Genomic DNA, 57,671 nt, shown 5'->3' on the forward strand with positions numbered 1-57,671 from the left:
TACGCACTCGGTACCGCCGGACCGTGGGCGGCGGCCGTCGCGGTGACGCTCGCCTGCGGTGGACTGTGGAGCCTGGCCATGCTGGTGCGCGAGGTCGTACGGGCCCGGGCGCGACGGCACCTGCGGCGGGCCGAACTCCTCGTGCGTGCCCCGCTGTTGCCGGGCGAGGAGGCGACGAACGAGCGGCTGGTGGTGCTGGAGGGCGAGCGTCCCGACGCATGGTGGCTGCCGGGTACGGCGCCCCGACTCGTGGTCACGACGGCCGCCCTGCGCCGACTGAAAGGGCGTCAACTCGACGCCCTGCTCGCCCATGAGCAGGGCCATGACCGGGCCCGGCACGACTGGCTGCTGCACTGCTCGGCCGCGCTGGCGGGCGGCTTCCCGCAGGTACCGGTGTTCGCCGCCTTCCGCGACGAGATGCACCGGCTGGTCGAACTGGCCGCCGACGACACGGCCTCCCGGCGCTTCGGCCGGCTGACGACCGCGCTGGCGCTGGTCGAACTCAACGAGGACCGGGGCGTGTTCGGACCCTCCCCCACCCCGCACGCCCACGTCCCGCAGCGCGTGCACCGCCTCCTCACTCCCCCGGACCGCCTCCCGGCCCTGCACCGCCTGCGCCTGACGGCGGTGGCCGCGCTGGTACCGGCGATCCCGGTCGTGGTGGCGCTGGTGCCGGGGCTTCGGGCCTTGGGGTAGCCGGGCGGACACGGCGTATGGGGCCGGCCTGCTGCTGTGGATCCCGGTGAACAAGGCGATGTTCACCGGCTCGCTCCAGCACACCGAGGCCGACCTCGACCACTACGCCGCCGCCGGCGTCCGTGCTTTCCTTGCCGCCTACCGCTGATCATCAGGAGGAAGCACCTGCCTCGACCTGAAGGGGACCGCAGGCAGGGTCCGGGCGATCATCGCGCGGGTAGAGTCCGGCGCATGACTGCCGTGCTCTTCGATTTCTCTGGAACCCTGTTCCGCTGCGAGTCCACCGAGTCCTGGCTGCGGGCCGTGCTGGAGGAGACCGGCCTGACGCTGTCCGAGCCCGAACTCACCGACACCGCCAAGGCGTTGGAGGCGGCCGGTGCGCTGCCGGGCGGGGCGGAACCCGTCGAGGTGCCGGCGGACCTCGCCGGTCTGTGGGCGGTACGGGACGAGAGCGCCGAGCTGCACCGGGCCGCCTTCACCGGACTGTCGCGGCGCGTGCCGCTGCCCGCCCCGGGCCTGCACGACGCGCTGTACGAGCGGCACATGTCCCCCGCCGCCTGGTCGCCGTACCCGGACACCGCCGAGGTGCTGCGCACGCTGCGCGAGCGCGGGATCGGTGTCGGCGTGGTCAGCAACATCGGCTGGGATCTGCGCCCGGTCTTCCGCGAGCATGGTCTCGACGCGTACGTGGACGCCTACGCGCTGTCGTACGAACACGGCGTGCAGAAGCCGGACCCGCGGCTCTTCTCGGCCGCCTGCGCGGCACTGGACGTCGATCCGCGGCGGGTGCTGATGGTCGGCGACAGCAGGGTGTTGGACGGCGGCGCCGCCGCACTGGGCTGCCGTGTGCACTTCGTGGACCATCTGCCGGTGACGCAGCGGCCCGACGCACTGCTTCCGGTGCTGGATCTGGTGGGCTGACCCGGACCCGCTCGGCCTCTCGGGCGGACACCCGCCGTCCGTCTGAGACGATCCCCCGCGTCGCCCCAGACGGACGGCAGCCCTGAGCAGGCTCCGCACACAGCGGTGCCACTGCGTTGAGTATAGTTGGCTGGCAGCCAGTCAACGCAGGAGTTACAGGATGTCCCCGCGCAGCGCCTCGGTCAATGAAGAGTTGCGCCGCCGTTCCAGGGAGCGGCTGCTGCAGGCCGCTGTCGAGCTGGTCGACGAGCACGGGTTCGAGGCCACCACGCTGGCCGACATCGCGGACCGGGCGGGCTCGGCGCGCGGACTGGTGTCGTACTACTTCCCCGGCAAGCGCCAGTTGGTGCAGTCCGCCGTGCACCGACTGATGCACCGCACGCTGGAGGAGGCGCTGGAGCGGGAGCCGTGCACCGACGACGGCCGGGAGCGGCTGGCCCGGGCCATCGACGCGATCCTGGGCCTCGCCCGCGACCGGCCGGTGCTCATGCGGCAGCACATGGCGGGGCTGCTCCAGGCCGAGGGCTTCGTGCAGTGCCCGGAGCAGCGGCGCCTGTCGGAGCTGCTGAGCGACACGGTCGCCCGGTACGGCTCCCAGGACGTGACGGCCGACTATCCCCTGCTGCGGGCCCTGCTGATGGGGGCGGTGTACGCGGCACTGGTCCCAGGGGTGCCGATGCCCGTGCCGGCGCTGCGGGCCGAGCTGTTCCAGCGGTACGGGCTCGACTGGGAGCTGGGCGTGCCGCCGGGGAGCGACCAGGACGCCGGGGCGGGGCCTGCGCAGGATCTGTCGCGGTTCTTCGCGACCGAGGAGCGGGCCGAGTAGCGGATCCCCCGCCCTCGGCCCTGCTGACATTCAACTGCCCTTTTCAGTGCCTTGCGTGACGAGGCGCCGGGAATCCGGCGTCCCGCGCCTGGGCAATCAACCGGCACCCCTCGATGCACACGGAACGTGACCGCATCATCACACTTCATGAGAAAGGGTCCCGCGTCGGGTCACCCTGCCGGCCCCTGCCGTTGCGCGCCCGGCGGTGCCATGCTGGAGCCGTCCGCACACCCTTCTCCTTCGGGCAAGGAGTACTGCCGTGCTGCGTGTCGCCGTCGTCGGATCCGGGCCGAGCGGGTGCTACACCGCCCAGACCCTGGTCCAGCTGGATCCCGAGGTGCGCGTGGACGTACTGGACCGGCTGCCGTGCCCCTACGGGCTGGTGCGTTACGGCGTCGCCCCGGACCACGAGAAGATCAAGTCTCTGCAGGGCAACCTGCGCACGGTGCTGGAGCACGACCGGGTGCGCTTCCTCGGCGGGGTCCTGGTGGGCGGACCCGGCGGGCTGTCCGTGGCGCGGCTGCGGACGCTGTACCACGCGGTCGTGTACTGCGTGGGCGCCGCCACCGACCGCCACCTCGGCATCCCCGGCGAGGAATTGCCGGGCAGCTGGTCGGCGACCGAGTTCGTGTCCTGGTACAGCGCGCACCCGGACGCGACCGACGCGGGGTTCGTGCGCGGGGTCCGGTCCGCGGTGGTCATCGGCGTGGGCAACGTGGCCGTGGACGTCACGCGGATGCTGGTGCGGGGCGCCGGTGAGTTGCGGCCGACGGACATGCCGCAGGCGGCGCTGGACACGCTGACGGCGAGCGGGGTCGCCGAGGTCCACATGGTCGGCCGGCGCGGCCCCTCACAGGCCCGCTTCACCACCAAGGAGCTGCGCGAGCTGGGCGCGCTGCCGGACACCGAAGTGATCCTGGATCCGGCCGAGTTGGAGATGGACGCCGGATACGTCGACTCCGCCGCGCTGCCCGCCGTGCAGCGTCGCAACGTGGAGGCGCTGCGCGGCTGGGCGGCGGCGCCTGCCCGGCATGCGGCCCGCCGGATAAGGATGCGGTTCTTCCTGCGGCCCGTGGAACTGCTCGCGGACGGCGGCCGGGTGGGTGCCGTGCGCTTCGAGCGGACGGCGCCGGACGGGCACGGCGGCATCACGGGCACGGGGCGGTACGAGGACGTGACGGCCCAGTTGGTGTTGCGCTCGGTCGGCTATCGCGGAGTGCCGCTGGAGGGGCTGCCGTTCGATGCGGCGAGCGGCACCGTGCCGCAGGCGGAGGGCCGTGTCCTGCGCGACGGCGTCGTTTCCCCCGGCGAGTACGTCGCCGGCTGGATCAAGCGCGGGCCCACCGGTGTCATCGGCACCAACCGGCCGTGCGCCAAGGAGACCGCTACCTCCCTGCTCGCGGACGCGCCCGCGCTGGTCCGCCGGGAGGTGCCAAGGGACCCGCTCGAAGCGCTGCGGGCGGCGGGTGTCGAGCCGGTGCAGTGGGCGGGGTGGCAGGCGATCGAGCGCGCCGAGGCCGCACTGGGCGCGCGGCTCGGCCGGGGTGTGGTCAAGCTGGCCGACTGGGACGCGCTGCTGGGGGCCGCGCGGTCGGAGTAGGGCGCCTGTCGGAGTCGGCGGCTCCCGGGTGGGCATGACACACACCGGCAACGCGATCGCAATCAACAAACTGTTCAAGGACCTTACGGTCTCGTGCTGTTCGGATGTCACTCCCCGCCCGCCGCTCTGGAGTCCCCATGGCCACGACCGCAGATGTGCACCCCGTCGACGAGATACCACCGGTACGCCGGCTCGCGGCCTTCGGACTGCAGCATGTGCTCGCGATGTACGCGGGCGCCGTCGCGGTGCCGCTGATCGTGGGCGGCGCGATGCAACTGTCACCCGCCGACCTGGCGTATCTGATCACCGCCGATCTGCTGGTGTGCGGCGTCGCCACACTGATCCAGTGCGTCGGGTTCTGGCGGTTCGGGGTCCGGCTGCCGATCATGCAGGGCTGCACGTTCGCGGCCGTGTCGCCGATGGTGCTCATCGGGACGACGGGCGGCGGACTGCCCGCGATCTACGGCTCGGTGATCGTCGCGGGGCTCGCGATCGTGCTGCTCGCGCCGGTCTTCGGCCGGCTGCTGCGCTTCTTCCCGCCGCTGGTCACCGGCACGGTGATCCTGATCATCGGGGTCTCGCTGCTGCCGGTCGCGGGCAACTGGGCCGCCGGCGGTGTCGGTGCGAAGGACTTCGGGGAGCCGAAGAACCTGGCACTGGCGGCCTTCGTGCTGGCGGTCGTGCTCGGCGTGCAGCGGTTCGCCCCGGTCTCCCTCAGCCGGATCGCCGTGCTGATCGGCATCGCGGTGGGCCTGGCGGTCGCCGTGCCGTTCGGGTTCACCGACTTCGGCGGGGTCGGGGACGCGGACTGGGTCGGGATCAGCACGCCGTTCCACTTCGGGGCGCCGGCGTTCAGGGCGTCCGCGATCGTGTCCATGCTGGTGGTGGCCCTGGTGACGATGACGGAGACGACCGGTGACCTGATCGCGGTCGGCGAGATGACCGGCCGCCGGGTCGAGCCGCGCTCGCTGGCGGACGGCCTGCGCGCGGACGGCCTGTCGACCGTCCTCGGCGGGGTGTTCAACACCTTCCCGTACACGGCGTACGCCCAGAACGTGGGCCTGGTCGGGATGACCCGGGTGCGCAGCCGCTGGGTGGTCGCGGCGGCCGGCGGCATCCTCGTCCTGCTCGGTCTGCTGCCCAAGCTGGGCGCGGTGGTCGCGGCGATCCCCGCGCCGGTGCTCGGCGGGGCCGGTCTGGTGATGTTCGGGACGGTCGCGGCGAGCGGGCTCAGGACACTGGCCCGCGTCGACTTCAAGGCCAACAACAACCTGACGGTGGTCGCCGTTTCGGTGGCGGTCGGTATGCTGCCGGTGGGCGTGCCCACGGTGTACGCGAAGTTTCCGGACTGGTTCCAGACGGTGATGAACAGCGGTATCAGCGCGGGCTGCCTGACGGCGATCGTCCTGAACCTGCTGTTCAACCACCTTCCTGTGAAGGCGGGTTCGGCCAGAGCGGAGAAGGTCGGTGCCGTGGTCGGCGACGAGAACGCCGCCTGACAATCGCCGACTTGACGTCTCCTCAGTAGGCCGAGGGCTACACTCGCCCTGCACGGTCGGCTTCGCCGGCCGCGACGCACCGGCGGCCAGAACGAGGACCAGGACCCGCTCCTCGCACTCGCCCCGGCGCGGTCCTGAAGAACATCACCGTCGTCGGCGACTCCAGCAAGAAGATCGTCCCGTGCCAGAAGTACATCGGGAACAACACCGGCAAGGAGCCGACCACCAACGGCTCGGGTCCTGACGGGACTTACTGCAAGTACGCGTCGTCGGACATCACCTACAAGTAGGCCCTCACGCCTTCCGTGCGCGATCGTCAGCGTGCCCCGGCCGGCCCTCTCCGTGCCCTCCAGGTGTCCCGCGCAGCCCCACCGACGCGGCCAGTTCCTCCTCGTAACCCGCGTAGGCCGTGCGCAGGGCCTCCCCCGGCCAGTCCGGCGGCAGGAGTGCGGGCGGGAGGACGGGGTCGGTGAGCAGGTGGCGTACGGCCGCGGCGAAGGCGGTGAGGCGGTCGGCCGGGTGGTGGGCGCCGGTCGCGTGGGCGAGCAGGGTGCGCGCCGTGGTGGCCCAGGCGTCCAGCGGCCACAGGCGGGCGACCAGGTCGTGCGGGGAGCCGTCGGGGTGTGCGGTGTAGGACGCGGCCACGCGCGCGAGGTCGTCGGGCAGGGGCCGGGCGAGATTGGCCGGGCGCAGCCACACGCCCTCGCGGAGTTCGGCCAGGCGCAGGGCGGCCAGCCGGGCGCGCAGGTCGGCGCGCTCGGCGGGGCCGCGGCCGGTGGCCGTGATCACCACCATCTCCCAGTCGCCGTCCCACGCGCGCGTGCGGGGATGCAGCGCCTCGTCCTGGCGACGCTGGCGGGCCAGCAGCCGGTCGCTGAGCCCGTACACGCCGTCCGTGCGGCGCAGGTCCCCGGCGGCCACCATCCGGCTCAGCGCGGCCCGCAGCGTCGAGCCGCCGACGCCGAAGGGCTCCACCAGCCGGACCAGATCCTTCACCGGCAGCTCGGGGGGATGCGCGCCCAGCAGCAGGCTCAGCACCACCGACCGCGCGGACAGCGGCCGCAGACCGGCGGCCTCACCCGCCTCCGCCGACACGTTCATGCGCATGGGCACGTACTGTACGTGCGCCTCCTTGTTGCATCATTGCTACAGCCGCAGGAAGAGTGCAACATGGCCCTATGGACTCGACACCCGTGCAGTCGCCGCCGCAGCAGTACGCCACCCACGACGTCACCAACCAGGCCCCGCCCCTGGCCCCCTACGACGCCTCCGACGACCGGGCCCTGCTGGAGGGGCTGCGCCGGGAGGGTGCCGAGTGGGCCGAGGACGGCATCCGGCGCCTGGGGCTGCAGGCCGGCGGCGAGGAGGCCCAGGAGTGGGGTGAGCTGGCGAACCGGCACGAGCCGGAGCTGCGCACCCACGACCGCTACGGCCACCGGATCGACGAGGTCGAGTTCCACCCCAGCTGGCACCACCTGATGCGGACCGCGGTCGCCGAGGGCCTGGCCGGTGCGCCGTGGGCGGACGACCGGCCCGGCGCCCATGTGGCCCGCACGGCGGGCGGACTGGTGTGGGGGCACACGGAGGCCGGGCACGGCTGTCCGACGTCGATGACGTACGCCGCCGTCCCCGCGCTGCGCGCCCAGCCGGAGCTGGCCAAGGTCTACGAACCGCTGCTCACCAGCCGCGCGTACGACCCGGAGCTGCGCGTCCCCACCGAGAAGCCCGGACTGCTCGCCGGGATGGGCATGACCGAGAAGCAGGGCGGCTCGGACGTCCGCACGAACACCACCACGGCCACGCCCACCGGTGAGCCGGGCGTGTACACCCTGCGGGGCCACAAGTGGTTCACGTCGGCGCCGATGTGCGACGTGTTCCTGGTGCTGGCGCAGGCTCCGGGCGGCCTGTCCTGCTTCCTGGTGCCCCGGATCCTGCCGGACGGCAGCCGCAACACCTTCCGCATCCAGCGGCTGAAGGACAAGCTCGGCAACCGGTCCAACGCCTCCTCCGAGCCGGAGTTCGAGCGGACGGTGGCCTGGCTGGTCGGGCCCGAGGGGCGGGGTGTGAAGACCATCATCGAGATGGTCAACTGCACCCGCCTGGACTGCGTGATGTCCTCGGCGACCCTGATGCGCAAGTCGCTCGTCGAGGCGGGTCACCACGCGCGCCACCGCAGCGCGTTCGGCGCCCGGCTGTCTGACCAGCCGCTGATGCGCAACGTCCTGGCCGACCTGGCGCTGGAGTCGGAGGCGGCGACGACGCTCACCCTGCGGCTCGCCGGTGCGGCGGACCGGGCGGTGCGCGGGGACGCCGGCGAGCGCGCCTTCCGCCGGATCGCCACCGCCGTCGGCAAGTACTGGGTCACCAAGCGGGGCCCGGCGTTCACCGCGGAGGCCCTGGAGTGCCTGGGCGGCAACGGGTACGTCGAGGAGTCCGGCATGCCCCGCCACTACCGGGAGGCTCCCCTGCTGTCGATCTGGGAGGGCTCGGGGAACGTCAACGCGCTCGACGTGCTGCGCGCCCTGGGTCGGGAACAGGACACGGCCGAGGCCCTGTTCGCCGAACTCACCCTCGCGCGCGGGGCGGACGCCCGGCTGGATGCGGCCGTGGCCGGGCTCAAGGAGCAGTTGGCCGAAACCGACCAGGTGGGCGCGCGCCGGCTGGTCGAGCGGATGGCCCTGGCCCTTCAGGCATCCCTGCTGGTCCGGCACGCCCCGCACGCGGTCGCGGACGCCTTCTGCGCGAGCCGGCTGGGCGGCGACTGGGGGCACGCGTTCGGCACGCTGCCCGCCGGCACCGACTTGGACGCGATCCTGGAGCGGGCCCTTCCCGGCCGCGACTGATCCGGGCCCGGGGGACCGGGGCGGATCCCGCCCCGTGGCCGGTGACAGCCGACGGATCGCACACAGTCAGCGCGTGACTTCGCTTCGTTGTCAGTGCCGTGGTGCAGACTCGCGATCAGGTGGTACCGGCCTGGGGAGGACAACGTGTTCACGGGGATCGACGAGGTCGACTGGGCCTCGCTGCACCATGCGTACGGCAGCGCGGAGGACGTGCCCGGATGGTTACGGGCACTGGCCTCCGCGGACGCCGCCGAGCGACAGACCGCGCTCGACGGCATGTACGGCACGGTGCACCACCAGGGGAACGTGTACGACTCGACGCTGGCCTGCGTTCCCTTCCTGTGCTCGCTCGCGGCCCGCGAGGCGGTGCCGGACCGGGGCTGCATCGTCGAACTGCTGGTCAGCATCGGGGCGGAGAGCGGGGACGCACACGCGCGTGAGGCCGTGCGTGCGGGCTCCGAGGTGTTCGTGCCTCTCCTCGGGGATCCGGACCCGGGAGTGCGCCGAGCGGCGGCCGGAGCCGTCGTACGGTTCCTGGACGGCCCGGAGCGCGTCCTGGACCTGTTGCGGCAGCGGATCCCGGTCGAGCGGGACGGCAGGGTCCTGCTAGCGCTCACCGAGGCCCTCGGCCTGTTCGTACGGCGGCATCCGGCGCACTCCACTTCCGCGGTGGACCTGTTGGCCACGCAGAGCGCCCCGCCCTACGAGCCCGGGCTGCGGCTCGCCGCGCTCGGCCAGCTCGCCCTGGGGGCCCCGGAGCTGCTCCCGGCCGACCTGGTGCCGACGGCCGTCGAGCTGCTGCGGGACAGGTCCGCGCGCCGCGCCCGGGTTCCGGAGCCGTCCGGGAACGACACCCTCGTGGGCCGGATACGGCGGCTGCGACCCTCGGACGAGGAGGGCGCCCAGCTGCTGCGCACCCTGCACACCGCGCTCGGCGACCGCACCGCTGACCGGATCGCCCTGCTCACCGGGCAGTTGACCAGCCCGGACCCGATGGACCGGTGCAATGCCGTGTGCATGTCGGCGGCGCTGTTCCGCGGCTGGCGGGCCGACTGTGCCGGGCCCGTGGCCCTGATCGGTGCCCAGCTGGACACGGAGCAGGACCGGTTGCAGGACGCGGCGGTCTCGGTCCTGGTGGAGCTGTACGGCCTGGCCGCGCCCGCCGCGGACGACCTGTACGCCCTGGTGGCAGCCCGGCCCGACCTGTGGACGCACCGCTGGGAGCGCGGCTCGCCCGCCCTCGGCGGCCCGCTCAAGGCCCTGGCCCGGACCGGCGATCCACGGGCGGTCCCGGTTCTGGCCCAGGTGCTGGCCGGCCCGGTCGTGCCCGGCGGCCTGGGGCACGAGATCGCGCATCTGGGCCCGGCCGCGGCTCTCCTCGCCCCCGCGCTGCGGCACCATCTGGCCCGTGTCCCCCTGGAGTCTCCGGCCGCCGACACACTGGCCGCTCCTCTCCTGGCCGCGATCAGAGCCGTGGGCGACCGGCATGCGGTGCCTGAGGTGCTGCGACTCCTGACCGGGGCATCGGACGGCCTCGGGGCACGGGAGAGACTCCTCGGACCGGCCATCGAGACGCTGGACGCCCTCGGGGCCGCCGCACAGGCGGCACCCGTCCTCCGGGGCCTGCTGCACACCCGGCACGCGGCCGCCGCTGCGGGCGCCCTGTGGTCGGCAGGGGATCCGGTCCCCGCCGTACTGCCCGTCCTTCTGCGGGAGTTGACGCAGGGCGAGCCGGGGAGCCGCCGGCTGGCCGCCCGGCAGCTGGCCAGGCTGGGTCCGGCCGCCCGCGCGGCCCTGCCGGAACTGCGCCGGACGGCCCGCTCGGGGCAGGTGTGGCAGCGGACGGCAGCCGCGTGCGCGCTGTGGCACATCGGCCGGGACCCGGAACCCGTGCTGCCGGTGTTCCGGGCCGCATGGTCGCAGAACCCCTATACGCGCGGCCCGATCGCCCAGTGCCTCGCGGCCATGGGCCCGGCGGCCGCACCGCTGCGGGACCTGGTGACCGCCGAACTGACCGGCCCCCGGCGCCACACGGCCGGCGAGGGCGGGTACGGCAGCCAGGACATCGCCAAGGACGAGGCGTTGCTCAGGACCTGCGGGGAGGTGCTGGCGGGGCTGTAGCCGCGCGCCGGAGCGCACGGCCCGTCGTGGACGCAGAGCCTGTCACGGACGCAGAGCCGTCACGGACGTAGTGCCCGCCACGGACGCAGAGCCGTCACGGACGTAGTGCCCGCCACGGACGCGGAGGGCCATCACCATTTCATCCGACCCCACTGCGGACCCAGTCGGGCCCACTCCGCGTCCCAGCGGTCCATGCGGCGGCGCTCCAGGCGACCGCGCAGGACGCGGCCGCCGACGAAGGGGACGGCCGCGGTGCTCACGCCGACCAGGCCGCCTATCAAGGTGGCCCGGAAGGCAGCCTCGGAGGCGGTGGTGGGGCGGGTGACCAGGTGTCCCTGCGGGTCGGTCCACACGGTGACCGGGGATCCGGTCTTGCTGCCCGGCGCGACCCGGGCCTGGCCGGTGTGGGCCGAGCCGTCGGCGGCGGTCCAGCGGACCTCGGCCCAGACCCGCTCTCCGCCGGTGCCCGCGGCGGTGGCGCTGCCGGGTGCCTGGGCGACGACGTGGGCGACGGTGGGATGCCAGGCGGCGCGCTCCCGGGCCAGTCCGTGCTCCACCGAACGGGCCGCCGCGAGCCCGGCCGGCACCCCGGCCAGGACGGTCAGCAGCCAGGCGGCGAGCACCACCCAGGCCTCCACCACGTCGGCCCGGCGCCGGAGCGGATTGCGCCGCCAGCGCCACAGCCACACCTTGGGACCACGCAACGCCTTCAAAGGCATCTCCTCACGAGCGCACCGACAGGCCGGGCCGACCTCCCATACGGGCAGGGCCGCCCCGTTGCTCACGACGAGCCGTCACCTCGACGGTCGCACGAGACACCCCCCTCGCGCAGGCGCATGCGACAACGCACCTTGCCGATCTCCGCGACAGGCCGACAGCACCGCCGTGACCTGCGCGGACGCCACGCCCGGGGCCGACTGTCAGTGGTGGGGTGCAGACTGGCCGGTATCTGACGACTACCAGGACAAGGATGTCCCGGAGGTGATCGGCATGACCGAGGTCCTGCTCGCTGTGGGCACCCGCAAAGGCCTCTTCATCGGGCGGCGGCGCGGCGGCGCCTGGGAGTTCGACGACAGCCCCTACTTCAACGCCCAGGCCGTCTACTCGGTGGCCATCGACACCCGCGGCGACACCCCGCGGCTGCTCGCGGGCGGCGACAGCGCGCACTGGGGCCCGTCGGTGTTCCACTCCGACGACCTGGGCCGCACCTGGACCGAGCCGGCCCAGCCGGCCGTCAAGTTCCCCAAGGACACCGGGGCTTCGCTGGAGCGGGTCTGGCAGCTGCACCCGGCCACCGCCGAGCCGGACGTGGTGTACGCGGGCACGGAACCGGCCGCGCTGTACCGCTCCGAGGACCGCGGGGAGAGCTTCGAGCTGGTGCGTCCCCTGTGGGAGCACCCGACCCGCTCCCAGTGGGTGCCCGGCGGCGGTGGTGAGGGCCTGCACACGGTGCTCACCGACGTGCGCGACCCGCGGGCCGTGACCGTGGCCGTCTCCACGGCCGGGGTGTTCCGCACCACGGACGGCGGGGCGAGCTGGGCGCCCTCCAACTCCGGTGTCTCCGCGGTGTTCCTGCCGGATCCGAACCCGGAGTTCGGCCAGTGCGTCCACAAGATCGCCAAGGATGCGCGCGACCCGGACCGGCTGTACCTGCAGAACCACTGGGGCGTGTACCGCAGCGACGACGCGGGCGCGCAGTGGACCGACATCGGCGCGGGCCTGCCGTCGACGTTCGGGTTCGCGGTGGCCGCCCACCCGCACCGCGGCGACACCGCGTACGTCTTCCCGATCAACGCCGACGCCGACCGGGTGCCCGCCGACCACCGCTGCCGGGTCTTCCGCACGGCCGACGCGGGCAAGAGCTGGGAGCCGCTGTCGCACGGGCTGCCGGCGGAGGACCACTACGGCACCGTGCTGCGCGACGCGCTGCGGACGGACGACGCGGACCCGGCCGGGGTCTACTTCGGCAACCGCAACGGCGAGGTGTACGCCTCGGCCGACGACGGCGACAGCTGGCAGCAGCTCGCCTCCCATCTGCCGGACGTGCTGTGCGTGCGGGCCGCGGTGATCGACTGACGCGACCGGCCCGCCCCCGAGGCGCAAGGGAGCCGCCGAGGCACACGGGAAAGGAGGTGAGGGCAGAAACGGTCATTCGAGCCGACGGTCCGATCATCCTCGGTCGGCCTCCGGTCGCAGCTTGATCGCCGACCGGTGTACGGCAGTAGGGTGACGCCCGTGGCACCACGACCTTTGCATGAAATCGTCGAACCGGGCTGGGCGAAGGCCCTCGAACCCGTGGCCGGACGGATCGCCGCGATGGGCGACTTCCTGCGCGCGGAGATCGCCGCGGGACGCACTTACCTCCCGGCCGGACCGAACGTCCTGCGCGCCTTCCAGCAGCCCTTCGACGACGTACGTGTCCTGATCGTCGGTCAGGACCCGTACCCGACCCCGGGGCACGCGGTCGGCCTCTCGTTCTCGGTCGCGCCCGAAGTGCGTCCGCTGCCGCCGAGCCTGATCAACATCTTCCGCGAGCTGAACGCCGACCTGGGGCTGCCCCAGCCGTCCAACGGCGACCTCACCCCCTGGACGCAGCAGGGCGTGCTGCTGCTCAACAGGGCGCTCACCACGGCACCGCGCAGCCCGGCCGCCCACCGCGGCAAGGGCTGGGAGGAGGTCACCGAGCAGGCGATCCGGGCCCTGGCCGGGCGCGGCAAGCCGCTGGTGTCCGTCCTGTGGGGACGTGACGCCCGGAACCTGCGTCCGCTGCTGGGCAGTCTGCCGGCCGTGGAGTCCGCGCATCCCTCGCCCATGTCGGCCGACCGCGGCTTCTTCGGGTCGCGTCCGTTCAGCCGGGCCAACGACCTGCTGATCCAGCAGGGCGGACAGCCGGTGGACTGGCGTCTGCCGTGACCGTCCCCGGTTACCTGGCGGTGGACTCCGGGGGCTCCGGTCTCCGGGTCGCCGTCGGCATTCCGGGGCAGGCGCCGTCGGCCCGGCGAGCGTCGGGAGAGCCGGTCCGTACCGGTGCGCGGGGGATCGACCCCGCCCACCTGATGGCGCAACTCGTCCCCCTCGCCCGCGCGTTGGCGGCGGAGGCCGGGGTGGGCGAACTGGACACGGCGGTCGTCGGCGCCGCCGGGTTCTCCTCCCTGGGTGACGCCCTGCGCGCCGAACTGCCGGGCGCGCTCGCCCGGGAGCTGGGCGTACGGAACGTGGCGCTGGCCGCCGACGCCGTGACGGCCTACGTGGGCGCCCTCGGGCCGCGGCCGGGTGCCGTGGTCGCCGCAGGCACCGGTCTGATCGCGGTCGGCACCGATCTGACCGGTTGGCGGCGGGCGGACGGCTGGGGCCATCTGCTGGGCGACTGCGGCGGCGGGGCGTGGATCGGGCGGGCCGGGCTGGAGGCGGCGCTGCGCGCCCACGACGGCCGGGACGGCGGCTCCGCGCCGCTGCTGGCGTGCGCCGAGGAACAGTTCGGTCCGGTGCGGGGACTGCCCGGCCTGCTCTACCCCCGTACCGACCGGCCCGCGCTGCTGGCCGCCTTCGCACTCCAAGTGGCCGCCTGCGCCCCGCACGACCCGGTGGCCGCCGGCATCCTGCGTGCGGCGGCCCGGAACATCGCCGAGTCCGCGGCCGCGGTGTGCCCGGCCTCCGGTGCGCCCGAAGTGGCGTTCACCGGCGGCCTGCTCAAGATGGGCGACCCGCTCCTCGTACCCCTGCGGGAGGAGTTGGCCGGGAGGCTGCCGCACGCCCGGCAGGTGCCGGCCGAGGGCGACCCGCTGCACGGCTGCGTACGGATCGCGAACGAGCTGGCGGCCGGGCGGCTCACACTGCCAGGTGAACCGTCCATGCTCTACGTGGTCCCCACAAAAGGGTATTGACCCCCCTCGCGGTACATCTGTCCGGCAAGTGCCCGGAACACGTGCCAAGGGTACGTAACTCATCAGACAAAACCGGACGTAAACCGCTCACCTGCACCCTCCCCGAACAAGGGAGCCCAAGAAGCCAGTAACATGCGGCGCCATGAGCTCCCCCACTGGGCCCGCGTCCGGCCTGCCAGTACGAATGCCGCGACCCCGCCAGCCCGGACGGCACCGCCGACCGGAACCGCTGGTGGCTCCCGAGGACGCGCCCGCGCTCGTCCTCGCGGTGCCCGGCGCGCCCAGCGCCGCCGCGCGCAGCCTCGCCGAGGAGGTCGTGAGCATCGCCCGCTCCGAGCTGCCCGGCCTGAATGCCCGGATCGGGTACCTGGACGGGGACGACACCGAGTTCCCGAGTCTGCGGGCCGTGCTGGCGCACGCCGCCGAGGAGCGCGCCGCCCGCTACGAGCAGGCCGTCGCCGCCGGCCTCGACGTCAAGGAGCCGGACAGCCCCGTCGCGGTCGTCGTGCCGCTGCTGGCCGGTCCGGACAGCGCGCTGCTGCGCCAGGTCCGCCAGGCCGTGATGGACAGCCGGGTCGCCGCCGACCTGACCGATGTCCTCGGCCCGCACCCGCTGCTCGCCGAGGCGCTGCACGTGCGCCTGTCCGAGGCCGGTCTGGCCCGCGCCGACCGTGCCCGGCTGTTCACCGTGGCCACCGCCGCCGACGGCATCATCCTGGCCTCCGTGGGCGGCGACGAGGCCGTGCAGGCGGCCGGGATCACCGGCATGCTGCTCGCCGCGCGCCTGGCCGTGCCAGTGATGGCCGCGGCCCTGGACCAGGAGGGTTCGATCACCTCCGTCGCCGAGCAGCTGCGTTCCTCGGGTTCGCAGCAGCTGGCCCTGGCGCCGTACCTGATCGGCCCGGAGATCGACCCGGCGCTGCTGGCCGCGGCCGCCGAGGAGGCGGGCTGTGCCACGGCCGAGGCGCTCGGCGCCTACCCGGCGATCGGCAAGCTCGCGCTCGCCAAGTACACGACCGCGCTGGGCATCGCGCCGCAGCAGCCGCAGGGCACGCCGGTCCGCTGACGCAGGACACGGCACCCGTACGACACAGGGCCCGCTCCGGTGATCCGGAGCGGGCCCTGCGCGTTGCCGCTCGGCCACTCAGCCGAAGACGATGCAGGAGGCCGCGGCGACCTCGACGGAGCCGTCGTAGCGGGGCAGCCCGGTCCGCTCGTCGACGGCGAACCAGGTCACGTCTCCTGATCGTTCGTTGGCCGCGTAGAGGAAGCCGTCGTGCTCGGCCAGCGCGCGCGGCCAGTGTCCGCCGCAGGGCACCGTGCCGATCAGGCGGAGTCCGTCCCCCTGGACGGCGAGCACGGACAGGACGTCCTCGCCGCGGGTCGCGGTCCACACGAAGCGGCCGTCGGGCGAGACCACGATGCCCGAGGCGTAGGCGTCGCCGGCCGGGGCGCCCGGCAGGACCGGGACCTCGGTGAGCGGCTTCAGGGAGCCTGCGTCGGCGTCCCAGAGGCAGACCGTGACGGTGGGCGTGAGTTCGTTGACCACGTAGGCGTGCTCGCCGTCCGGATGGAAGGCCAGGTGTCGGGGGCCCGATCCGGGGCGCAGCGCGATCTCGCGGTGCAGGGCCGGGATGCCGTCGTCCAGGGTGCACACCCGGACCGAGTCCGTGCCGAGGTCGACACTGACCGCCCACCGACCGCTGGGGTCCGGCTGCACCTGGTGGGCGTGCGGGCCGCGCTGCCGCCGGTCGTGCGGGCCGGAGCCGGTGTGCTGGAGCACTCCCGAGGGCGCGGGGACCAGGCTGCCGTCCGAGCGCACCGGTACGGCTGTGACGCTGCCGGAGCCGTAGTTGGCGGTCAGGACGTGCCCGGCGTACAGGCTGAGGTGCGTGGGTCCGCTGCCGTCGACCGGCACGGGCGGCCCCGCGGGCTCCGGCTTGTCACGGCCGACGCGGAACGCGGCGACAGCGCCGTCGGCGGTCTCGCTGACCGCGTAGAGCATGGTCCCGTCCGGCGACAGGGCCAGGTAAGAGGGGTCGGGCACGGCACCGAGACGGCCGGTGACGGTCAGCGCCCCGCTGCCCGGGCGCACGTCCGCGGTGACCAGCCCGGGCCCGCCCGCAGCCGTGAACGACCCGATGAACGCCCTGTACCGCCTGCCGCCCTCTGCCACCGCTGTCCCCTCTCGGTCCGAGCCAGTGCCGACGGTAGCAGTCGATCAGCTCAGGTCTAGACCAAATGGGTGACGAGGGAGTGTTCCGACGCCACCTGGGCCCTGACCAGCGGCGATCCCGACGGAGCCTGCATAGGCCGATCCAGGCTGTGCAGGTGGGCCAGGGCTGGCTCGACAGGAGCCCCGGCCGACCGGTGCGTGCCAGAGCAGGCTCGACCGGCGCCTCGGAGGCCCGGTGGACGCCCTCGGAGCCACCGACCGTGAATCCCCCGACCGCGACCCCAGACCAGCCATAAGGCCGCCCCAGAGCCGCTCCGCCGACCCCGCCCCTCAGAACCCCACCAACAGCGATCCCGACGGAACCCGCAAAGGATCGGCCAGGTCCGCCAAGGCGCATTCCAAGCCGTGCAGGTCGGCCAGGGCCGACTCGGCCGGAGCGATGGACGCGACCGGAGCCGCTGGCGGCGAATCCCCCGACCACGACCCCGGACCAGCCGCGAGCCCGCCCCAGAGCCGCTCCGCCGACCCCGCCCCTCAGGCCCCCACCAGCGGCGATCCCGACGGAGCCCGCAGGGGCTCGGCCAGGTCGGCCAGGGCGCGTTCCAGGCTGTGCAGGTGGGCCAGGGCCGGCTCGGCCGGGGCGTCGGCGGGGTGGTGGACGCGGTCGGTGCCGCCGGTGGTGAGTGCCCCGACCGCGGCCTCCACGCGCCAGCAGGCGGTGGCCAGGCGGGCGTCGTGGGAGGCCTCGGGGTCGGCGGCGACGGCGACCAGGCCGCGGATCTCCCGGGCGCAGTCGTCGAGGAGGGCGAGGACCCGGCGGGCGCGCCGCTTGCGGCCGAGCATCGGGTTCAGCGGGTGCACCAGCGGCGCGACCGAGAGCCGGACCCGGCCGAGCAGCTGCTCCAGCTCGGCCACGCGCGGCGCCGGGTCGGCCGTGGCCGAGCCCGCGAGACGCGCGGCGGCCTCCGCGGTGCAGGCGTGGACGCAGCGCAGGGCGCGCTGGATCCAGGCGTCGGTGGTGGCGTGGGTGGTGACCGGCAGCACGAACAGCACGGCCAGCACCGCGCCGAGGGCGCCGACGCCGGTCTCGGCGAGACGCAGCGCGAGCAGACCGGGGCCGAGGACGCCGAGCAGGCCGTAGAGCAGCTCGGCGAGCAGGGTCACCCAGAGCATCATCCAGGTGTACGAGACGGCGGCCGTGTAGAAGATGCCGAAGACGGCGACCGCGACGAGGACGGCCGTCGGGACCGGCGCGCCGTCCACGGGTACGGCGACGAGGAAGCCCAGGCCGATGCCGATGACCGTGCCGAGGACCCGCCGGAAGCCGCGTACGAGCGTCTCGCCGCGCGAGGCGGTGTTGACGAAGACCCACCAGGTGGCGCCCACGGCCCAGTACCAGCGCTGCCCTGACACCAGCTGCCCCACGACCAGAGCGAACCCGGCTCCGGCGACCGCCTGGACCGCCTGCCGGGTGGTCACGCGGGCCAGCCCGGACCCGGCGGGCGGCGCGGGCACGACGGCCGGGGGCAGCCGGCGCTCGTAGCACCACAGGCCGAAGCGCACCGCGGCCGCGCTGAGCACGGACAGCAGGACGGCCGCGTACAGCTCGGGCAGTTGTCCGGGCGTGGCGTGCAGGAACTGGGCCACGAAGAAGGTCATGAAGGCGAACACGCCGAGACTGTGCCCGCGGGGGCCCCAGCGGCGGGCGTACACGCCGGCTCCGACGATGGTGAGGAAGGTCAGGTCCCGCGCCACCGGGTGATCGTGCAGTTCGGCCGCGGCGGCGAGCACGGGCACGCCGACGACGGGCAGCAGCGCGGTGGTGACGGCCTGCCCGCGCACGGTGGCGTCGGTGACGGTGAACAGGGCGAGCAGCGCGGCGAGACCACCGGTGACCGCGCCGACGAGCGAGTGCCCGGCCAGCCCGCACACCACGACGGCCAGCCCGATGCCGAGGACGGCCCGCACGGCGAAACGCAACCGCGTCCGCCCCGGGTCCGGAGCCACGAACACCCTCTTCAGCACTGACGCCCTCCCTCGGGAAACACCTGGCATACAAAAGGCGCCGCGGGGATCCGCAGCGCCATCGACGTGTCCATGAGAGCATCACAGAGGTCGATGGCTCAAGTGTCGGCTGAGTCACTGAGCCATTGGTCCAGCGCCGTGCGCGCACGATCGTCCGGCTGAATACCAACGGACCAGGTCGGGCGGCACACCGGGGCTGCAGCCCGCTGAGCCATTGGTACAGTCGTAGATCATGACCGTGGACGCACTCGACACCCGCATCCTGCGGCTGCTGCTGGAGCAGCCGCGCACCAGCGTGCGCGAGTACGCCCGCATCCTCGGCGTCGCCCGCGGCACGCTCCAGGCCCGCCTGGACCGCATGGAACGGGACGGCGTGATCACCGGCACGGGCCCCTCGCTCTCTCCGGCCGCCCTCGGCCACCCGGTGCTGGCGTTCGTGCACATCGAGGTCACGCAGGGGCATCTGGACGACGTCGGGGACGCGCTGGCCGCCGTGCCGGAGATCGTCGAGGCGTTCTCGATCACGGGCGGCGGGGATCTGCTGGCCCGGGTGGTGGGGCGGGACAACGCCCACCTGGAGGACGTGATCCAGAAGCTGATCAGCCTGCCGGGCGTGGTGCGCACCCGCACCGAGGTGGCCCTGCGCGAGCGCGTGCCGTACCGGCTGCTGCCGCTGGTGGAGTCGGTCGGGCGAGCGGCCCGCGCCTGACGCTTGGCATGCTGGACCGCATGGGCAAGCTCGGCGCGCTTTCGGTCATCTTCGATCTCGACGGAACGCTGGTGGACAGCGAGCCGAACTACTACGAGGCGAGCCGACAGACCCTGGCCGAGCACGGCGTCCCCGGCTTCACCTGGGCGGAGCACGAGAGCTACGTCGGGATCAGCACCCTGGAGACGGTCGCGATCCTGCGGGAGCGCTACGGCCTGCGCGCCACGGTGGACGAGCTGTTCCACGCGACGAACCGGCGCTATCTGCAGCTGGCCCGGGCCGGCACGCACGCCTACCCCGAGATGCGGAAGTTCGTGGAGCTGCTGGCGGCCGAGGCCGTTCCGATGGCGGTGGCCTCCGGCTCCTCCCCCAAGGCCATCGAGGCCGTCCTCGCGGGGACCGGTCTCGACGCCTTCCTGCGCATCGTGGTCTCGGCCGACGAGGTGGCCCACGGCAAGCCCGCCCCCGACGTCTTCCTGGAGGCGGCCCGGCGGCTCGGGACGGACCCGGCCGACTGCGTGGTCCTGGAGGACGCGGCACCGGGTGCGGCCGCAGCGCACGCGGCCGGGATGCGCTGCATCGCCGTCCCGTACGTGGCCGCCCAGGCCGAGGCTCCCGAGTTCGCCACGGCCGCGCTGCTGCTGCGGGGCGGCCAGACGGAGTTCACGGCACAGTCGGCATACACCTGGCTGACGGATCCGGTCACCTCCGACTGAGCAACTCCCTTACTCGTCAGTACCGTTGACGCCCCTCCGCCCCTTCCCTATCTTCTGGGCGACTTGTCGAACGCCGTTCGAAATCACGGACGACATGGGGAAACGAGGAGCACATGACCCCGCCCCTCTCGCGACGCACTCTCCTCCAGGCGACCGCACTCACGGCCGCGGCGACCGGTCTGACCGTGGCACCCGCCGGTACGGCGGCCGGTCTGACCGCCGCCCCCGCCGGTGCGGCGACCGCCGCCGCCCAACCCGCCTGGAAAGTACGGCCGTTCGGGCTGGGTGAGGTGACGCTCGGCCGCGGTCTGTTCGCCGACAAACGCGCCCTGATGCTCGACCACGCCCGCGGGTACGACGTGAACCGGCTGCTCCAGGTCTTCCGCGCGAACGCGGGCCTGTCCACGGGTGGTGCGATCGCGCCCGGCGGCTGGGAGGGGCTGGACGGCGAAGCCAACGGCAATCTGCGCGGGCACTACACCGGGCACTTCCTCACCATGCTGGCGCAGGCGTACGCGAGCACGGGCGAGGAGGTGTTCGCACAGAAGATCCGCACCATGATCGGCGCACTCACCGAGGTACGGGACGCACTGCGCCACGATCCCGCCGTACTGACCGGTCAGGGCCGCTTCGGCTCGGCCGTCGAGCAGGTGCGCGGCTCCTACCGGTACGTCGACCTGCCCTCCGGGGTGCTCGGGAACGCCACCGCGGTCACCCTGTCCGCCTGGGTGAAACCCACCCACGACGCGAACTGGGCCCGCGTCCTCGACTTCGGCGACGACACCACCCGGTACCTGTATCTCGCCGTCCGCAACGCCTCCGGCGTGCCCCGGTTCGCCGTCACCACCTCGGGCCCCGGCGGCGAGCAGGGCCTGAACGGGACCGCTCCGCTGCCGCTGAACGAGTGGAGTCATCTGGCCGTGACCCTCGGCGCCGGCACCGGCACGCTCTACGTCAACGGCACGGCCGTCGCCAGGAACACCGCCATGACGCTCACCCCGGCGGCTCTGGGCGACCTCACCGACCACTGGCTGGGCCGCTCGCACTACATTGCCGACCCCGTGTTCGCGGGCGCGGTCGAGGAGTTCGCGATATGGTCGCGTGCGCTCAGCGCCGCCGAGATCGGCGAACTCCAGGGCGCACGCGCGGCCGAGACCTCCGCCGGGCCGGGCGACCTGGTGTCCTACCGCTTCGACGAGACCTCCGGCGCGCACTTCGCGGACTCCTCCGGACGCGGCCTGGCCGCCACCCTGCGCCGCACCTGGGGCGGCCCCAGCCATCCCGGCTTCCTCGCGGCCTACCCGGAGACGCAGTTCATCCTGCTCGAGTCGATGACCGGCAGCGACTACACGAAGGTGTGGGCGCCGTACTACACCGCGCACAAGATCCTCCGGGGCCTGCTGGACGCCCACCTGGCCACCGACGACGAACAGGCACTGGACCTCGCCTCGGGCCTGGGCGACTGGATGTACTCCCGGCTGTCCCGGCTGCCCGCGGCCACCCTGCAGCGCATGTGGGGGATCTTCTCCAGCGGCGAGTACGGCGGGATCGTCGAGGCGATCTGCGACCTGCACGAGCGCACCGGCAGGGCCGAACACCTCGCGCTGGCCCGCCTGTTCGACCTGGACCGGCTGATCGACGCGTGCGCGGCGGACACCGACGTCCTCGACGGGCTCCACGCCAACCAGCACATACCGATCTTCACGGGTCTGGTCCGGCTGTACGACGCGACGGGCGAGCAGCGTTACCTCACCGCCGCGAAGAACTTCTGGCGGATGGTCGTGCCCCATCGCATGTACGGCATCGGCGGCACCAGCACCGGCGAGTTCTGGAAGGCGCGGGACGTCGTCGCGGGGACGATCGGCGCGACGACGGCGGAGACGTGCTGCGCGTACAACCTGCTGAAGCTGAGCCGGTCGCTGTTCTTCCACGAGCAGGATCCGGCCTACATGGACTACTACGAGCGGGCGTTGTACAACCAGGTGCTCGGCAGCAAGCAGGACAAGACCGACGCGGAGAAGCCGCTCGTCACGTACTTCATCGGGCTGACGCCGGGTCATGTCCGGGACTACACGCCGAAGCAGGGCACGACCTGCTGCGAGGGCACCGGCATGGAGAGCGCCACCAAGTACCAGGACTCGGTGTACTTCGCGGCGGCCGACGGCAGCGTCCTGTACGTCAACCTGTACAGCCCGTCCACCCTGACCTGGGCCGAGAAGGGCGTCACGGTCACCCAGACCACCGGCTACCCGCACGAGCAGGGCAGCACCCTCACCGTCGGCGGCAGCGGCCGTGCCTCGTTCGCGCTGCGGCTGCGGGTGCCCGGGTGGGCGACCGCCGGGTTCCGGGTGACGGTCAACGGGCGTGCGGTGGAGGGCACTCCGACGCCCGGCAGCTACTTCACCGTCTCGCGGACCTGGCGGCCCGGCGACACGGTACGGGTGGACATGCCGTTCCGGCTGCGGGTGGAGAAGGCCCTGGACGACCCGTCCTTGCAGGCCCTGTTCTACGGCCCGGTCAACCTGGTGGCCCGCAGCTCCGCGACGGAGTACCTGAAGCTGGGCCTGTACCGGAACGCGGCGCTCTCCGGCGACCTGCTGCCCTCCCTGACTCCCGTCTCCGGTTCTCCGCTGCACTACACCCAGGACGGCATCGAGTTCGCCCCGTTCCTCGAAGGGACCGAGGACCCGACCCACGCGTACTTCCGGCGGTCCGAACCCCGTGTGGTCCTCGGCGGCCTCGACGCCGGCATGGCGAACCCCGCCCGGTCCGACGGGACCACCCTGCTGGACGAGATCTGGGCGGGGGCGCCCTTCCGGAACAAGGGCGCGCTGGTCACGCGCGTACAGGACGTCGTGGCGGAGTGGGTGGCGGCGGGGCTGCTCGGGCAGGAGGAGGGGGAGGCGGTCGTCCGTACGGCGCGGAAGGCGTCGTACACGCCCTGACGGCTCCGACCCGCGCGACAGCGTGACGGCGTGACGCCCCCGACGCGCGCGGAAGTGCTCCTTCCGTGCGTTGGGCGGGGTGGCTGCTTAGCGTGACCCCATGACCACAGACCAGGCCCGCCCCGCCCCCGACGACCGGCGGTGGAAGGCGCTCGGGGTCTGTCTGACGGCGGGCTTCATCTCGCTGCTCGACACCTCGATCGTGAACGTGGCGCTGCCCTCGATGGAGCACGGGCTCGGCGCCTCGGAGGCCGCCCAGTCCTGGGTGGTGTCCGGGTACGCCCTCACCTTCGGGCTCGCGCTCGTGCCTGCGGGCCGGCTGGGCGACATGCGCGGGCGGCGCCAGGCCTTCCTGTTCGGGCTCGCCGTGTTCACGCTGGCCTCGGCTGCCTGCGGGCTCGCGCCCAGTGCCTCCTGGCTGGTGCTGTTCCGGCTGATCCAGGGCACGGCGGCGGGCATGGTCGCACCGCAGACCTCGGGGCTGATCCAGCAGATGTTCCAGGGCGCCGAGCGGGGCAAGGCCTTCGGTCGGCTCGGCAGTGTCATCGGGGTCTCGACGGCCGTGGGCCCGCTGGCGGGCGGTCTGCTGATCAACGCGGTCGGCACCGACGACGGCTGGCGCTGGGTGTTCTTCGTCAACCTGCCGATCGGGGTCGCCGCGTTCGCCGCGGGACTGCGGCTGCTGCCCCGGTACCCCGCCCTGTCGGACAAGCGGGAGGAGTTCGATCTGTTCGGGGTGCTGCTCCTCGGCTCGGGCGTGCTCGCGCTCATGCTGCCCCTGGTGCAGGAGCAGCAGTGGACCGGGCGGCTGAAGTGGGCGCTGATGCCGGTGGCCGCGCTGCTGCTGGCAGCGTTCTGGGCGTGGGAGCGGCGCGAGGGACGGCGCGGGCGGGCGCCCCTGCTCGACCTGAACCTGTTCTCCCTGCGGTCCTTCACACTCGGCGCGCTGATCAGCCTGATCTACTTCGCGGGCTTCACCACGGTCTTCTTCGTCTACACGCTGTACCTGCAGGACACGGTCGGATACAGCGCGCTGACGGCGGGGCTCACGGTCCTGCCCTTCGCGGTCGCCTCAGCGGTCGGCGCCGCCATCGGCGGGCGGCTGGTGGTGCGCCACGGCCGCAAGCTCGTCGTCATCGGTCTGAGCGGGGTGGCGGCGGGGCTGCTCGGGGTGGTCGTGGCGGTGCAGCTGGTGCCCGGGCAGGCCGTGGGATGGGCCTCGGCGCTGCCGCTGTTCATCGGCGGGATCAGCTCCGGCCTGGCGGTCTCCCCGAACACCACCCTCACCCTGACCCGCGTCCCCGTGCACCGTGCCGGTGCGGCCGGCGGGGTGCTGCAGACGGGCCAGCGCGTCGGCTCGGCCGCCGGGATCGCCGTGGTCGGCGCGGTGTACTTCGCGCACCTGGCCAACCACGGGCGCTCCGTCACGGCGCTTCAGCTCGGGCTGCTCACCGCCGTGGGGATGATCATGATCGCGCTGGTGCTGGCGATGGCGGACCTGCGGGAGCGGCATGTGCATCCCGAGCCGGAGACCGCCGGCGGGACGGAGGAGCCGGTCCGGAGCGGATCCTGAAGGGTCAAGACCTGCGGCGCGGCTTGCCGCGCTTGGCCGGCTTGGCTCCCCCGGAGCCCGTGCGGCCCCGTACGCTGCGGCTCGCAGACTTGCCGCCGGTCGACTTCGCGGCAGCCGGCTTCTGCCGGGTGCCACCCTGCTCCGGGCGCTTCCGCTTCTGATCCGCCTCGGCCTTCGCCGTCGTACGGCCGCGCGTGCTGTTGACGGTCCGGCCGCGGACGATGCCGATGAAGTCCTCCACCAGGTCGGTGGTGGCCTCCTCCGGCCAGGACAGGGCGACGCTCGACTGGGGTGCGTCGACGACCGGGCGGTAGGTGACGTCCCTGCGGTGGTGGAGGCGGGCCAGGGACTGCGGGACGATCAGGAGGCCCACTCCCGCCGCCACCAGCTCGATGGCGTCCTCCGTCGTCGCGGGGCGCTCGAAGGCGGGTTCGCCGGGCGGGCTGTCCCAGTCGAAGACGTCGTCCAGGGGGTGGAAGAGCACCTCGTCGGCGAGGTCGGCCAGGGTCACCTCGTCCGCCGCCGTGATCAGGTGGTCCTTGGGGACGACGACCACCGTGGTCTCGGTGTAGAGGGGGATCGCGCTGAAGAACGTACGGTCGACCGGCAGCCGTACGAGGCCCGCGTCCGCGTCGCCCGCCCGCAGCACGTCCGCCGCCTCGGTGCTGGGCACCTGGACGAGGGTGAGCGGGATGTCGGGCCGGCGCTCGTTCCAGATCCGCACCCACTTGGCGGGCGTCGCTCCGGGAACGTACGCGAGCCGGAACGACGGTGTTTCCTCCGAGCCTGTCACCAGGCCAGGTTACCGGCCGTGGTCGGCGGTCCGGCACGCGGCCGATACCCTTGACCTCATGAGTTCGCAGCAGAGCACCCAGACGATGAAGCCCGCGACCGCGGCGAAGAAGCTGGGTGTGTACCTCCCCGCCACCCCCGCCGAGTTCCAGGAGGGTGTGGTCTCGCGCGCCGAGCTGAACGAGCTGCAGGCCAATCCGCCGGAGTGGCTGCGCGTGCTGCGAGAGAACGGCCCGCACCCGCGCCCGGTGGTCGCCGCGAAGCTCGGCGTGTCCATCGCGGGGCTCGCCCGCGGCGGGATCACCGAGGCGCTGACCACCGAGCAGATCGAGGCGCTCAAGGACGAGCGGCCCGAGTGGCTGGAGAAGGAGCGCGCCACCCAGGCCGAGGTCCGCAAGGAAACGGTGCGGATCAAGAAGCTGCACAAGGAGAAGCAGGAGAAGGGCGCCGAGCGGCCCTGACGCCCTTTGGCCGGCTCAGCCGTCCGACGGCACCTTGAGCCGGTCCCAGCTGGCCTTGCCGGGGATACCGTCCGCGTCCTTGCCCTTGAAGCCGAGCTTGTGCTGCCAGGCGGCGTAGGACCGGCGGTCGGCCTCGGTCCACTCGGGGCTCGGCCCCTCCTCGTAGTGCCCACAGCCCTCGGCGACCAGCCGGCGGCCCATGGCCGTGATGACGGGCGACTTCTGCCCGGTGTGGAAGAAGCCGCCGCCCGGGAACGGCGCGTACTTCGGCTTGGGCGCGGGCTTGGGGTCCGGGTCCGTGCCGCCGCCCTTTCCGGCCAGCCGGTCGGCTATCCGCTTGCGCATCCCGTCCATCGTGAAGCCGCGCGGGTCCTGCTTGCCCGGCTGCCACTCCTTGTGCCCGATGACGGAGCGCTCGGACCAGCCGTGGTGCCGGCAGATGGCGGCGGAGACCTTCTCGATGGCCTCCTTCTGCGCCTCGGGCCAAGGGTCCCTGCCGTCACCGAGGTTGATGCACTCGAAGCCGTAGAAGTGCCGGTTGCCGTCGACGTCGGCCTGGTTGTCGTGCGGCAGCCTGGTCTCGTTGATCACCGCGCGCAGCACGTCGCTGTCGCCGAGGCCCGCGTGGTTGGCTCGGCCGTTGCCGACGAGGTGGACATGGCCCTGCTTGTCGATCACGCCGTGGCACAGCGGGCCGGGCAGGCCGGAGTAGCCGTTGTAGCAGATGTTCACGGAGTTCTCGGTGCCCGAGGTGACGGTGTGGTGGATCATCACGCCGTTCACCGGGCCCCAGGGGCCCTTGGTGTTGCGGTTGTGGTGGCGCCAGTCGCGCACCTCGTGAACGGTCAGGCCCTCGGCGCGCAGCACCTGCAGCAGCTTCGACCCGGTCATCGGCTCAGCCATCAGTCGTCTCCTTCCACGGCGGCCTCGGCCGCCGCTGTGGTCTGCGAGCGGCCGCCGGAGGGGTCGGCCTCGGCGGCCTGCTCCTCGCGCGCGGCCAGGGCCTCGGCGTCCAGGGCCGCCCGGTCGGCCGCGGGGATGTCCGTGCCGAGCGGGCCGAAGGCGAACCGCAGGTCGACGGTGCTGCCTTCGCCCTGCACCAGGGCCAGCGGCGCGAAGTGCCGGGCGATCCCGGCCGGGGTCCGGAGCAGGGGGCGGCGCGCCGCGTCGGCCGGCCACTCGACGCTGCCGGTGGCGGTGCGGGCGGGGATCAGCCAGTGGTCGCCGGTGCGGTAGCCGCCGCCCTTGGCGAAGTACACCTCGACACCGTCCTCCAGGGGCAGCCACTGCCTCTCGACGACGGGGACGGCACCGCCCTTCAGCGCCGTCGTACGGCCCTTCTGCTTCGGACCCTCCTGGTGGTCCCAGCGGCGCAGGAACGGGTGCAGGTGCGGGAGGCGTCCGACATGCGGGTCCGGCTCGGCGGAGAGGCGGACGCGGCGGCCGGGGAGGTCCAGTTCCTCGACCCGCAGCAGGGGCCGGGGTTCGAGGCGGGAGGCGTAGGCCGTGTCGGTGAACTCGACGTGGTCGCCGACGTCCAGGTCGAGCTTGTCGTCGGGGCCGAGGGTCGCCAACTGCACCCAGGTGCCGTCCAGTTCGTCCACCGGGAAGACCACGGAGCCGTTCTCCCGTGACCACTTGAAGGTGGCGTCCTTCGCCTCGCCGCCCGCGTGGATCTCCACCCGGTACAGCTGGTTCTCCGGGCCGCGGTAGCGGGCGTCGGGCCGGACCAGGCAGGGGTCCTCGTCGGCGTGCTCGGGCCGCTCGCTGCGGGCGGCGAGCCGGGCGGAGGGCTCCGCCTGGGCCTTCGCCCACTTCTCGAACGCGTCACGCACGGCCTGCGCGGACGGTTCGCTCCCCTCGATGTCCAGTGCGGACAGGGACAGCGGCAGCACCTGCCAGACCACCTTGGCGCGGACGGCGGTGTCGGGCAGCGCGGCGCCGAGGGCGACCTCGCGCAGCGCCGGGTCCTCGGCCGCGCAGACCGCCCGCTCCCACACCTTCAGGTAGACGACGAAGGGCGACTGGGCGGGCGAGGGCAGCTTGTCGGCGGGGTTCTCCGGGTCGCGGAAGCCGTCGGGCTGGTTCCAGTAGTCCCAGAAGGCGTCGGTCTCGGGAGCCGGCTGCTCCTTGTCGTCCTCGTCCGGTACGGGGATGCCGGGCGCCGGGCGGTCTGCGTCGCACAGGATGCCGTCGACGTAGTAGCGGCCGCCGTGGATGCGCAGGGTGTCGATGTCGAGCTTGCCGCCCACGTACTCGATGCGGAAGCCGGTGACCCGGCCGGGTCCGCCGGGTCCCCCGTGCCGGCCGATCAGGTCGGCGGCGAGCGTGCGGGCCTGGTGGAGCTGGATGGCGGCCTGCTCGTTGAGGTCGGCGTCCAGCTGGACGCGGCCCTGCTGGGCGACGACCGCGGAGTAGTGCCGCTCCGGGCGGAAGGTGGAGCGGGAGAGATCAGCGTGCATGAAGGGGGTCCCCCTGGTTCGGAAATCTGCGGGTGGGTCGTACGGCGGCACGGCTCACGTCACGAAGAAGATCCCGGCGTCCGCGCCCGCGGGCGTGTACTCCGCGAGCCGCGCCCTGAGACCGTCCTCCCGCTGGGGCCGGTACAGGTCGTGGAAGGCGCCGAGTTCGGCGCCGTCGTCCGCGCCGCGCCGGATCTCCTCGGCGCACCGGTCCGCCAACTGGCCGTACCAGGGCGTCCCGTAGCGCTCGGAGGCGAACAACGGCCGTACGCGGCCTGCCTGTTCGGGACCGACGAGGTCGGGCTGGCAGCGGTGGCGGCGCGGGGTGCGCGAGCCGGGCGGGACAGAGGAGTACCGCAGGCAGCCGATGCCGCGCCGGGCCACGTGGAGCCTGCCGGTGAAGACCGAGTTCTCGGCGATCTCCACCGCGTGCGTGTGCACCTCGCCGATGACGGTCGTGCGGTGCAGGTGCAGGACGGCGTGGGCGTGGCGGCAGTCCGGGGCGGAGAGGGCCTCGCGGCCTGGGCCGGTGGCGTCCAGGACGCTGTCGCGCAGATGGATGTCGAGGGGGTCCTCCGAGACCTCGTCGCCGATGACCTCGATGGTGCCGAGGATGCTGTGCTCGATCTGGAGGCAGGCCGTGGTGCGTTCCAGGACGATGCTGGGTTCGTCGGGCGAGTGCGGCTCGCACTCGGGCTCCAGCGACCAGCCGGGTACGAGGGTGGAGTGCCGGACGACGACGGCGCCCATCGGGCCGGTGACGTTGATGCCGCGGCCGGCGACGAGGAGTCCGTCGAGGACGACCCGCGGCCGCTCGTGCGGGGCGCAGTCGTCCTGCACCGCACGGATGTTGAGGGCGTCGGGGCGGTTGCTGTACCAGTCCAGCAGCCGGATCACCGGCCTGGTGCCCTCGGCGGCCCGCAGTTCGAGGCGGTCGCCGGGGTCGAGGTCGAAGTCCAGCTGCTCCTGGTAGGCGCCGCTGTGGGTGATCTCGATGACGCCGGTGCGCTCCGGGCTGCCCTCGTCCTGCCAGGCCCGGTAGGCGTCCATGATGCGCTGGTACGGCTGGCCGGGGCCGACCCGGTAGAAGTCGGCGTCAGGTCGCTGCTCGCGGTCGGGGCGCTTGTACTCGCCTCCGCCCATGTCGGCGCCGGACGCGTAGTGGTAGTCGACCCACACGCCCTGTCGGGGCGCGGAGCGGGAGCCGAAGGCGATGCGGCCCAGCTCAGGGTCGACGGCGACCTGTCCGCGCCCCGGGCGGTAGCGCCAGTCGGACAGGTCGGCGACGACGATGTCGGCGGGCGGTACGGGCCGGTCCTCGCCGTCGCGCCGGATGACGAGGCTCTTGCCGGGGCCGTAGTAGTCGGCGAGCCGGTCGTGCAGCAGGCGGCGGGTGATGAACGCCGGGACGTTGTCGACGGCGGCGATGTGCGCGGGCGAGGGCTCCGGGACCGGCTTGGTGACCAGGGGGGTGTCGTTGCCCAGGATGGAGAAGGTGTACAGGTTGCGGGCGCGGTCGATGCAGTAGGCCGGGGACGCGGTCAGGGAGTACGGCTTCAGCCGCCAGACGAAGAGCCCGACTCCGGCGGGAGTCCGACCGCCCTGCCTCTTGGCAGAGTTGGCGCGTCGTACGTCGACCGTCCGGGCCGTCTGCTCGAAGGGACCGCCGGCCAGGGCGAGCGCGCTGCCGTCCCGCAGGTCGAGCAGGCGTCCGCGGTCCCCGCGCCGGCCGGTGCCGTACAGCTTGACCGGCTGGGTGTGGGCCACCAGCCGGGACAGTTCGACGGCGCGGGCGGGCCAGTCGGCGACCTGCTCGGACAGCTCCTCCAGGAGGTGGAGGGTGCCCTTGCGGCGCCGGTTGGCGACCGTGGCCGCCACGTCGCGGCGCGGGGCGACGGCCTCGGCGAGCGCGTCCCGGCCGCCGGTGTGCAGGCCGGTGGTGAGGACCCGCTCGTAGCCCGGCAGGGTGCGGTAGCCGACCAGGTCGCCGAGGTACGGCAGCACCCAGGGCGCCGCGGTCTCCACGAACAGGTCCGCGTAGCCCTGCTGGACGCCGTCACGGACCCGGTCGAGCTGCTCGGCGATCACTGCGAGCAGGGCCCGCAGCGGCTCGCCCTCCTCGGCGTCGCGCAGCCGGTGCCAGCGGGGCAGCAGCTCGGCGAGCCCGTCGGGTTCCCGGGGCAGCACCGGGGCCGGGGCCTCCGACTCGACATCCGTCGGCTTCGCGGACATCACTTGACCTCCGTCAGAATCAGGGTGTCCGCGGCCCGTGCCGACAGCATGGTGAGCTGGGCCGGCCGGATGCCGCGGAACACGAACACCGTCCGGCCCTCGTCCAGGCGCCGGGTGTCGGTGATGTCGGGGTTGAGGCGCAGGAGTTCGGCGAGCGGGATGCCGTGGCGGGCGCAGACGGACGACAGGGTCTCGCCGTGCGTGTCGCGGACCGTGTGGGTCCGTTCCTCGTACGACGCCGGGTGCGCGTGGACGGACGCCCTCGGTGTGCCGGGGCTCGCGAGCAGTGCGGTGAGCTGTTCCGGGGTGGCGGAGGCGGGCACGCCGGTGAAGACGTCCACGTCCACGTAGTCGACTCCGGGCACGGAGTGCGCGGCGGCGAGGACTTCGGAGAGGCGGGCCGGACGGCCCAGCTCCCTTCCCTCGTAGCCGAGTCGGAGCAGCAGTGCCTGGCGCAGCCTGGGCTCGACGTACTCCCAGGCGTGGTCCGGGGCGAGCTTCACCTTGGCCGCGATCAGCAGCAGGACGAGTTCGCGTACGTCCACCCGGACCGGCAGGTTCGGGTCGCCGTAGTCGGTCAGCGCCCCGCGCAGGGGCCGAAGGTTGTCCTCGCCGAGCGGGACGTCGTCGGTTCCGGCGACCGTCACGTGCAGCACGCGCCGCCGCCCGTCGAAGAGTTCGCGGGCGGCCGCCCGGCCGATGCCGGCGCGGGAGCGGGCGAAGTCCTCGTAGTCGGCCTCGGAGACCAGCCGGTCCAGGGCGGAGACCGCGAGCGGGATCGTACGGCGGGTGAGTCCGGGCCCGTCCGCGTCGGCGCCGCCGGTCGCCGGGCGCGGGTTGGTGACCGCGGTGACGCCGAGGGGGCGGGTGAGCGGCTGGGTGATCCGGTCGGCCGGCACGTTGGCGGCCTTGCCGGTGCCGAAGCGGTAGCGGGCGCGGACGTTCTCGTGGCCGCTGGGCAGGCGGGCGCCGTGGACTCCGTCGCCGAAGGTCACGGTCGTGCGGCCGTCGGAGGCGGTGCCGGTGATGTACACCCGCTCGGTCGGGCCGCGCCCGGCGAGGCTGTCGACCTCGTGCCAGAGCACGCCGTCCACGCGGATGTCCAGGACGGGTGTGGCGCCGAGGGGGTTGTCGGCGGCGAGCCAGGTCAGCGGGGACTGCCAGAGGGCGAAGGTCTGGTTGACGCGGTCGGAGTCCCCGCTGCCGATGGCCTCCTCGCGGCTCTCGCCGTGGGTGGCCTCGACGACGTTGCCGAGGACGCGGACGCTCGCCCGGTGGTAGCGGTGGACCAGGTCGGTGGTGAGCGTGAGCCGGGTGTGGACGTGGTCGCCGGGGAGCCGCGGGTCGACGGCCGGGTCGGCGGCGGCGATCGTGACCACCTCGGTGGCGGTGACGCCGGTCGTGCCCGGGACGTCGGTGCGCTCGCCGCTCACGATGAGCGTGCGGCCGGGGCGCAACCCGTCGTACAGCTCGTCGAGTTCGATCTCGTTGCCGTGCACGTCCTCGCCGAGCGGCTCGTCGGCCGGGCGCAGCGGCTCGCCCGCCGCGTGCACGGTGGTGTCGCGGATGTGGGAGAGCAGGACGTCGGACTCGTCCAGCCAGGGTTCCGCGAGGGTGAGTTCGGTGCCGCGGCCGGTGATGCCGTAGTTGGAGTACGCCGCCGTACGTGCCGCCACGACCTGGGTGGTGACGAAGGCGAACCTGGCGTCGCCGGGTACGGTCGTGCCCTTCGTGGGCCGCTGGATCGCCACCCAGCTGCCGACGGTGATGCCGTCGTGCACGCTGTCCAGTTGCAGGACGCGGCGGTTGAAGGGCTCCGGCTTGCCCGCGATGACGATCTCGACGTTGGGCTCGGTGCTGCCCACCGTGTACCTGAGGCTCACCTCGTACTCGCCGTGGGTGATCTGCTTGGTCTCGCCCGGCCGCAGGGAGATCTCCTGGGCCGTGCCGTTGTGGATGCCGACGTGCACCTGGCCGTCGTCGTCCGGGCGGGACACGAACAACCTGCGTTCGGGCAGGCCGGAGTGGAGGCGGGCGGTGACGCCGGGTTCCTCGGCGGTGGCCGGACGGCGGCTGAGCCAGCTCAGCTCGCGGTCCTGGGGGGAGCGGGTCGACAGTTCGACCTGGCCCGGGCCCAGGATGAACGTGACCGGCTGGGCGACGGGCAGGTTCTCCGCGCGCTGGTCGCTGCTGCTGCCCTCGACGTACTGGAACTCCGCCCGGACCGGGGCCTTGCCCGCGGGGTCGTACACCACGCGCATGCTCGCCAGCACCGCGCCGGTCAGCGGCCAGTCGGAGGTGCGGATGACCCGGCCGCGCTCGTCCTGGACGGGCTTGAGCGGGGCGGTGGCACCGAAGGGGGCCGCCGTGACACGCATCGCGAGCAGGTCGCGCAGGAGCTGCACGGCGCCGGGTGCGGCGGCCGTGCGCCAGGCCGGGTAGAGGCTTCCGAGGCCCGGGTTGAGCGCGGAGAGAAGACGGGCGGTGTCGGAGCCGGGGCGGCGGCTGCGGGCCCCCTGCCCGGGGGCGGGGACGGCGGTGCGCAGGGCCGGGAGGACGGTACTCAGGGCCTGAAGGGCGGCCTGGCGGGGGTCCGGGAGCGTGGCCTTCTCGGCGGCGGCCTCCGTCGGCTGCGCGGTCTCCGTCGGCTGCGCGAGCTGTGCTGGCTGTCCTGGTTGTGCGGGCTGCGCGGGCGCCAACTCCAGTGCGCGCTCGGCCAGTTCCGCCAGCACCGCCTCCAGCTGCTCGAACCACGCCGCCACGTCCTCGTACGGCTCGGCCAGCACCTCGGCCTCGCGCAGACGGGCGACGGGCTCACCGAGGCGGGCGGCGAGGCGCTCCGGGGTCTTGACGCCGTCCAGGTCCGTGCGCAGCGGGGCGAGGACCTGGTCGTCGAAGTCCTCGATCAGGCGGCTGACCGGGCGCGGGTTGGGGACCTCGGGCGTCGGCGGCTCGTCGCCCGGTTCGCCGGGGGCGGCCGGCGCGGCGGTCCAGCGCCGGACCTCGTCCACCAGCTCCTTGAGCGTGGGCGGGGCCGATCTGGGCAGCGAGATCGCGGTGATCTCGTCGTCACGGTCGATCCGGACGCCGGCGACGGGCAGCAGCTTCCGTTCACCGCCCGCCTGTTCACCGAAGACGAAGAGCAGCTGGTCGCCGGTCTGGAGGGAGTTCGCGGTGCCCTCCACGAACAGTTCGGAGCGGCGGTCGAGGTCCTCGGGTGTGACGAGGGAAGGGCGGCGGCGCCGTACCTTCAGCTCGTTCCAGTCCCAGCGGGCGGTCAGGTCCCGCGCGGTCTCGAAGGTCAGCGACTGCTCGTCGGCGGAGGCGGGCACGCTGTGGCTGCGCGCCCCGCGCGGGACGAGCACGGGCAGGGCCTCGGCGCGCGGGTCGCGTTCGAGGGTGTACGCCAGATGCGTGGAGGCCGCGACTCCGGGGCGCGGCCGGTGCCCGACGAGCCGTCCGAGCAGCACCAGGGACCGGTGCTCGTTGGCCGTGCGGATGTAGGCCTCGTCGGCGATCCGCTCGGAGTGGAAGGTGAGCAGGTCACCGAGGACGGCGGTGGCGTCGAGCAGGCCGACGGCCGGATCGTCCGGGGTGCGGACGGTCAGCTCGGCCAGGGCCGGGTAGGCGGGCGAGGCCAGCCGGTCGAGAAGGGCGGCGAGGAAGGAGCCGTACTCGCCGACCCGGTAGTCGAGCGCGGTGCGGCCGGGCGGGTTATGGGGCGCGGCGGGGGCGAGGCGCTCGTCGTGGCCGCCGCACGCGCCGCCGCAGGAGCAGGCCTGGCTCATCGGGAGCCTCCCAGAGATATCGCCAGCAGGCCCTGTTCGGGCCGGTCCGGGTCGTTGTCGCAGGTGGCGATCTCCAGCGGGCCGAGCCGCAGCACGCCGTCCTCCCTCTCTCCTCGGTCAGGTTCGAACAGCCGCCGCAGCCGGGTGACCTCGACGCTCTCCACCCCGGGGACGGCCGCCGCGGCGGCGACCAGACGGCTGAGCCGGACCGGCTCGCCGAAGGTCAGCGCGTCGGGGTGGAAGAAGCCGAGCCGTCCGCCGGGCAGCCGGCCGCTGCCCAGCACCCGGTACAGCTCGGCCAGGATCTGCCCGTGCTGGTGGCCGGGCAGGGCGCACACGGTGAGCGCGATGTCCAGCGGCACCGGCCGGGCGGGGCCGACCACCAGGTCGTGCCCGATGCGCCGGTACGCCTCCAGGGCCTGCACCGTCGAGGCGAGCAGCTCGTCGGACGGGGTGCCGCTGCCGTACGCGTCGATCGCGACGTGCGCCTCCTGGACGCTGCCGGTCCAGCGGATCTCGGCGGCGGCCCGCTGCACTCCCGGCAGGGCGGAGGCGAGGGCCGCGTAGTCCTCGGCGGTGACCGCGCGCAGCCGGGTGCGGCGCAGGTCGAGCGGTGCCAACTGGCGGACCTGCTCCAGCGGTTCGGGCTCGGTGCCGCCGGTGGCGGGCAGCGGATTGCGGACCGTGGCGGCCGGTGCCGCGCCGCCCGCCTCGACGACGAGGTGGTTGATGGCCTCCGCGCCGACGTTGCCCGCGAAGCCGCCGCCCAGCCGGTAGCGCACGGCCAGGCGTGCTCCGGGCGTCGGCTCGGCGCCGTGCCGTCCGTCGCCGAAGCGCAGGGCGAGGCGCCCGTCGTCCTCCGGCTCGCCGACGAAGTGCCGGTCGCGGGCACCGCTGTCGAGCAGGTCGCGGCGCGGTTCCCAGACCGTGTCGGTGCCGTCGTGGAGTCGTACGGCGGGCAGCGCGCGGCGCGGGTCCTGGGCGAGCGCGACGGTGGCCGAGCCGCGCAGGACCGGCTCCTCGGGGTGGAGTCCGGCCGCGTACGACGGGCCCCAACTGTGCGCGATCTCCCAGGCGATGTGTCCGTCGAGGACGGTGCCGGCGCGGGCCCGGGCGGCGAGGATCTCGACGCGGCGCAGCTTGGCGTCGAGCAACTCGTCGGTGCGGTGCAGGAGTTCGCGCAGGGCGCGGACCGGGTGGCGGCGCAGTTCCAGCCGCTCCAGCAGCTTCAGGCCGTAGATCAGGGCGAGTTCGGTGATCTCCTCCTCGTCGAGCCCGTCGCGGTCGCGCGCGCTGCGCCACAGTTCGACGAGCCGTTGCCGGACCCGGCCAGGAATAACGGCGATCCGCTCGGCCTGCCCGGCGGCGACCGTGCCCGGGTCCGGGAACGGCACGGCCTGGGTGACCGGCGCCCGGCCGAGGACGGGGCGGAAGCGGGGGCGGATGCCCGGGTAGACGGACTGCGCGAGCAGCGTCCGCAGCGCGGCGGCCTGCGCGTACGCCGTGCCGGGCACCACGCGCTCGTGCCGCTGCCCGGCACGTTCCAGGCCGAGCCCGGCGCGTACGGTGGCCCGCTCCCCCACGACCTCGAACAGCTCGCGGATGTCGTCCGGGGTGAGTTCCCGGCCGCTTTCCGCCTTGTCCGTGAGGGAGCCGAGGAGCCGGGCGGGCGCGTTGCCCTCCGTACGGTCGTAGCAGCCGAATGCGGGCGAAGCGAGATGGGGGTACCCGCGGCCGGAGGCTGGGGGAGGGTCGCAGGGCGCCACGACGGCCGGTACCGGCGGCACGGTGACCGTCTCGGTCGAGCCGGAGCGGCCGTGGTCGACGAGGACGGCGTTGCCGCGGGCGAGGGTGACGTCCTCGACGGGCAGGCAGTCGCGCCCGCCGCGGGTGACGAGGCACAGCGGGAAGCGCAGGGCGTCCTCGGCGGCCCAGGTGACCTCCAGGACGGGCTGGTCCTCGATGCGGTCCAGGCCCGGGGTGACGGAGGTCAGGCGTACGGCCTGGCGGTGGGCGGGGTCGGCGTCGCCGGGGGTGCCGGTGCGCGGGCCCTTGACCTCCTCCAGGACCAGGACGTCGCCCGGTTTCAGGTCCAGTCGGCGTTCCCGGCAGGTCTCGGGGTCCGCCCACTCGTCGCGCAGGGTGGCCGCGGTGGCCCCCTTGGGCAGGGCGCACACCTCGCCGCCCCAGGTCCACAGCCGGATCGCGTTGTGCGCGACGCGCAGCCGCAGCGGGTCGGCGGCGACGACCGGTTCGAAGACCTCCACCGAGCCGCGCTCGTCCAGGTCGCCGAGGTCGTTCTCGTCGATGACGGTGCCGGGCTCGGGGCGGTCGTGCGGGTCGAGGGTGCGCACGTCGACGGAGGCGAATCGGAACGTGCCCGGGGCCAGGGTGTGGTCGGCGGCGGTCTCGACGGTCACGTACGCACGGGCGTTGCAGCCGTCGTGCATCGCGTAGTCGATGAGCCGGACGTGCCGGCGCACCGAGACCCGGCGGCGCGCGGTGTCCAGGTAGGCCTCGGTGGCGACCGCGTCCTGCTGGTAGCTGATCTGGTCGCCGGTGTACGCGAGCAGTTCCACCAGGGTCGTGCCCAGGTCGGCGGGGTTGCGCTCCACCCAGTCGGGGGTGGTCAGCGCGAGCCGGTCGAGCAGCAGCTTGCGGATGGTGTCGTAGTCGCGGGCCGTGTAGTCGATGACCGGGGCGGTCGGGAAGGCCGGGGGCTCCTCGGCCTCGTCCGTGCAGTCGAAGGGGGTGGGGCAGTCGGGCCGGAAGGCGAAGCTCGCGCTGTGGTAGCGCTGGTCGAAGCCGCGGTACGGCTCGGTGCCGGGCCGGCCGTAGGGGTCGGCCTCCACCAGCGACAGCCGGTAGCGGGAGGTGTCGCCGGCCCGGTCGAGGGTGACGTAGAGCCGGTCGTCCAGCTCCGGGTCCTCCTCGCGCTCGACACTGACGTCGACGGCGGTGATGCCGGTGATGCGCCGGCCGCCGTCGATGCGGACGTTCTCGGGGCCGAGGCCGTGCGGGGCCTTGCCGAGGAAGGTGACGGTGAGCAACAGCCCGTCGTCGCTGACCTCGACGGCGTCGACCCCGCCCAGCTGGGCGGCCCGTACCTTGGCCCGCCGGGCGGTTCCCGCGCTCATGCCGCCCTCCCCTCGAAGACGTCCTCGCGGACCGCCCCGGTGGCGCGTACGAGGTACGACAGATGCACGCGTACGACGTCGTCGCCGCTCTCGATGTCGAGGGCCACGACCTCGACCAGGTCGCCGAGCCAGCGCTGCAGCGCGGCCTGGACGGAGAGTTCGAGGGTGCTGACCAGTTCGGGGCTGCTCGGGGCGAAGACCAGGTCGAGCAGTCCGCAGCCGAAGTCGGGCCGCATCACCCGCTCGCCGGGGCTGGTGAACAGCAGCTGCTCGATCAGGTCGTGGACGTGCTCGGCGGGGCGGGCGTGCGCGGTGCGTCCCCGGCGGTCCGCGTGGAAGGGGAACGCGATGTCGGTGCGGGTGCGTGGGCTCGTCGGCCTCATCGGACGGTGACCTTTCGCTGCGCGGCCTGGACGACGGGCGGTCCCTGCGGGACGAGGGCCGCGCTGAAGCACTGGGCGGCGGAGGTGTCGAGCAGTACGGGCGCGCCGTCGACGGTGACGCCGGAGGCGTTCGCGGTCCAGCGGACCGAGACGCACGGCGAGGGCACCCCGTCGAGCGTGTGCGGGCAGCCGGTGACGACGTACGTGTGGGCGGCCGTGGCGACGGCGGCGCCCGCGATCCGTGCGCCGCCTGAGGGTGTGGTGGCGGGCGCGGCACGGCCGCCGTGCGGGCAGCCGATCACGGCGCTCGCGTCCAGCAGACTTCCGGACAACTTCTTTCCCCCGTTGTCTATCGCTTGGAGAGGACGGTCAACTGGCCCTCGTTGATGGTCACTTCACGACCACGCAGGACGACCTCGGCGCCCGCGCCGGTGGCGATGACCACGGCTTCCTTGGTGATGCGGATGTAGGCACCGCCCTGGGCCTGGAGGAGGATCCCCTGTTCGGCGCCGGCGGTGTCGTTGAGCACGATCTTGTGGTTGCCCGGGGTCTGCACGACGACGGGCTTGTTCGTCGTGTTGGCCTGGAGTTCGCGGCGCGCGTCGGGCGGCAGTTCGCCGGCGTCGCCGTACCAGCAGCCGGTCCATACCGGGAAGCTGGGGTCCCCCTGCTCGAACTCCACCCACACACCCGCGCCCGGTGGCGGCACCACGAACTGCCCCGACTCCGGCCCGGTGAACGGCAGGCAGGGCAGCGCCCAGGTGGACGGCTCGTCGCCGAGCACGTCCGGGACCTCGGCCGTGATCCGGCCGATGTGCAGCGGATCGTTGTTGTCCACGACCCGGCCGCGGAACTTGCCGAGGTAGCGATTGCTGGGTGCCGCCATGATGAACTGCTCCTGGATCTTCGGTGGTTCGGGTCAGGGCCGGACACGGTCGCTGCGCGCTTCGAGCCCCTCCCGGGAGAGGGTGAAGTTCTGCTGGAACGAGCCCGGGCGCAGGTTGTGGGTGACCGACTTGACGAAGTAGTCGCCGTCGTAGGCCCGTCCGGCACCGCGGACGCCGACGAGCCGGCGGGGCTGGAGGAGGTAGCCGTGCCGGTTGACGTCGAGCGATCCGGAGCCCGAGACGACGTCGGCGGAGACCGCGGCCCGGGCGAGGAGTTCGGCCTCGGCCTGCTCGCGCTGCTGCTTGGCGGTACCGGCGAGGGTCCGGCGCTTGAGGGCCGGGGTGGGCCGCCTGCCGAGCGGCGGGCGCAGGGGGCTGATCGGCGGCTGGGGCAGGAGGGTGGCCTGCCGTGTCCCGGGGTCCTGCCAGCGCGCCTGCGGTTCCTCGCGTGCCGTGCCGTCGTACGCGAACGTCAGCTGGTCCACGGTGGTGCCCGCGTCCATGTTGACGTTGAGGGCGTGCTGGCGCAGGCCGAGCCGGACCTCCGGGCCCCAGCGGGCGGACGACTGGCCGGGGTTGGGGCCGGGCTCCAGGTAGAAGGTGTAGCCGTTGGCACGGGCCAGTTCGGTGACGTACTGCAGATCGGTGCCGGTCTGGTAGTGGACGCGCAGGTCCTGGTGCGGGGGCTGGGACACCTTCTCCGTGTAGACGTCCGGCCGGATGCCGTAGTCCGAGTAGCGGCGCAGGATGGCGAGTACGCGCTCGGACGGGGGCAGGTTGGGGTAGCGGGCGGTGCGCTCCTCCAGGTCCATGAGCAGCGTCAGGTCCTCACCGGTGACGGTGAGGGTGGAGTGGCCGGGGATGTTGCTGGCGCCGACCTCCTGACGCACGATCAGCCCGTCGAACAGCACCTCGGGGGTGCCGCGGACGCTGACCGCGACGATGACGCGCGTCTTGGGATCGAAGAACCCCTCAGGCAGCAGGCGTTGGTTGATCAGCCCGTGCTTGGTGAGGTCGAAGGCGAACTGGAAACCACTGCGCTCTCCCGCAGTCGCGGTGATCTGGGCGGACAGCAGTGCCTCGGCGACCTCGGCCGGGACCGGGCGGGCCAGGGCGGGCCCCATGAGGAGCTGGATGTGGACGGGGCCCTGCCGCACGGGCTGTTCAGACATGCCGCTCCCCGCGCGGGAAACCGCCGGCCGGCGGAATGCCGATGACGCGCCCCGCCTCGTTCGTCAACTCCCGTGGATCAAGCACAGGATTGGCGTCGGCTATCCGCCACCACTGTCCGGGGTCGCCGAGGAAGCGCTGTCCGAGCAGATCGGGACGCTCGCCGGCCCCGACCGTGTGCGGCTCGGTCTCCTCGTGGAGCGGAGGCAGCAACCGCCGCTTGGTGTACCGCACTTCGGTCCCGTCAGCGCGCCGGTGCACGCCGATCTCGGCGTCGTGGTAGCGGCTGGTCCGTGGGTAGGGGTGTGCTCCGGGTATGGAGTCGAGTGCGCTCTCGTAAGGCTCGGTGCCGGCCATGGCTCTCTCCTCATCCCCTTCCGGTCATGAGTCCGACGCCACCGAGGCCGAGGGCGCCCAGGCTGCCGCCACGCGCCGCGGCCGCGAGCCGCTCCTTCTGCGCCAGGTGCGCCATGTACAGGTCGGCACCGCGATGCCCGGCGGGCAGGTCGCTCACGGTCAGGATCTTCATCCCGATGCTCAGCGAGGCCCGGATCGGATTGAGGTCGACGTCGAAGGCGGACTCGTTGACGGACAGTTCGGTGAGCCGGACGGGCATGACCCGCTTGCTCCCCCAGGTGAACAGCGTCAGCGGCATCTCGATCGGGCTGATCTCGATGCTCCCCTTCTGCGTCAGCTTGCTCGCGGCCCGCAATTGCGCGGTCGTCGGCTGCACCAGCATCTCCAGGGTGGCGAGCTGCGGGTGGATCCCGTCGGGCGCGGCGACCTCCAGCTGGTCGGTCGCGTCGATCTCGGCGGTGAACTTCCAGGTCTCCTGGGCGGGGCCCTTGAGCCGCAGGGCTTCGTTCCGGTCCCCGCTACCGGTCCCGCCGCCCCCGGCGTCCCCGCCGTCGCCGGCACTCTGCGGCGCGATGCTGCGCTCCAGGGTGTCGGGGTTGAACTGGAGGACGATGAGGCGTTGGGGGGTGCCGGTGTCCGGGTTCACCACGACTATGCCGGAGCGGATGGGTTTGGGGATGTCGGCGTAGCGGGTCACAGGCGGGCCTCCAGGCGGGCCGTCAAAGGCGCGTAGTCGTACTCAGGGAACTCGTCCGGGAAGATCCGCAGCATGTTCCTGAGGTTTTCCAGGACGTACGCGTACTCCCGCTCACCCAGCCGCACGTCGGCGAAGAGGTACTGCCAGCCGGTCACTCCCTTGGTGATGAACAGGTGGTCGAGGTAGTCGCGGTAGTCGAGGTCGAGCCGCACATAGTCGTGGTACCTGTCGAGGAACCAGATCTCCGGGTTCGTGACGCCCGGCTGGAATCGCATGGCGGCCAGGCGGCCTTCGCCGCCACGGGAGATGTCGTCCAGGATGCGGAGTTCTGAAAGGAGCGCCCGGTCGCTTTCCTTCCGGGCGAGGTCGTCGACCGCCAGCCTGGTCTCCGGGGTGATGTCGATGCTCACGACATCGAATTCACCGACGAGTGTCGTGCCGGAATCGGCGGCACGCCAGTACAGTGCCATGTTCCGATAAGGGAAGAAGCACTCCTGCAGCCTCGGCTCGAGTGGGTAGCCGTCCTCGGCGAGCATCTCGAACAGCCCGCCCGGGTCCGCCCCCGGACCTCCCGGCCCCCGGTGCTGGTCGAGGACGTCCAGGAGCGGTGACTCGCGTACCTCGCGGAAGACCTGCTCCAGGCGGCGCTCATACGGAAACATCCGATTCATTCCTCAAAGTTCCTCGTGCAACGGGTCCCAGTCGACCTTGCCCTTGATGATCAGTGCCTCGAGATTGGCTATCGCGGTTTCGAGATTGGGCATGGCTCCGTTCCCCATTGCGGCCTTCCGGTCTCGCAGGGCCTTTTTGAAACGCCCGAATCCCGCGTAGGCCCCTCCGGGTTCCAGGGCGCGCTGCTTCACGATGTGGTCCCCGATGCTTCCCTTGATCTTGAGCCACTTGCCGATCGTGGTGGCACCGTAGCTGTTGATGTACAGCTTCTTCCTTTCGTCGGACTGGGGTGGCTTGAGATTCAGCCCGACTGTTTTCTCGGCGCCCGTCCGCTGCCAGTCGCTGCGCTTCGCTCCGGTCCCTCTGATCTTCCGGTACTCACCGAACGTCGACCGGATGTAGCTCGGGAAGTCGTCCACCGGGGTGTTGAATCCGAACTTGACGCGGGACTCGTACCAGATGGGCTTCGGCTTCTCGAAGACGTTCCACGCGGGCATCTCCACACCGAGCTCGAGATTCTTGTTCACGCCGCGCCGTGCCGGAACGAGGTTGTTGCCGGTGGCCAAGCCCCCGAGCCTGGACGGAAGAAGGTGTGCCCTGACCCAGGCTCCGCCGGTCTGGAGCCGCCGTGTGGGGTCCGTGACGTAGTTCCAGCCGTCCGGCTTGCCCCGGGGGGCAGCACCCGCCTCGGTGCCCCACGGAACCTTCGGTTGGCTGAGGAACTCCGCACTGATGACATCGGCCCGGCCGTTGTGGAAGGTGGGCAGCTTCGGCTTCGGCAGGTCGTCCTGCGCGGTCGGCGCCCCTGGCGGAACGCTGTACGCGTCGGGCTCGGACCTCGGCTCCGAGTAGTCGCCGTCCAGCACCGGCATCGACGGGTTCAGGGTGGCCACGACGGTGAACGGGTCCCCCCCGACCGGGGCCAGGCCGGTGAGCCGATAGCGCAGCCTCATCGCCCTGAGAAGGGGGAGGAACAGCGAACGGCGAACACCGTGACGCATCACGCCGTACAGCCTGGGACGCAGACGTGCCACGATCTTGGCCAGCCGCTCCTCCTTCGACTCCTTCGAGTTCTCCTTCTGTTTGCGCCTGTCCTTCTCCCTCCTCGGCTTGGGCCTGCCCGGTCCGCTCTTCTCGTGGCGGGGTCTGGACCTGCCGGGGCCCTTCTCGCCCGGCTTGGAACGAGGCCGCTCCGGGCCGTCCTTGTCCGGCTTCGGCTTGTCCGGACCGTCCTTGCCAGGCTTCGCCTTGGGTTTGCCGGGAGTGTTCTCGTCCTCTTTCGGCCTGGGCTTCCCGGGGGCGTCCTTGCCGTCCTTCCCCTTCGGCGGGGTCTCCTTTCCGTCGCCCCTGGGCTTGCCGGGGGCCTCCTCCTTGGGCCTACCCGGCGCTTCCTCCCTGGGCCTGCCCGGGGTGCTGCCCTCGGGGTCCTTGGGCTTGGTCGTGCTCGGTGTCTCCTTGGGGTCCTTCGGCTTCTCCGGTGTGGCGTCCTTCGGCTTGTCCGGTGCCTTGTCGTCGGCGTGCTTCGGCTTCGTGTCCGGCTCGGGCTTCGGCTTGGGCCGCGGGGACGGCGTGGGCCGGGTGTCCGGCTTGCCGGCCGGCCGTGTGGTGCCGGGCTCGTTCGTCTTCGGCCGGGCCGGAGCACCCGCCTTCTCGGACCCGGGCCCCGCGTCCTTCGGCCTGCCCGGGCCCGCGCTCGCCTCCTTGGGACGCGCGGACGGCGCGGGCGTCTTCGTCGGGCGTCCGGCCGGAGCGTTCTCCGTGGGCCGGTCCCTGCGCGGCGCGCCCGACTCGTCGGCTCCGCCGGCCGGAGCCCTGCCCTCGCCCCGGCCTTCCTTGCCGCCGCGGCCGAGCTTCGCCGCCACACCCTTCAGACGCTTGCCCACCTTCGCGACGTACTTGCCGATGCCGTCCAGCAGTGCCTGGTAGGCCAGCTCCAGGAGGGCGACGATGCCCGCCGCGACCGCCTTGGCGAACAGGAGGCCCGCTCCTCCCTGGCGGACCGCACGCAGCCAGGCGAGGACCGCGCCCATGGCGCGCAGGATCTCGCCCAGGGCGCCGATCGCCGTGCGGATCGCGTCGATGACGGCCATCACCCAGCCCGCGCCCGGGATCAGCTTCGCGATGACCTTGGTGATCACGATCTCGCCGATGATGAACGGGAGCTGGGGCACCACGGCGTCCCAGGTCTCCTTCACGATCCGCTCGAGCGAGAAACCGCCCTTGATCAGCTTGTCGATGATGGCCTTGGGTACGCCGATGATCTCCTCGATCTTCGACTGGAACCACTGCTTCACGGCGGACTGGACCTCGCGGAACAGGTGGTGCTTCGCGCCGTCCACCGCGGAGTTCTTCGCGCCGCTCAGCCAGCCGCCCGGGTCGTCCAGGAAATCGATCGCGATCATCATGAACTCGCCGAGCGCGCCCAGCAGTTTGGAGGCGTAGTCGAGGATCGTCCTGACCGCGTCGATCACGGACTTGATGACGTCCATGAGCATCTTCTTGAGGATGTTCAGGATGTCGCTGAGCATCTTGGCGAGGGCGTTGAGCAGGTCCGTGACGATCTGCTTCAGCGCTGCCGCGAGCCTGGTGACGAACGCGATCGCCGCCGCGATCAGGTTCGTGATGAACTTCCGGATGCGGGCGGCCAGTTCGATGACGGCCCGGACCATCGCCTTGGCGAACTCGATCAGGTCGTCGATCAGGTTCTTGACGGTGTCGACGATGAACTTCCGGGCTTCGTTGATCCAGCGTTCGACGGTCTCCTTGAAGTTCTTGATGAAGCCGACGACCGCGTCACGCGCGTCCCGGATGATCCGGACGATCGCGTTCTTGATCTCGATGACCTTCTCTTTGATCCAGTCGAAGGCCTTCGTGAGCCAGTTGCCCGAGTCCTTGGCCGCGCCGTCCGCCTTGTTCTTGGCGTCCGTCTCGGCCTGGTCGCCCTTGTCCTTGATCTGCTTGTCGCTGTCGGTCTTCTGCTTCGAGACGTCGTCGTCGGTCTTCTTCTCGCGGTCCTCCACGTCCTTGCGGAGCTTCTCCGACCGCTCGGTCTTCTTGCTGCCGAGCTTCTGGAGCTCCTGGTCCTGTTCCTTGCGCCAGTCGGTGCGCTGTGCCGTGACCTCGTCCAGGGCCTTCGTGCGCTGACCCGTCTGTTCCTGCGTGTTCTTGCTGATCTCGCCGTCGACCTGCTGCTTGTGCTTCTGCTGCGAGTCCCGGAAGTCCTTGTCCTTGGTCTGGCGGCTGTCGGACATGCCCTTCTGGCCCTGGCTGAACGCCGCCTGGAACTCGGGCCCGCGGTCGTGCTCCGCCACCGCGGACGCAGCGTCCGGGGGTACGGCGCCCGTGGACGCCTTGCCGGGCGCGGCGGCCTTGGCGCCGTCCGCACCGGGCACCTTGCCCTTCAGTTGCTCCTGAGGGGCGTCGGGGTAGACCTGGTCCTCGCCCATCCCGCGGCCGGAGTCGTCCCGTGCCGTGTCGACGGTCTCCTGGCCCTTGGCGTCGACGGCGGAACCCTGCTCACCGGCCGTCTGCTCCGCGGCACCCTGCATCTGCACGCCGGGCGCGTTGCCCGCCTGGGCCTGCTTGAGTGCCTCGTCCTTCGTGGGCAGTCCGGCGAACTTGGCCGCCAGTTCCTGCTTGTCGACCTTGAAGCCGAGCTTCTCTGCGAGCCAACCGATGCCGAAGCCGAGCGCCATCTTGAAGGTCTGCCAGCCGCTCGGCTCCTCGGCCTTCTCCGCCTCGATCTGGCCTTCGGGCTGCTTCGCCCGCGTGACCTCGGCGTTCTTCTGCTCGGGTGCCTCCGACTTCTGCGCCTGGTCCTGCGAGTACTGGGCGGGTGAGTCGGTCTTCGGCTTGCCCTCCAGGGTCTGCGGCGCGCCGGCGGGACGCTGCATCGAGGGCGGCGCGGCGGCGAGCTGCTTGTGCTCGTCGCCGACGCTGCGGTCGACCGAGCCGCTGACCCCGCCCATGGCCTCCAGTGCCTGGTGGGGCTTCAACCGGGCGGCTGTGCTCAGGCCGGCCTCGGGAGAGACCTGGGAGAGGTTCGGGGCAGGCCCCGAGTCCTTCTTCCCCCTCCCCTTGCCGGCCGGCCTGCCGGCAACGCCGCCGCCCGAGGAGCCGGAGGCAGTGGGTGCCGCCTTCGGGACCACGGTCCTGGGTGCCCGTTCCGCCGTCGGCGCGGGCTCGGCGTCGGCTGCCTTGGGCGCGTGCGCCCCGGGCGCCGGGGCGGGGGCGGTCGCCCGTGGCGGAGCGGGCTGCGGGCGCGCGCTCTGCTCGCTCGGCGAGCGGTCGGCCTCAGTCGATGCCCCGCTCTGCGAGCCGCTGGTGGAGCTGCCGGGGTGGTCCGCGTTGGATCCGCCGGTGATGTGGGAGTCGCGGGCTGCCGAGGGCGACTTGGCGTCGTCGGTGCGCTCGGTTCCGGCGGCCGCGGCCGAGGAGGGCTGCTGCTCGCTCTTGGGCGCGGGCGCAGTGGCCGTACCGCCCACCGCCTGCGGGGAACTCTTCTCCTGACCCGCTGCCGCCGTGTCCCCCGCGGCCGCGGTGCCCTTCTCCTGCTTGGCCGCGGTCTCCTTCGCGGCCCCGCTCTCCTCGGACCTGCCGCCGGCCTGCGCGCCGGGCGCCTGCTGCACCGTGGTCTGTGCCGTGACCGGCCCGGCCTTCGGATCGTCGCCGCGCTTCGGGTCCTTGGAGACGGCGCCGGTGTCCGCCGGAGTGGTGGCCGTCCGGTCCGCAGCGAGATCGGCGAGCAGGGTGTCACCCGGTCCGCCCTCTGTCTCGCGGGACGTCGAGGGCTCGGCAGCCGCATCCTCGACCGTGTCGTCCTCGGACTCCGCCTCCGCTTCGGCCGCCGCGTCCTCGGCGTCCTCGGCGTCGCGCTCGGCCTGCACCCGGTCCGCCCTGGTCGACGGGGGTGCGGGGAAGTCGGGGAGCGACTCGCTGCCGGGCGTGGCGTCCTGCCTCGCGTCCGCCGTGGGAACCCCGGACAGGTCGGGGTCCTGCTCCGGCAGGAAGTCCTCCGGCTGGAGCTCGGTGTCCCAGGCGCTCGCCTCGCCGCCTCCGACCTCCACTTCCGAGGTGCTGTCGGACTCGGCCGCATCCTCGTCCGCCGCCGACTCCTCGGGGCCGTCGAGATCCTGGTTGCGTACCCCGTCCAGCCTGCTCGACGGAGCGGGCAGCTCGACGTCCCGGCCCACCGTGGGCGAAGCGGTCGGCTGCTCCGGGCCGCGTTTGTCCTGCTTGCTCACCTGCTTGCCGGTGACGAACTGCTCGGCGGCGCCGGGGCGGTTCCGGGCGGCGGACTCCTCCGCGCCGGCTGTGGGGGCGCCCTGCCGGTCACCGGTCTCCTTGGCGCCCTCCTCCTTCTTCTGCTCCTGGCCGGCTGCCTGGGCCTGCGTCCTGTCGTCGGCCTGCGCGCTCTGACCACCCTGCGCGGTGGACCCTCCTGCCGGTGCGGCGGCGGCCGCCTCCTGCTGCCCGGCTCCGGCGGACGACCGGGTTCCGCCGCCGCCCGCCTCGGCGCCCGACTGCTGCCGCTGCTCCTCGCGGGTGCCGCCGTTCTGCGGAGTGCTTCCGGGCGCGCCCTCGTGGTCGGTCCGGTCCTTCTCCGGACCGGGTGCGGTCTCCGGCCTGTCTTTCCGCGCCCGCTCCTCCGCGTCGCCGCGCCGGGTGCTTTCCCGCTCGGCCTGGATCTCCTCGGCCGTGTCGGGCTCGATCCCGGGAGCGTCGTGCGCGTCGCGCTCCACCCGGTCGTCGGCGAAGTCGTCGTAAGCGTCGATCTCGTCGACGAGGTCCAGCACCCGGTCCTGTTCGGAGCCGAGCAGCCGGTTCTCCAGCCGGTCGAGGACCTGGTCGAGCAACTCCTCGGGCAGTCCGGCCAGTTGCTTGCGCGTGCGCTGGGACAGGTCCTCCGGGTCGCCGCGCAGGGAACGTACGACCGAGTTGGCAAGCCGGTCGACGAGGGTCGCCGGATCGATCGCCTCCGTGCGCCTGCGGTCCGCATCCAGAGTGGCGTACCGCAGCCAACCGGGGGTCGCCTGCCCCTCCCGCACTTCCGGGGCGGACTGTGCCCGGTCCGGTCGTACGAGGCTCTGGGCGGCCGCCTCCGCCTCCCGTTCGATCGCCTGCTGCGGCAGACTCACGGCTCCCGGCTCGCGCCCGGCCCGCAACGCCCCCAGTCCATGCGGGTTCTGCACGGTGTGCAGCAGCTCATGGGCCAGCAGTCGCCGGCCCTCGTCGGTGCCCGGCTTGAAGGCGCCCTCGTGGAAGAGGATGTCCTGGCCGACGGCCACGGCGTCCGCGCCGAGCAGTTGGGTGAGCTGTGCGGCGTCCCGGCCGGTGTGCAGGCGTACCCGGCTCAGGTCGTGGCCGAGCTGCTCCTCCAGCTCGCGTCGTACGCCGGGGTCGAGGGGCTGGCCAGCGCCGCTGACGATGTTCTTCGGTTCGGGGGCGCGTGACTTGGCGGCGCGCTCCTTGCGCTTGCGCCGGCGCTGTTCGGCGCTCTGCTCCGCGTTCTCCTGCTGTGCCTGGGAGCTCACGGTGTCACCTCCCCGTGGCCGCTGAGTCCCTCGTGCACCGCGCGGGCCAGTTCCTGGCCGAGCCGGCGTGCGGACAGCCCGGCGGGCAGGGGCGCGAGTCCGCTCAGCGCGTCGACGGTCAGGGCGCCGTGCGCGGCCAGGGGTACGCCGTGCAGCCGTACCAGCCGGGTCAGTTCGCGTTCGAACGCGGCCGAGACGTGGGCCGGGTCCGCGCGGAAGCCGTCGAGTACGAGTTCGCCGATCTCCACGCGGATCGCCGAAGGCCGTCTGCTCACACCCATCCGCGGACCTCCGTCGGGGTCAGCGAGCGCTCCAGCTTGAGGTATTCGGTGCGGGCGGCCGCGAGCATGTGCCGCATCTGCAGCCGGTCGCCCTCCTCGGCGGCGAGGAACGCCCCGGACAGGGCGATGTTGCGGATGGAGCCGCCGGCGACCGTGAGCCGGGCGAGGAGTGCCGGGTCGATGTCCTTGACGGGGGCCTGCGGTGGCAGCACCCGGCGCCAGATCTCGGCGCGTTCGTGCTCGGCCGGGAAGGGGAAGTCGACCACGAAGCGGATGCGCCGAAGGAAGGCCGTGTCGAGGGCCTGCTTCATGTTGGTGGTGAGGATGGCGAGGCCCCGGTAGGCCTCCATCCGCATGAGCAGGTAGCTGACCTCGAGGTTGGCGTACCGGTCGTGGCTGTCCTTGACCTCGCTGCGCTTGCCGAAGAGGGCGTCGGCCTCGTCGAACAGCAGGAGTGCGCCGCCGCGTTCGGCGGCGTCGAAGACCCGGCGGAGGTTCTTCTCGGTCTCGCCGATGTACTTGCTGACCACCTGGGAGAGGTCGACGACGAACAGGTCGAGGCCCAGCTCGCGCGCCATGACCTCGGCGGCGAGGGTCTTGCCGGTGCCGGAGCCGCCCGCGAACATCGCGGTGACGCCGAGGCCGCGGCGCAGGGTCGCGGCGAAGCCCCACTCCTGGTGGACGGTCGCCCGCTGCCGTACGTGCGCGACGATCTCCCGCAGCACGGCCGTCTGCCGTTCGTGCAGGACGAGGTCGTCCCATCCGGCCTGCGGCTCGATCCGGCGGCCGAGTTCGTCCATGCCGATGCGGGCCTCGTCCAGACCGGCCCGCCAGGCGAGTTCGGCGGGGTCCAGCTCGTCCTCGTGGGGCAGTCGCCGGCGCACGGTGGCGGCCGCGGACCGTACGACGTGCGGGGGCAGCTGGAACTGTGCGACCAGGGACCGGAGTTCGGACTTCTCAAGGTCGGCAACGTCCTCGAACGCGTCCGCCCAGAGCGCGAGTTGCTCGTCGTCGTCGAGGCGGGGCACGGGTACCCGCAGGCCGTGCGGGCGCTCGGTGCGCATCGGGTCCTCGCTGGCGACGACGACGGGTACGGCAGCCCCGGCCAGGAAAGCCTCGGTCGCCGCCCGCTGGTCGCGGTCCAGGTCGCCGGCCTCCACCAGCAGCGCGGCCGGCAGCAGGATCGCCTCCCGCTGCCACAGCCGGGCCAGCCGGTCGCGTTCGACAGGGTCGGCCGGCACGTCCTCGGCGCTCATGGCGTACAGCCCGAGCCCGCAGCGGGCGGCCGCGGCGGCGGCGATGTCGGCCCGGCTGCGCAGGTCGCCGCCGGTCACCTCGACCAGCAGCGGTGCGTCGAGGCTGCGGCCGTCCTCGGTCCAGCCCTCGGCGAGCCGGCTCGCGGCCAGGTCGTACGACGGCGGGAGCGCCTCCGGTGCCGCGGTGCGGCGCAGCCTGCCGTGCAGCCGGGCGTCCAGGTAGGGCGAGTCCAGCAGGAAGTGCAGGATGCGCTCGTCCAGCCGGAGCCGGGAGACGGTCAGCCGGGTCTCGTCCTCCAGTTCGACGATCCGCCAGCGCCTGAGGGGTGCCACGGGGGTGAGCGCGCTCCAGTGCGGCTCGTCCAGGGCGGCCAGTGCGAGCGAGAAGGTGGGGTACGCCCGCTGCGGATCTCCGGCGGCCGCCGCACACCGGGCGGCGGTCGTGGGGTCGAGTTCGTCCGCGGCGGTGAGCAGGACGAGGTCGCGTTCGAAGGGGGTGAGACCGAAGCAGGCGACGAGCGCGTCGAGGGGTGCGGTGGTCTCGGGTACGGGTACGACGGCGGTGTCGGCGCCGGGGTCGCCGGCCTGCTGCCCGGTGGCGCGTGCCGCGTGGGCGTCGACGCGGGCGAGGACGCGCCGGATCCCGGCGGTCAGCGCCGTGCCGCCGTCGCTCGCGTCCGTCGCGCTCGGATCGTGCGTACCCATGTGTTCACCTGCCCCCGTCGTGTCGCCCATGCCGTCTCAGTTCTCCGTGTTCCCGCCGCTGCCCCGGCCGTCCGTCTTCCGGACGGCGGGCTGCGTGGACTTGGTCGTGCGGGGCGAGCTCTTGCGAGTGCGCGCCGGAGCCTTGGCCGCGGTCTTGGCGACAGCCTTGGTGGCCTTCTTCGGGGCGGGCTCTTCGGCAGGTGCGTCAACTTCCCTGTCACGACCCGAAACTGACGGCTCATCCGACTTCGGCCCAGCCCCCGGAGGGACCGGTGCCCCCGGTGCCCCGAACGGCAGCACCCGTACCTCGGGCCGTTCGACGGGCTTCGCCGGTGCCGGGCTCTCGCGGCCGTCGATGAAGACGAGGGAGGCCTGGTAAACCACCGACAGCGCGTACGGGGTCTGGTAGAGCATCCCCCACAGCTTCGACGTCTCGTCGATGTCCATGACCGACTGGGTGAACCGCACCCGCTGGGCCGCCTCGGCGAGGTTGCTGCCCGCCAGGTAAGGCTTCTCACCGGCGAGTTCGATGACGTCCTTGGGCAGGACGGGTATCTCGTGCAGGGTGCGCACCACCGAGCCGATGAGCCGCTGCCCGACCAGCTCGGTCTCGTCGCCGTACGCGGTGATCAGGTACTGCAGGTCGAGTGCGGCGGCGGCCCGGCGCACCAGCCTGCCGTCGGGCGCGCGGGTGGGCAGGTCGTTGTTGCGCTGCGAGGTGTCAGGAGTGACCTGGTAGAGGAAGACGGAGATGGTGGGGTCCGTCGGCGGCTCGGTCGGCGGCTTGCGCGGCTCCACCTTGACGGCCATGTCGATGTCCGGCTGCAGATGGGACTCGATCAGCAGGGCCAGGGCCTGGCTGACGTGGGCGAGGGCGAGTACGTTGCTCATGACGTCAGTTCCCCGGTTCCTCTCGTGTTGCCTCTCCCGCCACGCTCACTGCCGTGCGGCTCACTCGCGCCCCCGTGCCAGGTAGTCCGCGAGGCTGAGGGCCGCCCCGGGCCGCTCGGCCGACCGCGCCGACTGCCGTGGCCCGTTCCTCGACGGCGACTGCCCGGCGGTCACCTCCAGGCGGCCGATCTGTACCTGCACCACCTGTTCGGGCGCCTTCCCCGGCCGGCGTGCCGCGGCCTGCCGTACGGCCTCGCGAGCCGCCGTCGTGTCCGCGGCGCTCGGCCTCGGTGCCGCGGACGGGACGGTGGCCGGAGCGGCGCCCGCACCCGGGGGGATGGGTGCGGGCGCCGCGACCCGGTCCGCGCCCTGCTCCGGGCCTCCCCGCCCGGAGGTGCGCGGACCGGTCCTGGGCACCGGCAGCGGCCCGGGCGCCAGGGGCGCGGCGGGGCGCAGCAGCGGTGCTTCGGGCAGGGCGGCCGGTGCGGGGCGTGATGTCTGCTCCGCGGGGGCCCGTTCGGCGCGTACGACGGTCCGCTCCCGTTCCGTGTGGAGCCGGAGCTGCGCGGCGGGTCGTGGCACGTCCCGGTCCGGTGCGGGTGCGAGCGTGGCGGAGAGCCACGGCACGGAGACCGGGGCGTCCGGGTCCGGGGTGCGTGCCCGTACCGCCTCGACGCGTTCGAAAGGGCCGGGCAGCCGCGGCCGTACCCGGACGGTGTCAGGACCGGGGGCTGCGTGCCGGGCGATCAGCCGGTCGAGGAAGTCGGGCTCCGCCTCGGGCGCCCGGGAGGAGGTGTCAGACATCCGCACACAGCTCCAGGTAGTAGCGGCGCCGCAGCGGGCTGAGCGCCAGGATCTCCGGCTCGCTCCAGCCGTAGGCGGTGGCGAGCAGATGGACGTCGAGGAGCAGGTCCCTGGCCCAGGCGTCCAGTTCGGTCCACAGGTACGAGGCGATGTCGAGGTCGGCCCGGCCGGCCGCGCCGCACTCGGGGCAGCCGATGCTGAGCGTGACGTCGGCGCCCGGGTCGGCGGCCTCGACGGCCTCGGCGATCCGCCGCTGCACCGGCGCCGGAAGGGCGTCGGCGGTCCTGGGCGTCCCGTCGTGCTCCGCCGAGACCAGGCAGCGGGCGAGCAGCGCGGCGCGCGGGTCGACGGCCCGGGCCGCGGTCGTCAGGTCGGCGGCGGAGGGCAGCCGGAACATGATGTCCCAGCCGCCCTCCGTCAGCCGTACGACCGTGTCCTCGGGTGCGCCGAGGGCACGGGCGAACTCCCCGGCGTCCAGCTCGAACTCCATGTCCGCGCCGCACGCCCGGCACTCCAGCCGCACCTGCATCCGCTCCCCGAACAGGGCGCGGCGCAGGGCGAACAGGTCGGACTCCCGTTCGCCGACCGGCACCGCGGGCAGCGTCGCGGCGTCGAGGTCCGGGCGCGCCGTGCCGTGCAGCAGCAGGGCGCGTCCGGTGGCCGTCTCGGCGAGCCCCGCCTCCCAGGTGGCCAGCAGCCCGGCCGCCCCGGTGATCGCCATGTGTTCCCCCCGGCTTCCTCATCTCGCTTCTGGTCAGGCCGGGTTGAGGAAGGAGGGCTCCTCGGGCTCGGGCACCTCGTAGTCCCGCTCCCAGCCCTCGCACTCGAGCTTGAGCGACTGGATGGCCACCGCGTTGGCGTTGGCGTCCAGTTCGCCGAGGACCTGGTACTCGCTGGGCCAGGTCCGGTAGAGCTTGTGCGAGACGGCGACCTGGCCGGCTTCGTTCAGGACCTGTATGACGATGTCCTTGCGGAAGTCGGCGAGGGACACCTCGGAGCCGAGGCCCGCGCCGACCTGCCAGACCTTGTTGGCCCAGCGGTCGAACTCGGGGTCGTGGGTGACGCCGCGCTCCAGCGTGATGCCCTCGAACTCGGAGCGGCCCGGCGACTTGCGCGGGGAGGACGGGTCGCCGCCGTGGCGGTGCTTGACGACCTCGGTGGTGCGCTTCAGCGGACTGATCTTGCTGATGCCGGCGACCGTACGACCGTCCCACAGGACCAGGAACTTGAAGTTCTTGTAGGGGTCGAAACGATGGGCGTTGACGGTGAACTCTGCCATCGGATTCCTTCAGCTCTCCAAGATTCCCGTGGGCCTACAGCTCGAACTGCCCGGACGTCTGCTGGATTTTGACGATCACGAACTCCGCCGGGCGGACCGGTGCGATGCCGACCAGGACGTTCACGATCCCGTTCGCGACGTCCTCGTCGGTGGTGGTGTCGCTGTCGCACTTGACGAAGTAGGCCTCGCGCGGGGTGCCGCCCTTGAAGGCGCCCTGCCTAAAGAGCGTGTGCAGGTACGAGGAGGCGGCGAGGCGGATCTGCTGCCACAGGTTCTCGTCGTTGGGTTCGAACACCACCCATTGCAGGCCGCGCTGGAGGCTCTCCTCGACATGCAGGGCGAGCCGCCGTACGGGCACGTACTTCCACTCGCTGTCGAGCGCGTCGGCGCCCTCCAGGGTGCGGGCTCCCCAGACCGTCGGGCCGGTCAGCGGGAAGCTGCGCAGGCAGTTGACGCCGAGCGGGTTGAGCAGTCCGGTCTCGCGGTCGGTCAGGTTGACGGTGAGCGAGTGGACGCCCGCGAGCCGCGCCTCGGTGCCTGCCGGTGCCTTCCAGACGCCGCGCTCGGAGTCGGTGCGCGCGATGACTCCCGCGATCGCGCCGGAGGGCGGGAAGGAGCGCAGCCGCCCGGTGAGCGGGTCGGTGAGCTGCAGGTGCGGGAAGTACAGGGCCGCGTGGTTGCCGCGTACGGCGTCGAAGGCGGCGACGCCGGCCCGGGCGGAGTCCACGCCGACCCAGGTGCCGGGCGCGTCGACGAGCAGGAAGATCCGCCGCTCCTGGCACAGGCGCTGGGCGGCCGACACGACCGTGATGGCGTCCTCGGTCTTCTCGTACGCGGCCAGCTCGGGCAGGACGAGCAGGTTGACGTCGGCGACGCCGCGCAGCGCCTGGATGCCGGTCTTGTCGGCCTCGGAGCCGATGAGGTCGCGCGGGCCCGGGGCTTCCCCGTCCTCGCCGCCGGCCAGCGGGAAGACGGGCGGGTTGACGGAGGCCTCCAGGCCGAGGTCGTTGGCGCACTCGCCGAGGAACCGGACGACGTCCTCGGGGTCGGTGGAGCCCGCGACCACCTGGACGCGGCGGCCGAAGGCGGTCACCTCGGCGCCCGCGAAGGCGTGCTTGCCAGGGGCGTCGGGCAGCGCGCGCAGCTTGCGTTCGAGCAGCAGGGCCAGTTCGGCCACGTTGCACGGGGCCTCGCCGTCGCAGTCGGGGTCGTAGAGCGTGAACTCGCGCTCCACGTCGCCGATCTTGACGGTGAGGTCGACGGCCAGGTCGGGCAGCTCGTGCCCGAAGGGCTTGGAGACGGTGCCGGACGGGTCGGGGCGGCCCTCGCCGAGCACCTCGACGCGGATCAGCCGGGAGCCGGCGTTGATCACGGTCTGTACGTAGCGGCCGCCGTCCGGGTCCATGGACAGGCCGGTGAAGCTCTCGCGGGCCTCGCCCCTGGCGTCGTAGACACGCAGGTTGAAGGTTTCGTCGGGGCAGGGCGTGTCCTGGTCGACGGCCACGCGCAGGCCGTTGCCCCACACGCCGGGCTCCTTGGCGTGCACCTCCAGGACCGGGCTGTCGCTGTGGCCCTCGGTGGACTTGAGGGTGACGCAGGCGGCCTTGCCGCTGCCGGCCTTGGTGACGCGGACGACGACGGCGACGGTGCCGCCGTTGCCGAAGAACTGGTGGACCGCGTAGCCGACGGCGCTGCGCGCGCTCAGGCCGCCGAAGCGGCGTTCGAACTCCGCGAAGCTGGTGACGCGTACCGGCTCGTTGAGCGGACCCCGCCGGGTGTGACCCACGAAAGCGGTCACCGACGTGGTCAGGGTCGAGATGGTGCGGGTGCTGCTGGGAAGCTCTTCGACGTAGACGCCGGGATACGTCGGCCTGGCGGCGTTCACCGCGCTCATCGGCTTTCCCCCTCCTGTCCCTGTCTCTCGGGCACCGGACGAAGGCACCAAGAGAGTGACAGCGGAGGGACATGTTCCGGATCGGTGCGGCAAGCGGCCCCGCGCGACTGGACGACGGTGGCCGAGCGCACACCGCATCAGTTCCCCCGTCGACGCCCGGACGGTCGGTGTCCGGGTCAAGCAGTGTGCTTGCGACTCCTGATGCTCAAGTGCTCAACCCACCTTGTTGTGTTGCGAGTTGAGCCAGCAAGGTGTCTTCCGGCCAGGCAGGGAGAAGGTTTCGTGAAGGTCGACTCCCCCGCCTTCGCACATCCTGTGCGCGCGCCCCCGACAGATGGTGCACAGCTTCCCCACAGGGCGTGCCGGGCCGTCGGACGGGCCGGGCCCGGGCGACCGCGGCCACCTGGGAGGCAGCGCTCCGCCCGGCCCGCGCGCGGATCCGGGGTCCCCGAGTCCTCCTCGACTCGCACACAATCCACGGTGGCTGGTTCCGCCGGGGTGCGTGTCCTACGGGCGGCGGACGGCGTTGTCAGTGGCCTCCCCTAGAGTTCCCGTCACTTGATCACTGCGCATGCGGGGAGGCATGTATGGGGTGGGTTGCGGCCGGTGACTACGAGGTCGCCCTCGACGGCGGGAAGGTGGTGTGCCGCAATGCGGCCGGGCGCCGGCTGAAGTCCGTGCCCGCCAAGCTCGGTGACGATCCGGCGGTCGTGGGGCTGAGGCAGCTCGCCGAGTGGCTGGAGCGGCACGAGCGGCAGTGCCTGGCCGACGTGGAGCGGTGGATGGTCCGCTCGCTTCCGGTGCCGTTCGCCGTCGTCGCCCGGGTGTGGCCGGACCCCGCCTGGCAGGCCGCGCTGCGCGACGTCGTCGTGACCGGCGACGACGGACAGGTCGCCGGCTTCCTGCGGGACGCCGGCCCCGAGCGCGGCCTGGGTCTCGTCGACCTGGACGGCGACACCGTCCGTATCTCCCCCGACCTCGTCCGCATCCCGCACCCGGTCCTCCTGGACGACCTGGAGGAACTGCGCGAGTTCGCCGTCGAGCTGGGCGTCGAGCAGCGGGCCCAGCAGCTCTTCCGCGAGGTCTGGCACCGCCCGGCCGGCCTCGACACCGAGGGCACCCAGGTGGCGGAGTACGCGGGCGGCTCGTACAAGGAACTGCGCTTCCTGCACGGCAGGGCCACCCAGCTCGGGTACCGGGTGCGCGGCGGACACGCGGTGTGCTCCGTCCTGGAGGACGGCCGCGGCATCGAGGCCCGCGTCTGGGTCGGCGACTACGACGGCTACGAGGAGACCGAGACCGGGCCGCTGGTGTGGTCCGACCCCGCCGGACGCGTACTGAAGCTCGGTCAGGTCGGGCCGGTCGCCTGGTCGGAAGGCATGCGCATGGCGGCGGCGCTGTACGCCGGTCGGGACATCCAGGACGAGGAGCAGGCGGCATGACGGTCATCACCGGGTACGACGAGACCACCGCGGCCACGCTGCTGGACGCCGGCGCCGTACTGCCCCCGGGCAGCACCGCGCGCGAGGACGCCGACAGCCTCACCGTCCGCACCTACACGCACCCCGCCCTGGACGGCCGTCAGGTGGTCCGTCTGGTGCCGGGCACCCTCGGTGAGGCCGAGGACCTGGCGCTGGAGTTCCTGGGCCTCGCCCGCGAGCCGGAGGTGCCCGAGGTCGGGCAGGTACGCAAGGAGACGCTGGGCTTCCCGGCCTGGGCGCTGGTGAACGACCCGGCCAACGGGCACCATGCGCTGGCCCTGGTCAAGGACGTCGAGCGCCTCGCCCGGCAGGCCAAGTCCCGCCCCGGCACCGCCAAGGAGGGCTTCGAGGCGCTCGGCGAACGCCTCGGCCGGGCCGTGCCGCACTTCCTGCCGACCTTCTACGAGCAGGCCGCACGGGTCTTCCTGCAGCACGAGAACACCACGTACGCGGCCGCCTTCTTCGGCAAGGCCCGCGAGGCCGAGCGGGTGCACGCGCTCGCCGTGGACGAGGAGCGGCAGCGGGCGGTCTTCCTGGAGTTCGCCTTCGCCGGAGCGCTGACCGTCAAGGCCCTCAAGGAACACGTGAAGGACCTCGCCCGGCGGCTCGACCCGGCCGCCGCGTGGGCGCAGTTCCGGCAGCTGACGGTCGAGCGCTGCGCGGCCGGCATGCCGCCGTACGCCTCGCTGCCGCAGGACGCGCGCGGGCTGATCAAGGCGGCCGGTCTGAGCCGGGTCACCGAGGAGTGCGCCCTCCTCGCCGACCTGCTCGCCTCGCCCGCCGCGGTCCGCGCTCCCGCCTCCTTCTGGACCGCCTACCGCGCGACCCTCGCGGTCCTCGCCGAAGAACGGCCGGAGGTGCGGGCGCGTCTGCTGGAGATCATGCCGGCCGGACTCGGCCGGGAGGTCGAGGACGACGAGTTCTGGCTTTCGCTGCTCGCCGAGTGCGGAGCCGAGCGGCTGCTGACCGAGCAGG

43 protein-coding genes and 1 pseudogene (2 of these 44 cut by a window edge) are annotated in these 57,671 nt (G+C 72.8%); 19 read left to right on the forward strand and 25 right to left on the reverse strand.

Annotated features, from left to right (window positions below):
• The 6 genes and pseudogenes from ACFYZZ_RS21335 to ACFYZZ_RS21360 form a co-directional block, all read left to right on the forward strand.
• Positions 1-696 carry the 3' portion of a M56 family metallopeptidase gene (locus ACFYZZ_RS21335; RefSeq protein ID WP_389178073.1) on the forward strand. The gene continues 240 nt to the left of window position 1, outside the view, so 696 of the gene's 936 nt are visible here — the last part of the coding sequence; its start codon lies beyond the left edge, outside the window; it ends in the stop codon at positions 694-696.
• A gap of 231 nt (positions 697-927) precedes the next feature.
• Complete coding sequence (locus ACFYZZ_RS21340) at positions 928-1,617, forward strand: HAD family hydrolase (protein ID WP_389178075.1); 690 nt, start codon at positions 928-930, stop codon at positions 1,615-1,617.
• 160 nt (positions 1,618-1,777) lie between these two features.
• The gene (locus ACFYZZ_RS21345; protein WP_389178078.1) at positions 1,778-2,443 is read left to right on the forward strand and encodes a TetR/AcrR family transcriptional regulator; all 666 of its coding nucleotides are present in this window, start codon (positions 1,778-1,780) and stop codon (positions 2,441-2,443) included.
• A 259-nt stretch (positions 2,444-2,702) separates the two neighbouring features.
• On the forward strand, positions 2,703-4,043 hold the full coding sequence (locus ACFYZZ_RS21350) for an FAD-dependent oxidoreductase (RefSeq protein WP_389178081.1): 1,341 nt from the start codon (positions 2,703-2,705) through the stop codon (positions 4,041-4,043).
• A gap of 137 nt (positions 4,044-4,180) precedes the next feature.
• Positions 4,181-5,542, forward strand: a complete 1,362-nt coding sequence (locus ACFYZZ_RS21355) for a nucleobase:cation symporter-2 family protein (protein WP_389178083.1) — start codon at positions 4,181-4,183, stop codon at positions 5,540-5,542.
• Positions 5,543-5,670: 128 nt separating this feature from the next.
• Positions 5,671-5,832, forward strand: a pseudogene (locus ACFYZZ_RS21360) (pectate lyase); the annotation flags it as partial.
• Positions 5,833-5,836: 4 nt separating this feature from the next.
• On the opposite strand, the gene ACFYZZ_RS21365 reads toward ACFYZZ_RS21360, so the two are convergent.
• Positions 5,837-6,649 (reverse strand): PaaX family transcriptional regulator C-terminal domain-containing protein, encoded by an 813-nt coding sequence (locus tag ACFYZZ_RS21365; RefSeq protein ID WP_389178086.1) that lies wholly within the window; start codon positions 6,647-6,649, stop codon positions 5,837-5,839.
• A gap of 71 nt (positions 6,650-6,720) precedes the next feature.
• Between ACFYZZ_RS21365 and ACFYZZ_RS21370 the strand changes: the two genes are divergently transcribed.
• A complete protein-coding gene (locus ACFYZZ_RS21370) occupies positions 6,721-8,385 on the forward strand; it encodes an acyl-CoA dehydrogenase family protein (RefSeq protein ID WP_389178089.1) in 1,665 nt (554 codons plus the stop codon).
• A 144-nt stretch (positions 8,386-8,529) separates the two neighbouring features.
• Entirely contained in the window at positions 8,530-10,506 is a 1,977-nt protein-coding gene (locus ACFYZZ_RS21375; RefSeq protein WP_389178091.1) for a HEAT repeat domain-containing protein, read from the forward strand.
• 131 nt (positions 10,507-10,637) lie between these two features.
• Here the strand turns inward: ACFYZZ_RS21375 and ACFYZZ_RS21380 are convergent, their stop codons facing one another.
• A complete protein-coding gene (locus ACFYZZ_RS21380; RefSeq protein WP_389178094.1) occupies positions 10,638-11,225 on the reverse strand; it encodes a hypothetical protein in 588 nt (195 codons plus the stop codon).
• A 271-nt stretch (positions 11,226-11,496) separates the two neighbouring features.
• Between ACFYZZ_RS21380 and ACFYZZ_RS21385 the strand changes: the two genes are divergently transcribed.
• The 4 genes from ACFYZZ_RS21385 to ACFYZZ_RS21400 all read left to right on the forward strand — a co-directional run bounded on the left by ACFYZZ_RS21385 (position 11,497) and on the right by ACFYZZ_RS21400 (position 15,456).
• On the forward strand, positions 11,497-12,582 hold the full coding sequence (locus ACFYZZ_RS21385; RefSeq protein WP_389178097.1) for a WD40/YVTN/BNR-like repeat-containing protein: 1,086 nt from the start codon (positions 11,497-11,499) through the stop codon (positions 12,580-12,582).
• Positions 12,583-12,741: 159 nt separating this feature from the next.
• Entirely contained in the window at positions 12,742-13,419 is a 678-nt protein-coding gene (locus ACFYZZ_RS21390; protein ID WP_389178100.1) for a uracil-DNA glycosylase, read from the forward strand.
• Positions 13,416-14,390 carry an N-acetylglucosamine kinase gene (locus ACFYZZ_RS21395; RefSeq protein ID WP_389178103.1) on the forward strand — a complete coding sequence of 325 codons (975 nt, stop codon included), beginning with the start codon at positions 13,416-13,418 and terminating at the stop codon, positions 14,388-14,390. Before ACFYZZ_RS21390 ends, ACFYZZ_RS21395 begins: the two co-directional genes overlap by 4 nt.
• 142 nt (positions 14,391-14,532) lie before the next feature.
• Positions 14,533-15,456: a sirohydrochlorin chelatase gene (locus ACFYZZ_RS21400; protein WP_386575077.1), complete on the forward strand. Its 924-nt coding sequence runs from the start codon at positions 14,533-14,535 to the stop codon at positions 15,454-15,456.
• A 78-nt stretch (positions 15,457-15,534) separates the two neighbouring features.
• Here the strand turns inward: ACFYZZ_RS21400 and ACFYZZ_RS21405 are convergent, their stop codons facing one another.
• Together ACFYZZ_RS21405 and ACFYZZ_RS21410 are read right to left on the reverse strand one after the other, a co-directional pair.
• On the reverse strand, positions 15,535-16,566 hold the full coding sequence (locus ACFYZZ_RS21405; RefSeq protein ID WP_389178106.1) for a lactonase family protein: 1,032 nt from the start codon (positions 16,564-16,566) through the stop codon (positions 15,535-15,537).
• A gap of 534 nt (positions 16,567-17,100) precedes the next feature.
• The gene (locus ACFYZZ_RS21410; protein WP_389178109.1) at positions 17,101-18,591 is read right to left on the reverse strand and encodes an FUSC family protein; all 1,491 of its coding nucleotides are present in this window, start codon (positions 18,589-18,591) and stop codon (positions 17,101-17,103) included.
• 232 nt (positions 18,592-18,823) lie between these two features.
• Between ACFYZZ_RS21410 and ACFYZZ_RS21415 the strand changes: the two genes are divergently transcribed.
• The 4 genes from ACFYZZ_RS21415 to ACFYZZ_RS21430 all read left to right on the forward strand — a co-directional run bounded on the left by ACFYZZ_RS21415 (position 18,824) and on the right by ACFYZZ_RS21430 (position 24,534).
• A complete protein-coding gene (locus ACFYZZ_RS21415; RefSeq protein ID WP_179851790.1) occupies positions 18,824-19,300 on the forward strand; it encodes an Lrp/AsnC family transcriptional regulator in 477 nt (158 codons plus the stop codon).
• A gap of 20 nt (positions 19,301-19,320) precedes the next feature.
• Positions 19,321-20,016 (forward strand): HAD family hydrolase, encoded by a 696-nt coding sequence (locus ACFYZZ_RS21420; RefSeq protein ID WP_389178112.1) that lies wholly within the window; start codon positions 19,321-19,323, stop codon positions 20,014-20,016.
• A gap of 113 nt (positions 20,017-20,129) precedes the next feature.
• Positions 20,130-22,961, forward strand: a complete 2,832-nt coding sequence (locus ACFYZZ_RS21425; RefSeq protein ID WP_389178115.1) for a beta-L-arabinofuranosidase domain-containing protein — start codon at positions 20,130-20,132, stop codon at positions 22,959-22,961.
• A 100-nt stretch (positions 22,962-23,061) separates the two neighbouring features.
• Positions 23,062-24,534, forward strand: a complete 1,473-nt coding sequence (locus ACFYZZ_RS21430; RefSeq protein WP_389178118.1) for an MFS transporter — start codon at positions 23,062-23,064, stop codon at positions 24,532-24,534.
• A 4-nt stretch (positions 24,535-24,538) separates the two neighbouring features.
• Here the strand turns inward: ACFYZZ_RS21430 and ACFYZZ_RS21435 are convergent, their stop codons facing one another.
• Positions 24,539-25,327 (reverse strand): LysR family substrate-binding domain-containing protein, encoded by a 789-nt coding sequence (locus ACFYZZ_RS21435; RefSeq protein ID WP_389178121.1) that lies wholly within the window; start codon positions 25,325-25,327, stop codon positions 24,539-24,541.
• A gap of 58 nt (positions 25,328-25,385) precedes the next feature.
• Between ACFYZZ_RS21435 and ACFYZZ_RS21440 the strand changes: the two genes are divergently transcribed.
• Positions 25,386-25,787, forward strand: a complete 402-nt coding sequence (locus ACFYZZ_RS21440; protein WP_389178124.1) for a DUF5997 family protein — start codon at positions 25,386-25,388, stop codon at positions 25,785-25,787.
• Between the two features lie 15 nt (positions 25,788-25,802).
• Here ACFYZZ_RS21440 and ACFYZZ_RS21445 read toward each other — a convergent pair whose 3' ends face one another.
• From ACFYZZ_RS21445 to ACFYZZ_RS21540, 20 genes are read right to left on the reverse strand one after another with little or no spacing between them, the layout of a single operon-like run.
• Positions 25,803-26,690 (reverse strand): peptidoglycan-binding protein, encoded by an 888-nt coding sequence (locus ACFYZZ_RS21445; RefSeq protein WP_389178127.1) that lies wholly within the window; start codon positions 26,688-26,690, stop codon positions 25,803-25,805.
• Positions 26,690-28,249, reverse strand: a complete 1,560-nt coding sequence (locus ACFYZZ_RS21450) for a DUF6519 domain-containing protein (protein WP_389178130.1) — start codon at positions 28,247-28,249, stop codon at positions 26,690-26,692. The genes ACFYZZ_RS21445 and ACFYZZ_RS21450 overlap by 1 nt, the downstream gene beginning before the upstream one ends.
• A 54-nt stretch (positions 28,250-28,303) precedes the next feature.
• Positions 28,304-30,481 (reverse strand): hypothetical protein, encoded by a 2,178-nt coding sequence (locus ACFYZZ_RS21455; protein ID WP_389178132.1) that lies wholly within the window; start codon positions 30,479-30,481, stop codon positions 28,304-28,306.
• Positions 30,481-34,269, reverse strand: a complete 3,789-nt coding sequence (locus ACFYZZ_RS21460) for a putative baseplate assembly protein (RefSeq protein ID WP_389178135.1) — start codon at positions 34,267-34,269, stop codon at positions 30,481-30,483. Before ACFYZZ_RS21460 ends, ACFYZZ_RS21455 begins: the two co-directional genes overlap by 1 nt.
• On the reverse strand, positions 34,266-37,406 hold the full coding sequence (locus ACFYZZ_RS21465) for a putative baseplate assembly protein (RefSeq protein ID WP_389178138.1): 3,141 nt from the start codon (positions 37,404-37,406) through the stop codon (positions 34,266-34,268). The genes ACFYZZ_RS21460 and ACFYZZ_RS21465 overlap by 4 nt, the downstream gene beginning before the upstream one ends.
• The gene (locus ACFYZZ_RS21470) at positions 37,403-37,789 is read right to left on the reverse strand and encodes a GPW/gp25 family protein (RefSeq protein ID WP_389178141.1); all 387 of its coding nucleotides are present in this window, start codon (positions 37,787-37,789) and stop codon (positions 37,403-37,405) included. The genes ACFYZZ_RS21465 and ACFYZZ_RS21470 overlap by 4 nt, the downstream gene beginning before the upstream one ends.
• Positions 37,786-38,121 (reverse strand): hypothetical protein, encoded by a 336-nt coding sequence (locus ACFYZZ_RS21475; protein ID WP_389178144.1) that lies wholly within the window; start codon positions 38,119-38,121, stop codon positions 37,786-37,788. Before ACFYZZ_RS21475 ends, ACFYZZ_RS21470 begins: the two co-directional genes overlap by 4 nt.
• Positions 38,122-38,138: 17 nt before the next feature.
• Positions 38,139-38,675: a phage baseplate assembly protein V gene (locus ACFYZZ_RS21480; protein WP_389178147.1), complete on the reverse strand. Its 537-nt coding sequence runs from the start codon at positions 38,673-38,675 to the stop codon at positions 38,139-38,141.
• A gap of 33 nt (positions 38,676-38,708) precedes the next feature.
• Positions 38,709-39,848 (reverse strand): hypothetical protein, encoded by a 1,140-nt coding sequence (locus ACFYZZ_RS21485; RefSeq protein ID WP_389178150.1) that lies wholly within the window; start codon positions 39,846-39,848, stop codon positions 38,709-38,711.
• A complete protein-coding gene (locus tag ACFYZZ_RS21490) occupies positions 39,841-40,203 on the reverse strand; it encodes a hypothetical protein (protein WP_389178153.1) in 363 nt (120 codons plus the stop codon). The genes ACFYZZ_RS21485 and ACFYZZ_RS21490 overlap by 8 nt, the downstream gene beginning before the upstream one ends.
• Positions 40,204-40,213: 10 nt before the next feature.
• Entirely contained in the window at positions 40,214-40,900 is a 687-nt protein-coding gene (locus ACFYZZ_RS21495; RefSeq protein ID WP_389178155.1) for a hypothetical protein, read from the reverse strand.
• Entirely contained in the window at positions 40,897-41,562 is a 666-nt protein-coding gene (locus tag ACFYZZ_RS21500) for a hypothetical protein (RefSeq protein ID WP_389178158.1), read from the reverse strand. The genes ACFYZZ_RS21495 and ACFYZZ_RS21500 overlap by 4 nt, the downstream gene beginning before the upstream one ends.
• A 12-nt stretch (positions 41,563-41,574) precedes the next feature.
• Positions 41,575-48,105, reverse strand: coding sequence for a DUF4157 domain-containing protein (locus ACFYZZ_RS21505; protein ID WP_389178161.1), 6,531 nt, complete (start codon positions 48,103-48,105; stop codon positions 41,575-41,577).
• A complete protein-coding gene (locus ACFYZZ_RS21510) occupies positions 48,102-48,386 on the reverse strand; it encodes a hypothetical protein (RefSeq protein ID WP_389178164.1) in 285 nt (94 codons plus the stop codon). Before ACFYZZ_RS21510 ends, ACFYZZ_RS21505 begins: the two co-directional genes overlap by 4 nt.
• A complete protein-coding gene (locus ACFYZZ_RS21515) occupies positions 48,377-50,347 on the reverse strand; it encodes an ATP-binding protein (RefSeq protein WP_389178167.1) in 1,971 nt (656 codons plus the stop codon). Before ACFYZZ_RS21515 ends, ACFYZZ_RS21510 begins: the two co-directional genes overlap by 10 nt.
• A gap of 36 nt (positions 50,348-50,383) precedes the next feature.
• Positions 50,384-51,238, reverse strand: a complete 855-nt coding sequence (locus tag ACFYZZ_RS21520; RefSeq protein ID WP_389178170.1) for a DUF4255 domain-containing protein — start codon at positions 51,236-51,238, stop codon at positions 50,384-50,386.
• Positions 51,239-51,298: 60 nt separating this feature from the next.
• Entirely contained in the window at positions 51,299-52,042 is a 744-nt protein-coding gene (locus ACFYZZ_RS21525; protein WP_389178173.1) for a hypothetical protein, read from the reverse strand.
• On the reverse strand, positions 52,035-52,763 hold the full coding sequence (locus tag ACFYZZ_RS21530) for a hypothetical protein (RefSeq protein ID WP_389178176.1): 729 nt from the start codon (positions 52,761-52,763) through the stop codon (positions 52,035-52,037). Before ACFYZZ_RS21530 ends, ACFYZZ_RS21525 begins: the two co-directional genes overlap by 8 nt.
• Before the next feature lie 33 nt (positions 52,764-52,796).
• Complete coding sequence (locus ACFYZZ_RS21535; protein WP_004003113.1) at positions 52,797-53,321, reverse strand: phage tail protein; 525 nt, start codon at positions 53,319-53,321, stop codon at positions 52,797-52,799.
• Positions 53,322-53,355: 34 nt separating this feature from the next.
• Complete coding sequence (locus ACFYZZ_RS21540; RefSeq protein WP_389178179.1) at positions 53,356-55,215, reverse strand: phage tail sheath family protein; 1,860 nt, start codon at positions 55,213-55,215, stop codon at positions 53,356-53,358.
• Positions 55,216-55,802: 587 nt separating this feature from the next.
• Between ACFYZZ_RS21540 and ACFYZZ_RS21545 the strand changes: the two genes are divergently transcribed.
• Positions 55,803-56,657, forward strand: a complete 855-nt coding sequence (locus ACFYZZ_RS21545) for a DUF4132 domain-containing protein (protein ID WP_389178182.1) — start codon at positions 55,803-55,805, stop codon at positions 56,655-56,657.
• Positions 56,654-57,671, forward strand: partial view of a hypothetical protein gene (locus tag ACFYZZ_RS21550; protein WP_389178185.1) — the 5' portion only. 3,983 nt of this gene lie beyond the right edge of the window; 1,018 of the gene's 5,001 nt are visible here — the first part of the coding sequence; it begins with the start codon at positions 56,654-56,656; the stop codon falls past the right edge of the window. The genes ACFYZZ_RS21545 and ACFYZZ_RS21550 overlap by 4 nt, the downstream gene beginning before the upstream one ends.

The organism is Streptomyces sp. NPDC001816 (assembly GCF_042892235.1).
Taxonomy (GTDB): Bacteria; Actinomycetota; Actinomycetes; order Streptomycetales; family Streptomycetaceae; genus Streptomyces.

Excerpts from the sequence above, each read along its gene's own strand:
- ACFYZZ_RS21545 (WP_389178182.1), top strand. The coding sequence starts at position 55,803 with ATGGGGTGGGTTGCGGCCGGTGACTACGAGGTCGCCCTCGACGGCGGG.
- ACFYZZ_RS21525 (WP_389178173.1), bottom strand. The coding sequence starts at position 52,042 with ATGTCTGACACCTCCTCCCGGGCGCCCGAGGCGGAGCCCGACTTCCTC.
- ACFYZZ_RS21445 (WP_389178127.1), bottom strand. The coding sequence starts at position 26,690 with ATGGCTGAGCCGATGACCGGGTCGAAGCTGCTGCAGGTGCTGCGCGCC.
- ACFYZZ_RS21385 (WP_389178097.1), top strand. The coding sequence starts at position 11,497 with ATGACCGAGGTCCTGCTCGCTGTGGGCACCCGCAAAGGCCTCTTCATC.
- ACFYZZ_RS21400 (WP_386575077.1), top strand. The coding sequence starts at position 14,533 with ATGAGCTCCCCCACTGGGCCCGCGTCCGGCCTGCCAGTACGAATGCCG.
- ACFYZZ_RS21420 (WP_389178112.1), top strand. The coding sequence starts at position 19,321 with ATGGGCAAGCTCGGCGCGCTTTCGGTCATCTTCGATCTCGACGGAACG.
- ACFYZZ_RS21430 (WP_389178118.1), top strand. The coding sequence starts at position 23,062 with ATGACCACAGACCAGGCCCGCCCCGCCCCCGACGACCGGCGGTGGAAG.
- ACFYZZ_RS21455 (WP_389178132.1), bottom strand. The coding sequence starts at position 30,481 with ATGTCCGCGAAGCCGACGGATGTCGAGTCGGAGGCCCCGGCCCCGGTG.
- ACFYZZ_RS21415 (WP_179851790.1), top strand. The coding sequence starts at position 18,824 with ATGACCGTGGACGCACTCGACACCCGCATCCTGCGGCTGCTGCTGGAG.
- ACFYZZ_RS21460 (WP_389178135.1), bottom strand. The coding sequence starts at position 34,269 with ATGAGCCAGGCCTGCTCCTGCGGCGGCGCGTGCGGCGGCCACGACGAG.
- ACFYZZ_RS21440 (WP_389178124.1), top strand. The coding sequence starts at position 25,386 with ATGAGTTCGCAGCAGAGCACCCAGACGATGAAGCCCGCGACCGCGGCG.
- ACFYZZ_RS21515 (WP_389178167.1), bottom strand. The coding sequence starts at position 50,347 with ATGGGTACGCACGATCCGAGCGCGACGGACGCGAGCGACGGCGGCACG.
- ACFYZZ_RS21340 (WP_389178075.1), top strand. The coding sequence starts at position 928 with ATGACTGCCGTGCTCTTCGATTTCTCTGGAACCCTGTTCCGCTGCGAG.
- ACFYZZ_RS21355 (WP_389178083.1), top strand. The coding sequence starts at position 4,181 with ATGGCCACGACCGCAGATGTGCACCCCGTCGACGAGATACCACCGGTA.
- ACFYZZ_RS21425 (WP_389178115.1), top strand. The coding sequence starts at position 20,130 with ATGACCCCGCCCCTCTCGCGACGCACTCTCCTCCAGGCGACCGCACTC.
- ACFYZZ_RS21535 (WP_004003113.1), bottom strand. The coding sequence starts at position 53,321 with ATGGCAGAGTTCACCGTCAACGCCCATCGTTTCGACCCCTACAAGAAC.
- ACFYZZ_RS21490 (WP_389178153.1), bottom strand. The coding sequence starts at position 40,203 with ATGGCCGGCACCGAGCCTTACGAGAGCGCACTCGACTCCATACCCGGA.
- ACFYZZ_RS21530 (WP_389178176.1), bottom strand. The coding sequence starts at position 52,763 with ATGGCGATCACCGGGGCGGCCGGGCTGCTGGCCACCTGGGAGGCGGGG.
- ACFYZZ_RS21485 (WP_389178150.1), bottom strand. The coding sequence starts at position 39,848 with ATGTCTGAACAGCCCGTGCGGCAGGGCCCCGTCCACATCCAGCTCCTC.
- ACFYZZ_RS21365 (WP_389178086.1), bottom strand. The coding sequence starts at position 6,649 with ATGCGCATGAACGTGTCGGCGGAGGCGGGTGAGGCCGCCGGTCTGCGG.
- ACFYZZ_RS21345 (WP_389178078.1), top strand. The coding sequence starts at position 1,778 with ATGTCCCCGCGCAGCGCCTCGGTCAATGAAGAGTTGCGCCGCCGTTCC.
- ACFYZZ_RS21520 (WP_389178170.1), bottom strand. The coding sequence starts at position 51,238 with ATGAGCAACGTACTCGCCCTCGCCCACGTCAGCCAGGCCCTGGCCCTG.
- ACFYZZ_RS21470 (WP_389178141.1), bottom strand. The coding sequence starts at position 37,789 with ATGAGGCCGACGAGCCCACGCACCCGCACCGACATCGCGTTCCCCTTC.
- ACFYZZ_RS21450 (WP_389178130.1), bottom strand. The coding sequence starts at position 28,249 with ATGCACGCTGATCTCTCCCGCTCCACCTTCCGCCCGGAGCGGCACTAC.
- ACFYZZ_RS21380 (WP_389178094.1), bottom strand. The coding sequence starts at position 11,225 with ATGCCTTTGAAGGCGTTGCGTGGTCCCAAGGTGTGGCTGTGGCGCTGG.
- ACFYZZ_RS21480 (WP_389178147.1), bottom strand. The coding sequence starts at position 38,675 with ATGGCGGCACCCAGCAATCGCTACCTCGGCAAGTTCCGCGGCCGGGTC.
- ACFYZZ_RS21465 (WP_389178138.1), bottom strand. The coding sequence starts at position 37,406 with ATGAGCGCGGGAACCGCCCGGCGGGCCAAGGTACGGGCCGCCCAGCTG.
- ACFYZZ_RS21500 (WP_389178158.1), bottom strand. The coding sequence starts at position 41,562 with ATGTTTCCGTATGAGCGCCGCCTGGAGCAGGTCTTCCGCGAGGTACGC.
- ACFYZZ_RS21540 (WP_389178179.1), bottom strand. The coding sequence starts at position 55,215 with ATGAGCGCGGTGAACGCCGCCAGGCCGACGTATCCCGGCGTCTACGTC.
- ACFYZZ_RS21510 (WP_389178164.1), bottom strand. The coding sequence starts at position 48,386 with ATGGGTGTGAGCAGACGGCCTTCGGCGATCCGCGTGGAGATCGGCGAA.
- ACFYZZ_RS21370 (WP_389178089.1), top strand. The coding sequence starts at position 6,721 with ATGGACTCGACACCCGTGCAGTCGCCGCCGCAGCAGTACGCCACCCAC.